Origin of the sequence: Lacrimispora amygdalina (assembly GCF_003432035.1) — a bacterium.
Lineage (GTDB): Bacteria > Bacillota > Clostridia > Lachnospirales > Lachnospiraceae > Lacrimispora > Lacrimispora amygdalina.
The window spans coordinates 1-57,671 of the sequence record NZ_QOHO01000066.1 but is presented as its reverse complement, the minus strand read 5'-3'; the positions used below and the strand labels follow the sequence as shown (position 1 = coordinate 57,671).

At 43.0% G+C, this 57,671-nt stretch carries 53 protein-coding genes and 1 riboswitch (1 of these 54 running past the window's edge); of the genes, 45 read left to right on the top strand and 8 right to left on the bottom strand.

Annotated features, from left to right (window positions below):
• The 3 genes from DS742_RS19845 to DS742_RS19835 form a co-directional block, all read left to right on the top strand.
• Positions 1–188, top strand: partial view of a family 43 glycosylhydrolase gene (locus tag DS742_RS19845; protein WP_117418705.1) — the 3' end only. Its footprint begins 1,198 nt before the window's first position; 188 of the gene's 1,386 nt are visible here — the last part of the coding sequence; the start codon falls outside the window, past its left edge; its stop codon occupies positions 186–188.
• A 166-nt stretch (positions 189–354) separates the two neighbouring features.
• Positions 355–1,035 (top strand): hypothetical protein, encoded by a 681-nt coding sequence (locus tag DS742_RS19840; protein WP_117418704.1) that lies wholly within the window; start codon positions 355–357, stop codon positions 1,033–1,035.
• 34 nt (positions 1,036–1,069) lie between these two features.
• Positions 1,070–1,561 (top strand): DUF4367 domain-containing protein, encoded by a 492-nt coding sequence (locus tag DS742_RS19835; protein WP_117418703.1) that lies wholly within the window; start codon positions 1,070–1,072, stop codon positions 1,559–1,561.
• Between the two features lie 51 nt (positions 1,562–1,612).
• Here the strand turns inward: DS742_RS19835 and DS742_RS19830 are convergent, their stop codons facing one another.
• From DS742_RS19830 to DS742_RS19820, 3 genes are read right to left on the bottom strand one after another with little or no spacing between them, the layout of a single operon-like run.
• Positions 1,613–2,437, bottom strand: a complete 825-nt coding sequence (locus tag DS742_RS19830) for a phosphatidylserine decarboxylase (protein ID WP_117418702.1) — start codon at positions 2,435–2,437, stop codon at positions 1,613–1,615.
• A complete protein-coding gene (locus DS742_RS19825; RefSeq protein WP_117418701.1) occupies positions 2,434–3,063 on the bottom strand; it encodes a CDP-alcohol phosphatidyltransferase family protein in 630 nt (209 codons plus the stop codon). The genes DS742_RS19830 and DS742_RS19825 overlap by 4 nt, the downstream gene beginning before the upstream one ends.
• A gap of 21 nt (positions 3,064–3,084) precedes the next feature.
• Positions 3,085–3,678 (bottom strand): TVP38/TMEM64 family protein, encoded by a 594-nt coding sequence (locus DS742_RS19820; protein WP_117418700.1) that lies wholly within the window; start codon positions 3,676–3,678, stop codon positions 3,085–3,087.
• 190 nt (positions 3,679–3,868) lie between these two features.
• Between DS742_RS19820 and DS742_RS19815 the strand changes: the two genes are divergently transcribed.
• From DS742_RS19815 to DS742_RS19800, 4 genes are all read left to right on the top strand, one after another.
• The gene (locus DS742_RS19815) at positions 3,869–4,570 is read left to right on the top strand and encodes a response regulator transcription factor (RefSeq protein ID WP_117418699.1); all 702 of its coding nucleotides are present in this window, start codon (positions 3,869–3,871) and stop codon (positions 4,568–4,570) included.
• Positions 4,563–5,900, top strand: coding sequence for a sensor histidine kinase (locus DS742_RS19810; RefSeq protein ID WP_117418698.1), 1,338 nt, complete (start codon positions 4,563–4,565; stop codon positions 5,898–5,900). Before DS742_RS19815 ends, DS742_RS19810 begins: the two co-directional genes overlap by 8 nt.
• A 167-nt stretch (positions 5,901–6,067) precedes the next feature.
• Entirely contained in the window at positions 6,068–6,457 is a 390-nt protein-coding gene (locus DS742_RS19805) for a hypothetical protein (protein WP_117418697.1), read from the top strand.
• An 83-nt stretch (positions 6,458–6,540) separates the two neighbouring features.
• Entirely contained in the window at positions 6,541–7,515 is a 975-nt protein-coding gene (locus DS742_RS19800; RefSeq protein ID WP_117418696.1) for a hypothetical protein, read from the top strand.
• On the opposite strand, the gene DS742_RS19795 is transcribed toward DS742_RS19800, so the two are convergent.
• From DS742_RS19795 to DS742_RS19785, 3 genes are read right to left on the bottom strand one after another with little or no spacing between them, the layout of a single operon-like run.
• The gene (locus DS742_RS19795; RefSeq protein WP_242996642.1) at positions 7,512–8,183 is read right to left on the bottom strand and encodes a chloramphenicol acetyltransferase; all 672 of its coding nucleotides are present in this window, start codon (positions 8,181–8,183) and stop codon (positions 7,512–7,514) included. The two genes, DS742_RS19800 and DS742_RS19795, sit on opposite strands and share 4 nt — an antisense overlap.
• 16 nt (positions 8,184–8,199) lie before the next feature.
• Entirely contained in the window at positions 8,200–8,304 is a 105-nt protein-coding gene (locus tag DS742_RS30055; RefSeq protein WP_117418695.1) for a DUF2087 domain-containing protein, read from the bottom strand.
• A complete protein-coding gene (locus DS742_RS19785) occupies positions 8,265–8,657 on the bottom strand; it encodes a GIY-YIG nuclease family protein (protein ID WP_242996641.1) in 393 nt (130 codons plus the stop codon). Before DS742_RS19785 ends, DS742_RS30055 begins: the two co-directional genes overlap by 40 nt.
• A 162-nt stretch (positions 8,658–8,819) precedes the next feature.
• Between DS742_RS19785 and DS742_RS19780 the strand changes: the two genes are divergently transcribed.
• The 7 genes from DS742_RS19780 (at position 8,820) to DS742_RS19750 (ending at position 18,575) form a co-directional block, all read left to right on the top strand.
• Complete coding sequence (locus DS742_RS19780; protein WP_117418694.1) at positions 8,820–9,914, top strand: DUF2974 domain-containing protein; 1,095 nt, start codon at positions 8,820–8,822, stop codon at positions 9,912–9,914.
• 82 nt (positions 9,915–9,996) lie between these two features.
• Positions 9,997–11,520 carry a response regulator transcription factor gene (locus DS742_RS19775; RefSeq protein ID WP_170313529.1) on the top strand — a complete coding sequence of 508 codons (1,524 nt, stop codon included), beginning with the start codon at positions 9,997–9,999 and terminating at the stop codon, positions 11,518–11,520.
• Positions 11,521–11,630: 110 nt separating this feature from the next.
• Complete coding sequence (locus DS742_RS19770) at positions 11,631–12,530, top strand: carbohydrate ABC transporter permease (protein WP_242996639.1); 900 nt, start codon at positions 11,631–11,633, stop codon at positions 12,528–12,530.
• Positions 12,530–13,375, top strand: a complete 846-nt coding sequence (locus tag DS742_RS19765) for a carbohydrate ABC transporter permease (RefSeq protein ID WP_117418692.1) — start codon at positions 12,530–12,532, stop codon at positions 13,373–13,375. Before DS742_RS19770 ends, DS742_RS19765 begins: the two co-directional genes overlap by 1 nt.
• 26 nt (positions 13,376–13,401) lie before the next feature.
• Entirely contained in the window at positions 13,402–15,183 is a 1,782-nt protein-coding gene (locus DS742_RS19760) for a cache domain-containing sensor histidine kinase (protein ID WP_117418691.1), read from the top strand.
• A 96-nt stretch (positions 15,184–15,279) separates the two neighbouring features.
• On the top strand, positions 15,280–16,578 hold the full coding sequence (locus DS742_RS19755; protein ID WP_117418690.1) for a sugar ABC transporter substrate-binding protein: 1,299 nt from the start codon (positions 15,280–15,282) through the stop codon (positions 16,576–16,578).
• 77 nt (positions 16,579–16,655) lie between these two features.
• Complete coding sequence (locus DS742_RS19750) at positions 16,656–18,575, top strand: glycoside hydrolase family 127 protein (RefSeq protein ID WP_117418689.1); 1,920 nt, start codon at positions 16,656–16,658, stop codon at positions 18,573–18,575.
• 74 nt (positions 18,576–18,649) lie between these two features.
• Here DS742_RS19750 and DS742_RS19745 read toward each other — a convergent pair whose 3' ends face one another.
• Positions 18,650–19,096, bottom strand: coding sequence for a hypothetical protein (locus tag DS742_RS19745; RefSeq protein WP_117418688.1), 447 nt, complete (start codon positions 19,094–19,096; stop codon positions 18,650–18,652).
• A 176-nt stretch (positions 19,097–19,272) separates the two neighbouring features.
• Here DS742_RS19745 and DS742_RS19740 point away from each other — a divergent pair, with 176 nt between their 5' ends.
• The 4 genes from DS742_RS19740 (at position 19,273) to DS742_RS19725 (ending at position 23,750) form a co-directional block, all read left to right on the top strand.
• Positions 19,273–19,959: a response regulator transcription factor gene (locus DS742_RS19740; RefSeq protein WP_117418687.1), complete on the top strand. Its 687-nt coding sequence runs from the start codon at positions 19,273–19,275 to the stop codon at positions 19,957–19,959.
• A complete protein-coding gene (locus DS742_RS19735; protein ID WP_117418686.1) occupies positions 19,956–21,419 on the top strand; it encodes a sensor histidine kinase in 1,464 nt (487 codons plus the stop codon). The genes DS742_RS19740 and DS742_RS19735 overlap by 4 nt, the downstream gene beginning before the upstream one ends.
• A 91-nt stretch (positions 21,420–21,510) precedes the next feature.
• Positions 21,511–22,338: an alpha/beta hydrolase gene (locus DS742_RS19730; protein ID WP_117418685.1), complete on the top strand. Its 828-nt coding sequence runs from the start codon at positions 21,511–21,513 to the stop codon at positions 22,336–22,338.
• 752 nt (positions 22,339–23,090) lie between these two features.
• Positions 23,091–23,750 (top strand): SGNH/GDSL hydrolase family protein, encoded by a 660-nt coding sequence (locus DS742_RS19725; protein WP_117418684.1) that lies wholly within the window; start codon positions 23,091–23,093, stop codon positions 23,748–23,750.
• Between the two features lie 127 nt (positions 23,751–23,877).
• Here DS742_RS19725 and DS742_RS19720 read toward each other — a convergent pair whose 3' ends face one another.
• Positions 23,878–24,753 carry an AraC family transcriptional regulator gene (locus tag DS742_RS19720; RefSeq protein WP_117418683.1) on the bottom strand — a complete coding sequence of 292 codons (876 nt, stop codon included), beginning with the start codon at positions 24,751–24,753 and terminating at the stop codon, positions 23,878–23,880.
• Between the two features lie 191 nt (positions 24,754–24,944).
• Between DS742_RS19720 and DS742_RS19715 the strand changes: the two genes are divergently transcribed.
• The 27 genes from DS742_RS19715 (at position 24,945) to DS742_RS19585 (ending at position 57,600) form a co-directional block, all read left to right on the top strand.
• The gene (locus DS742_RS19715; RefSeq protein ID WP_117418682.1) at positions 24,945–25,796 is read left to right on the top strand and encodes a class II fructose-bisphosphate aldolase; all 852 of its coding nucleotides are present in this window, start codon (positions 24,945–24,947) and stop codon (positions 25,794–25,796) included.
• Between the two features lie 19 nt (positions 25,797–25,815).
• Positions 25,816–27,342, top strand: coding sequence for a xylulokinase (locus tag DS742_RS19710; protein ID WP_117418681.1), 1,527 nt, complete (start codon positions 25,816–25,818; stop codon positions 27,340–27,342).
• Positions 27,339–28,385 carry a galactitol-1-phosphate 5-dehydrogenase gene (locus tag DS742_RS19705; protein WP_117418680.1) on the top strand — a complete coding sequence of 349 codons (1,047 nt, stop codon included), beginning with the start codon at positions 27,339–27,341 and terminating at the stop codon, positions 28,383–28,385. Before DS742_RS19710 ends, DS742_RS19705 begins: the two co-directional genes overlap by 4 nt.
• 9 nt (positions 28,386–28,394) lie before the next feature.
• Positions 28,395–29,330, top strand: a complete 936-nt coding sequence (locus DS742_RS19700) for a 1-phosphofructokinase family hexose kinase (protein WP_117418679.1) — start codon at positions 28,395–28,397, stop codon at positions 29,328–29,330.
• A gap of 2 nt (positions 29,331–29,332) precedes the next feature.
• Positions 29,333–30,214, top strand: a complete 882-nt coding sequence (locus DS742_RS19695; RefSeq protein ID WP_117418678.1) for an aldose 1-epimerase family protein — start codon at positions 29,333–29,335, stop codon at positions 30,212–30,214.
• A 21-nt stretch (positions 30,215–30,235) separates the two neighbouring features.
• Positions 30,236–31,243: an aldo/keto reductase gene (locus DS742_RS19690; RefSeq protein WP_117418677.1), complete on the top strand. Its 1,008-nt coding sequence runs from the start codon at positions 30,236–30,238 to the stop codon at positions 31,241–31,243.
• 138 nt (positions 31,244–31,381) lie between these two features.
• A complete protein-coding gene (locus DS742_RS19685; protein ID WP_117418676.1) occupies positions 31,382–32,986 on the top strand; it encodes a response regulator transcription factor in 1,605 nt (534 codons plus the stop codon).
• Positions 32,964–34,730, top strand: coding sequence for a sensor histidine kinase (locus DS742_RS19680; RefSeq protein WP_117418675.1), 1,767 nt, complete (start codon positions 32,964–32,966; stop codon positions 34,728–34,730). The genes DS742_RS19685 and DS742_RS19680 overlap by 23 nt, the downstream gene beginning before the upstream one ends.
• On the top strand, positions 34,717–35,691 hold the full coding sequence (locus DS742_RS19675; RefSeq protein WP_117418674.1) for a substrate-binding domain-containing protein: 975 nt from the start codon (positions 34,717–34,719) through the stop codon (positions 35,689–35,691). Before DS742_RS19680 ends, DS742_RS19675 begins: the two co-directional genes overlap by 14 nt.
• 124 nt (positions 35,692–35,815) lie before the next feature.
• On the top strand, positions 35,816–37,339 hold the full coding sequence (locus tag DS742_RS19670; RefSeq protein WP_117418673.1) for a sugar ABC transporter ATP-binding protein: 1,524 nt from the start codon (positions 35,816–35,818) through the stop codon (positions 37,337–37,339).
• Complete coding sequence (locus tag DS742_RS19665; protein WP_117418672.1) at positions 37,320–38,306, top strand: ABC transporter permease; 987 nt, start codon at positions 37,320–37,322, stop codon at positions 38,304–38,306. Before DS742_RS19670 ends, DS742_RS19665 begins: the two co-directional genes overlap by 20 nt.
• Before the next feature lie 54 nt (positions 38,307–38,360).
• The gene (locus DS742_RS19660; protein WP_117418671.1) at positions 38,361–39,497 is read left to right on the top strand and encodes a substrate-binding domain-containing protein; all 1,137 of its coding nucleotides are present in this window, start codon (positions 38,361–38,363) and stop codon (positions 39,495–39,497) included.
• 57 nt (positions 39,498–39,554) lie between these two features.
• Positions 39,555–39,989, top strand: coding sequence for an RbsD/FucU family protein (locus DS742_RS19655; protein ID WP_117418670.1), 435 nt, complete (start codon positions 39,555–39,557; stop codon positions 39,987–39,989).
• A gap of 73 nt (positions 39,990–40,062) precedes the next feature.
• A complete protein-coding gene (locus tag DS742_RS19650) occupies positions 40,063–41,232 on the top strand; it encodes an aldo/keto reductase (protein ID WP_117418669.1) in 1,170 nt (389 codons plus the stop codon).
• Positions 41,233–41,432: 200 nt separating this feature from the next.
• Positions 41,433–44,072: an HD domain-containing phosphohydrolase gene (locus DS742_RS19645; RefSeq protein WP_117418668.1), complete on the top strand. Its 2,640-nt coding sequence runs from the start codon at positions 41,433–41,435 to the stop codon at positions 44,070–44,072.
• A gap of 36 nt (positions 44,073–44,108) precedes the next feature.
• Positions 44,109–44,216, top strand: a riboswitch (TPP riboswitch).
• A gap of 68 nt (positions 44,217–44,284) precedes the next feature.
• Positions 44,285–45,109 carry a hydroxyethylthiazole kinase gene (thiM, locus tag DS742_RS19640; protein WP_117418667.1) on the top strand — a complete coding sequence of 275 codons (825 nt, stop codon included), beginning with the start codon at positions 44,285–44,287 and terminating at the stop codon, positions 45,107–45,109.
• Positions 45,096–45,734, top strand: coding sequence for a thiamine phosphate synthase (thiE, locus tag DS742_RS19635; RefSeq protein ID WP_117418666.1), 639 nt, complete (start codon positions 45,096–45,098; stop codon positions 45,732–45,734). The genes thiM and thiE overlap by 14 nt, the downstream gene beginning before the upstream one ends.
• The gene (thiD, locus tag DS742_RS19630; RefSeq protein ID WP_117418665.1) at positions 45,731–46,513 is read left to right on the top strand and encodes a bifunctional hydroxymethylpyrimidine kinase/phosphomethylpyrimidine kinase; all 783 of its coding nucleotides are present in this window, start codon (positions 45,731–45,733) and stop codon (positions 46,511–46,513) included. Before thiE ends, thiD begins: the two co-directional genes overlap by 4 nt.
• Positions 46,514–46,588: 75 nt before the next feature.
• Positions 46,589–47,251, top strand: coding sequence for a TetR/AcrR family transcriptional regulator (locus DS742_RS19625; RefSeq protein ID WP_117418664.1), 663 nt, complete (start codon positions 46,589–46,591; stop codon positions 47,249–47,251).
• Complete coding sequence (locus tag DS742_RS19620; protein ID WP_117418663.1) at positions 47,248–48,444, top strand: hypothetical protein; 1,197 nt, start codon at positions 47,248–47,250, stop codon at positions 48,442–48,444. The genes DS742_RS19625 and DS742_RS19620 overlap by 4 nt, the downstream gene beginning before the upstream one ends.
• Before the next feature lie 104 nt (positions 48,445–48,548).
• A complete protein-coding gene (locus DS742_RS19615; RefSeq protein ID WP_117418662.1) occupies positions 48,549–50,510 on the top strand; it encodes a methyl-accepting chemotaxis protein in 1,962 nt (653 codons plus the stop codon).
• A gap of 157 nt (positions 50,511–50,667) precedes the next feature.
• Positions 50,668–51,501, top strand: a complete 834-nt coding sequence (locus DS742_RS19610) for an undecaprenyl-diphosphate phosphatase (RefSeq protein ID WP_117418661.1) — start codon at positions 50,668–50,670, stop codon at positions 51,499–51,501.
• Between the two features lie 134 nt (positions 51,502–51,635).
• Positions 51,636–53,444 (top strand): thiamine pyrophosphate-dependent enzyme, encoded by a 1,809-nt coding sequence (locus DS742_RS19605; RefSeq protein WP_117418660.1) that lies wholly within the window; start codon positions 51,636–51,638, stop codon positions 53,442–53,444.
• Positions 53,437–54,000, top strand: a complete 564-nt coding sequence (locus tag DS742_RS19600) for a 2-oxoacid:acceptor oxidoreductase family protein (RefSeq protein ID WP_117418659.1) — start codon at positions 53,437–53,439, stop codon at positions 53,998–54,000. Before DS742_RS19605 ends, DS742_RS19600 begins: the two co-directional genes overlap by 8 nt.
• Complete coding sequence (locus DS742_RS19595) at positions 53,997–54,470, top strand: GNAT family N-acetyltransferase (RefSeq protein ID WP_117418658.1); 474 nt, start codon at positions 53,997–53,999, stop codon at positions 54,468–54,470. Before DS742_RS19600 ends, DS742_RS19595 begins: the two co-directional genes overlap by 4 nt.
• Before the next feature lie 22 nt (positions 54,471–54,492).
• Positions 54,493–55,779 carry a S16 family serine protease gene (locus DS742_RS19590; protein ID WP_117418657.1) on the top strand — a complete coding sequence of 429 codons (1,287 nt, stop codon included), beginning with the start codon at positions 54,493–54,495 and terminating at the stop codon, positions 55,777–55,779.
• A 387-nt stretch (positions 55,780–56,166) separates the two neighbouring features.
• Positions 56,167–57,600, top strand: coding sequence for a radical SAM/SPASM domain-containing protein (locus tag DS742_RS19585; RefSeq protein ID WP_117418656.1), 1,434 nt, complete (start codon positions 56,167–56,169; stop codon positions 57,598–57,600).
• Positions 57,601–57,671 lie beyond the last annotated feature (71 nt).

The window sequence follows — 57,671 nt, the reverse complement described above, 5'->3', positions numbered from 1 at the left end:
ATGCAGCCGGGTATTTTGAAGTGAAACATGCATGGGACGGGGAAGTACTTGCTAAAATCCAGATACAGTATACCAATGTATGGGAGAGCTGCTCCGCTGATTTGGAGATGGAAAATGGGAAGCAGGCCATCTATCTGACTTACCGGGGTAATGGGGATGCAAGTTTATTATCCTTCTCGCTGGAGTAAATGAGTTTCATAAGTTAAATGATTAAAAACTGCTGCAGGCGGGGATTACTCAACTGCAGCAGTTTTTTCTGCTGAAAAGCCGTTTATACAAAACATTTGCTAATAAACAGAAATATCGGGTACAATAAGAGGAATAAAGAGACTTAACTGATTGAAAGGAGTAGCGATGAAAGCATTTAAAAAAATTTCAATTGTAACCGGTTTTTTGGTATTCTGTGTGGGTGCATCCGCTGGCTGTGGGAAAAACAGGATAAAATCACCGGATCAGACAACTGCTCCGACGAATGTGTCAGCTAGTACCGAAGCAGTGACAACAGCAGCTTCCTCTGCAGCAGCAGAGACCACCGCTATGAGCGATTCACAAAATACAACAGAGGAAGCTTTAAAGGAACTGGGATTCATTTACAAGGAAAATACAATTACCCTTTTAGACATAACAGATGACCAAAAGATTGAAGGCATGCTTGGAAAAGCAGAAAATATTAAAACTCACACATATTCTTCTTCTGATGGATTAAACATGGACCAGCTGACAGGAAAGACAGAAAAGCAGTACCTTTATCCCGGACTTGTTATTAAAACAATTGATGCAGCGGAAGATAACAAGTTCTATATTTATCAGATTGAAATAACCAGCCCCCAATATATGACTGTGAAAAACGTTAAGGTGGGAGACAGCTTTGAAACGTTGAAAGAAACTTATCCGGAAGGCAATTTACTGGGCGGAGAAATAAGTAACGGTGAAGACGATTTCCGCATTGAGGAAAAAGATTATACAAATGTAATGAACTTTCACATAAAGAATAAGAAAGTGGCAAGTATCCAGATCTATTCTCTCATAGATTAATTAAAAGTCCCGGAAAAGAAAGGTAGAATTTATTATGAAGAAATTAGTTGCTATTATGTTAAGTGCAGTTTTGGCTTTATCATTTACCGCGTGCTCAAAACAATCAGCAAAAGCCCAGATGCCCAACCCCTTTGCAGATTGCAAAACAATAGAAGATGCAGAAAAAATCGCAGGTTTTCATGTTACAGCCCCGGATAAAATCCCGGAAGGCTATACTCAGAGCATCATACAGGCAATTAAGGACGATCTTGTACAGATTATTTATAAAGATGGTGAGAATGAAATTACATTCCGTCAGGGGAAAGACAGTGAAGGAAACGGTGACATCAGCGGTGATTATAACCAATACAAAGAAAAGAATACAATAATGACCGGAGACTTGAAAGTTTTGATCAGGGGAAATGACGGTAAAGTGAGCAATGCTGTCTGGACCAATGGGGAACATGCATTTTCAATCACGGCAAACCCGGGGGAAACCGGTCTTGATAAAAATGTTATCCTCAGTATGATCGATAGCATCAGGTAATTAAATGCATTATTGTTATGTTATGGCTGATATGAGAACTAAGTAATAGATTCACTGTTGCTTCAATGCGATACACTCACCGTATTTTACAGTTGTTTCTATTCCTTTTTTCATATTTTCAATGATACGTTCATCCATTTGAATGATTCCCCTTTTAAGAAGAATAATAATTGTTGATCCTCCAAATTCAAAATATCCTTTTTCAGCACCGCGTTCTGTATAGATATGGTTATTGTAATTGTGAATTTTTCCGACAATAAGCGCTCCGATTTCCATTTGTATAACAGTATCAAAGTTCTTTGTATTAATAATTGTATACTCCCTGGAATTTTGAATGTATACAGGGTAAGTATTTAAAGCTGTGGGCCGCACGCAGTGAAGAATACCGGGTATGGATACCTGTTTCACTGCCAGACCATGATCTATATAGCAGTATCTATGATAATTTTGAGGAGCCAGACGAAAAATCAGACAGGTGCCATTCTGATATTCATCGGCCAGTTTCTGATTTTGAAGTAATTGTTCGATGGAATAGCATATATTCTTAATCCGGAATGTTATATCTGTTTGGATGGGATAAACGCTTAGGAAGCCGTCACAGGGGCTTACAAACCGGAAGGCCGCCTGTTCAATATCCTGTGGCAGAATGTTTCTCTTTCTGGTAAAAAAACTATTAAAGCTGGAATAATTCTGACATTCACAGTCTTCTGCCGGTATATGATGTTTTCTGATATATAGTGGAACCAGCCATCCGGATGCCGGTGAATTTAAATATCTGGCTGCCAGTCTGGAAAAACCAGGCTGCGTCAGCCATTTGAGAAAACAGCGTCCCAATGCTGTTTCATAAAGAAATCGTATGTAGAGCGATTCTTTCATCCTGGTACCTCCAGCAGCATTTTTAAAATAATTATTCCAGCAGCCATTAATCCAATTTTCCCCTTCATTTCCGGCTTTTTTATTTTAACAGGGGATATAAATAATACAGCCATAATAAACAACAGAGCTGTAAAGATACCGGGTGCCAGCCCGGGCCATATTTTTTGAAGTATGTACACTACCGGAAGAATCAGAGCGACGCTTGTGACAGGAAGTCCATCATATTCACTTCGTATTTCTGTACTGGAGTTCTGGCGCTTTTCTTCCACGACGTTAAAATATGCAAGACGAATCAAAGCACACAATGTATAAGTACAGGAGGCGAGCATGTTTAAAAAGCTTCCGGGAAGAATGAAATATACAAACAATGCCGGAAGGATTCCAAAGGCGATGAGATCACTCAGGGAATCTATCTGAATGCCGAATTGCTTTTCCATGTGGTTCCGCTGTTTTGTTGCGGCGATGCTGCCGTCAAACATATCACAAAGGCCGGAAATCATGAGGCATAGGATTGCCGGCTTTTGGATACTGTTTATTAAAAAAATTATGCCAAGGAATGAAATCAGCATTCCTGAATACGTCAATATAACAGTATAGTTATAAAATCCTAACAGATGTTTGTTCATAAGATCCCTTCTCCATTTCATTTATAAGATTTCTGCAAAAATCAGGCTATAGGCCAGAATACACCAGGGTTTGGCTAAAATAATAATCCATATAAACTTTTTTGAACTTATACTGGTCAGTCCGGAAAAATAGCAGAGAAAATCATCTGGGAACAGCGGAAGGAGGATTGAGGCAAATAATAGAATGGAAAAACGCTTGCTGTCACCAAGCCTGGCTGACCAGATTTCATATTGTTTATTTGTAAATAAGGCTTTGATCAGACCGATGCCGAATTGCCGTGCCAGAAAAAAAGCAATAATAGAACCAATGCTGATTCCAATGTAGTTATACCAAAAACCGCCGAAGGAGCCAAAGAGGATTGCGCCGACTGCACAACCGAAAAAACCTGGAAGAACAGGAAGCACTACCTGAGCTGCCTGTAATAAGATAAGTACTGCAGGAGCCATTATTCCAAATCCTTTTATATAATTCCTGAGAGAATCAAGGGTATGAAATTGTCCCTGTGCATATGCATTTATAAAGAAAAGTAAAACAACGGTCAGTAACAGTAGAAATCCCGCAGTTACTACCTTTTTTCTTTTTATTGTAAAGTCGTATTTAAAGTTATTTACCATGTTTGAAGTTGTTTCCTCCTTTCCTGTGCAACTATTGTTGCATGGAAATATTAATCCATCCTGAAATAATTCTTAACAATTCTGAAGCATATCAAAATGGCGGAAAGTAAAATTAGATCTTCAGAAAATTTAAGAATTATTTAGCAGATTTTTATGATAAAAAAAGTATAATGAAAATGGTGGTGAAAATATGAATAGTGGAAATATTTTAATGGTGGAAGATGACTCAGATATCAGGGAAGGCGTAAGAGTATTACTGGGCAGTGAAGGCTATACGGTTATGGAGGCGGAATCGGGAAACAGAGCGTTGGATATGCTCACCGAAGAGTACGACCTGATTATTCTGGATATTATGATGCCGGGGATATCCGGAATCCGGACATGCGAGGAAATACGTAAAATTTCCAATGTTCCTATCCTTTTTTTAACAGCAAAAGCCAGAGAGTCGGATAAATTGTTGGGATTAATGGCAGGTGGAGACGATTATCTGCCCAAACCATTTTCTTATGCAGAACTTTTGGGAAGAGTTAAGGCATTGCTGCGCAGGTATCACGTATATCAGGGGAAAAATTATGAAAAAACAGAAGAAGCAGCTTTTGTGGAATGGAAAGGAATACGAGTTTCCATTGCTTATAATGAAGTATTAATTGAAGGGCAGAATGTGGAACTGTCAGAGATTGAATATCAGATTTTAAAACTGCTGGTGCAGTATCCCAACAAAATATTTTCAGCCGAGAATATATATGAAAGCGTGTGGAAGGAACCGTATTTTTATGGTTCCAACAATACCATTATGGTGCATATACGAAAGCTGAGACTGAAAATCGAGAAAAATCCTCAGGAACCGAAACGGATTTGTACTGTATGGGGAAAGGGGTATCGGATTGGGTAAAATTTGGATATCAGCAAAAGAAAAAATGGGTTGTTTTGTAAAAAGCCTTGTTGGAGAACTGATTCTTCTGCTTTTTGCAAGCGCGGCTGTTGCATGCCTCCTTTTTTTTATACTGAATATAGTTGTGGGAGCAGGTATTAATTATTTTTTTACTACCACATCTTATCTGGAAAAAGTAGAAGTAAAAACAGTTCAGAACTTGCAGGATTATGTGATAAAAAATAATCTTAGTCCTTCTGACAGCCGTAAATTGTCGGAATGGGTAAAAAATCAATCGGTGATATATCTGGAAATATATCGGAATGATACTTTGTTATATGTATCAGATCTGTTGGGCGACGAGGATGATTATAATGAAATGGAAGTTCCCTACTACAGAGATAGTTATTATCAGCTCATCTTTGCGGATGGAAAAGCAGAGGTGTTTCTGCAGGGCGCTTTTGCTTATCGGTACCATATGTATGCACTTGTCGCGGAACTTTTAATCAGTTTTCTTGTATTTATGATATTATTTATTTGGGGAGTCAGAAAGCGGATACATTATATCCAAAGCCTTCAGAATGAGGTTGGTATTATGCAGGGCGGTTGTCTGGAACATCCGGTTACTGTAATAGGAGAAGATGAATTAGCAGGACTTGCAAATGATTTAAATCAGCTTCGTCGTTCACTTATGTATAATTTTGAGAGAGAGAATGAGCTTCGGCAGGCGAATCAGAATCTGATTATAGGTATTGCCCATGATTTGAGAACTCCGCTTACTGCGTTGACCATGTATGTGCAGATTCTTATGTCTGAGGTCTGTAAGGATAAAAATATGAATCAGTATTATCTGGATAAAGTTATGCTGAAAGCAGTGCAGATGAAGGAGTTATCAGACCGCCTGTTTGAATACTGTCAGGTCATGGATAAAAGCAAAGAAGAAAATCTGGAAGAAACAAGGACATTTCAAAGTGTATTCAGTGATTATTTATCTGAGATGGTATTATTTCTGGAAAGCCAGGGATTACATACAGTGACTGAGTTGGATTGGAAGAAAGCTGCGGTTGCGGTCAGAATGGATTATATAGCACGGATTATAGATAATTTAAGCATGAATCTTGTACGATATGCCAGTCGTGAAGAGATGATCAGGATCCGCACTGTTTATGAGGATAATGCAGCTGGAATAGAAATTTGTAACATGATACGGCATCAGGATCCGCCTATGGAAACTTCGAAAATCGGCATGGAAAATGTACGTTATATGATGGAAGCAATGAATGGAGAATGCCTGGAAGAAATAGATGAAGAAATATACAGGCTTCGGCTTCTGTTTCCAAACCAGGAATAGGAGAGTTAAAAAGACCAGTCTATCTGTTTAAAAACATGCACATTTTTGTTCCGGAGATAAGTTCAGAATTGTTAAGATATGAATCACAAATAATTAAGGAAAGACTGTTAAAATGTGAACTATCAAAGCAATAGAACTTTGAAAAAGCATAAAGCAGGAGGATAACAATGAAACAATTATTAACGAAGATGGCAGTTTTTATGATGGCAGCTGCGATGTCAGTATCGGTAGCAGCATGTGGTAATCAGGATAAGAAAGCGGATGGAAAACAACAGCCAGAGACAACTCTTTCTTCAAAGGTCACAAAAGAAAAGAAAAAGGCTCCGGAACAGAAGAAAGAAACAAGTGCCGCTGTAAAGAATGCAGAGAAGGAAACAACACAGGCTGCAAAAAAAGCAGACGAGCAAAAAACAACACAGGCTGCAAAAAAAGCAGATGAGCAAAAAACAACAAAGGCTGCTAAAACAACAGAGCCGGCAAAAAGCACAGATAATAAAAAGACAGATAATAAAATAACAAAAAGTAAAAGCCAGGAGAGCACAACTAAAAAGAATTAAAATATAATTAAAAAATTTTAAGCAGGCAGAATTCTGATAGAGGAAGCTGCCTGTTTAAGGCGTTAAAAAGAAGTGGAGTCAGAATGAGAAAATTTGGAAAAATAATCGGATTTTGGGGAATTTTTCTCCTGTTGTTAATTCAGAGTTCTTATTTGTTTATGCCTAAAAAGAATACGGTGGAAGACGGAATGGCGGACAGAGATATACATGCAAATGGAGTGCTGGCAGAACCTTCCAATACTCTGGATGTGATTGTTGTGGGCGACAGTGAGGGATATTCAGCAATTTCTCCCATGGTGATGTGGAAAGATCATGGTATAACATCCTTTGTCTGCAGCCAGTCGGGACAGCGCTCCGTGGAAGCATATTATATGCTTAAAAATGCATTAAAACACCAAAATCCCAAGCTGGTAATTCTGGAGACAGATTTATTCTATCACCACCGGGATGTACAGACAGAATTAAATCATGCGCTGGAAAAGATGTCACAGTACTATTTCCCAGTCTTTAGATATCATGACAGGTGGAAAAAGCTCACTGCCCGTGATTGGAAACAGGAGTGGGATTTTAGCCAGCGGGATTGTATGAAAGGGTTTCTTCATAGTAAAAAGGTAGCAGCTTATAAGGGCGGTGAATATATGAATCAATCTGATGGAAGAGAGCCGCTTGACCAGACAGTGACCTTCTGGACAGATAAGATCGTGAAACTGTGCCGGGAAAAACAGATCAGCCTGCTGTTAGTAGGAGTCACTGCACCAAAAAACTGGGATTACAGCCGACATAATACAGTGAATGATTATGCTTTGAAAAATAAAGTTCCCTATCTGGATTTAAACCTTTTCACTAAGGAATTAAAGATGGACTGGAGCAGGGACAGCAGAGACGGAGGAGACCACTTGAATACCAGCGGAGCCGATAAGGTAAGCCGCTATTTAGGCAGTTATCTGGCTGCACATTATGGATTGACGGATCATAGGAGTGATTTAAAGTACATTGAGTGGAACAAAGAGCTGGATCAATACCTGATCAATATATCAGATAAGGGAGCATCCAGCTAATAAATCCACTTTTCAGGGGCAGCCATACCTGATTGAAACTTCTCAAGAAATAAACCTGCATGATATCCGTCTGCTACGGCATGATGAACGGTAATAGAAAGCGGCATCCATTTTCTGCCGTCTCTGTCATAAAATTTCCCGGCTTCTATAACCGGAAAATAATAGGAGCTGATACTGGTATAAGGGACCGGTGTATAGCTGGAAAATTTGATCCATGGCAGCATTCCTATCATAAAATTATTCCTGGGTGGCATATCCGGCTTAGCTAATATACCGTGGTTATCTGCATACTTATTTTGGTCACTCATGTAATTGTCATAAAAGGTATAAAAATCGGAGTCATATTCCGTCCACATGCTGGATATGGTTTTATCGTCCTGATGGAAACATGCATAAGCAGGATGTAAAACCTCATAATAACCCAGCTTTCCATCTAAATCGGCAATTCGAAACTCATTTTGTTCTGCTATGAGTTTTGATACCAGGTATAAAAAAGCGGGAAAAAACTTTCTGTTCTGCTTTTTTATCATATCGAAGGTATTTGTTATATCTGATTCAATACTGATTGAATAACCGGTAGGCATCATTTTGGTAAAATAATGAAAATATTGCTTTCTGTTCCAATTATCGAAATCAATTGGATGAAAGGCAGTGTTTATGTCTGACATTTGCGTTCTCCTTTTTTTATTCAGACTCAGGCTTCCAGTACCGCGAGCCATCCGGTTCCCGGCGCAGAAGCCCTTTATCAATCAGTTCTCTTCTGAGCAGAAAGTCAATTTTTCTTTCCACAGTTCCAGGAGTGTGTTTACATCATCTGAAAACTGACGATCTGTCTGAGTGTCCTTTTTTTCTATTTCCTCCACTAGTTCAAAGGAAAAGGCGGATGCCCCATATTGTTTCCAGGCTTTTAGCATACATATTTCAGGACAGGAATCCGTTGTTTTCGAAAAAGTAAACCGGTTCTTAGATCCCTGCATATCGAAACTGGCACGTAACCAGTATGAATCATCTCCGCTGCATTGAATGCGGTATATTCCCCCGGTAAGAACTCTGTTTTTGTATTGCTCTTTTAATGCTTTTCTGTTTGAGTTTTCCATTTTGTCATAACCTTTCTGAAAAAGTCTGTCTGCGGTCCTTTCCACATCATTTTAGCTCCCTGTTATGGTCTTTTCAATAAACGCTTCGTAGAGTTTCCTGTATGCCTGTATTTTTATTTCCATTTGTTTTGATTATTAGGATAGAATAAGAATAAAACCGGATACTAAATAAATAACTGTCTATGAAAGAACGAGGAGTTTTGTAAAATGGCAAATATAATTAACTATGCAGAAAATGAATTATCGGATTTTAGCAGAAAACCGTTTCATTCTGTTGACAGCCTGATACTATCCGGATTTTCATACATTGGTCTTGCTTCTTTTGTGCCTGGATTTCAGTCCGGTGGGACATTTCCAACCATTGGAAGCCTTTTGAAAGCAGAGCATTTTAAAGAGATGTTTCGTGATGTCCGGGCTGAAGAAAACAGTTTAAGGCTTTTGTTTGCCATGGCTGCAAGTCCGCGTTATCGTGATTTAACACTGGGATTTTACCGGGAAAAACAGGACTGCATTCTGGATAAACAGTTTTGTGCCTTGACCGTCTTTCTGGATGAAAATACGGCTTATATTGCATTCCGCGGAACGGATACTACTTTAGCAGGATGGAAGGAAGATTTTAACATGGCGTTTCAATGCCCGTTGCCCTCACAGGAAGAGGCGGTCCGTTATGTAACAGAGGTTGCCTTACATTTTAACGGAAAGCTTATATTAGGCGGACATTCCAAAGGAGGCAATCTGGCTGTATATGTCTATGCAAAGTTAAACCGGCAGTTAAAAGACCGGATTGTGAAGGTTTATTCTCACGACGGACCTGGATTTAAGGAAAATACCTTAGACCTTCCTGAACTGGAGAACAGTCACAGGATTGTGGAAAAGACAGTGCCTCAGTCATCGGTGATTGGCATGCTGCTGGAGAACCAGGAGTGCTTTTCCATCGTAAAGAGCAGCAGGACCGGTCTTTTGCAGCACGATCCTTTTTCATGGATCATAGAAGGGGATCATTTTGTAATTGTTGAACGGTTAACGAAAAGTGCCAAATACATGGATAAATCACTGCATAACTGGCTGCGAGCAGTTTCTGATGAAGAACGGGAGCGTTTTGTCAATGCGCTGTATTCCGTTCTGGATACTGAAGATACACAAAACATCAGACAGATCGGATCTGAGTGGCACAAAAACCTTCCCCTGATGATGGGGCGGATGAGAAATCTTGATGAATACTCCAGATTTTTAATCCATAAAATGCTGAAAACCATGGCTGCATCTGCTCTTAAAAGCATCACGGAAAAGGGGGAGGATTGACAGCTGATTTAGATTAAAGTAATATGAAAACAGCAGTTAAATGGGGAAGAACGGCGGCAGTTTCAAAAAAGGGGTAAGAAGCATGAGGTTACTGATTGTAGAGGATGAAATTCGGATCAGAGAAGGAATTCAAAAGCTTTTAGGCAAGATGAGGCAGGATTACGATATTGTGGGCGAAGCGGAAAACGGGGAAGACGGGCTTCGGATGTTAAAAGAGCTGAAGCCGGATATTGTGATAACAGATATCAGAATGCCAAAGATGGATGGCCTGGAGATGATGAGCTATGCGGTGAAAGCTGGAATTACTGCGAAAGCTATCGTATTAAGTGCCTATTCGGAATTTGAATATGCCCGTCAGGCGATGAAGCTTGGAGTGACAGAATATTTGCTGAAACCCATCTCGCTCAATGATTTTTCACAGGCACTGGAACATGTTGAGCTGCAGGTGGAAAAGGACAGGCAGGAGAAGCCTGAAAAGATCGGAACGCTGGAGCAGATACTCTATGATTTCATAAACGGGCGAATGAAGATGGAAGAGGATATAAGTGCTTATTTAAAGCACAGTTATCAGATGGAAGAAGCTGAGAGACTGGTATTGATCTATGTATATCTGGGAAACCGTTATGAAGAAGAAAAAGATGGAGCCATGAAACAGTTACGTCATGTTTTTTCCGTGTATCCGGATCTGTCTTTCTGCATTCTGGATCTTATATACAGAAAATCAATGGTTGTAGTTCTTTACCATTACAAGGATGCCCATGATCTGGAGCGGTGGCTGCAGCAGCAGATTCTAAAGCAGAGACCCCGGAGGATGACCTTTGGATGGACAGAGGTTACGGGAGCGGCTGCATTGAAGAGCGGGCTTGACAGTCTCAGCCCTTATATGGACTGGAATATATCCTTTGATGAGGAAATTCTCATTTCCTATCCCAAGATTACGCATGTTCAGACGGTGCCCTGCATCTATCCCATTGAGCTGGAGACAAGGATAAAAGTGGCAATCTGTTCAGACAACTGGGATAAGGCAAAAGCGCTTATGAGAGAATTTCATGACAGTTTTCATGACGGTAAGATCTATGCCCCCAGGGAAATCAAGGAATGTTATGTGCGCTTTTTGTGGGCCGTAATGGGAATTGCCAAGGAACTGGGGTGTATCAACTTTGAGTCTTTAAAGCAGCAGAAGCTTTTAGAGATGATTATGGAGGCAAAGCGGAGAGAGGAACTGGCACACGGGGCAGATTTCCTGTTTGACTGTATAAAACCCCGGGAGGAAGAAAAAGAGATCACACATCTGACGGTAAGGCGGGTCAGAAGCATGATACAGGAATTTTATCAAAGCGGTATTACACTGGATGAAATTGCCTCAAAGCTGAATGTCACTCCTGAATATCTGGGAACACAATTTCATAAGGAAATGGGGCTGACCTTCAGTACATACATGAAAAATTTCAGGATCGGCAAGGCAAAGGAACTGCTGTGCGGGACGCATTTAAAACTGTATGAAATAGCAGCTAAGGTAGGTTATTCTGATCCGAAATACTTCAGCAAGGTGTTTAAGGAGATGACAGGCCAGCTTCCGGCAGATTACAGAAAGACTTTAAAATAGGCAAAGCGTTTAGGTTTTTCCTCCTTTTCAAGGTTTCCCGTATTTTGGGAAACAGTCATACAGTGTAAGATGATTTCAGTGGAAATAAATGAAAAGGAGGACTATTTTCAGTGAAACAAATCAAAAGCTTTTTCCGGTATGAGAATATCGGGCTGCTGTATGCGCTTCCGGCGTTTCTTTATATGCTGTTTTTTGTGGGATATCCCATTGTCAGCAATCTTATCTTAAGTCTTCAGAATGTTACGGTCAGGAATCTGGTCCGTGGATCGAGGGACTTTATTGGTTTTGATAATTACATAAAACTGATGCAGGATACTGTTTTTTTAAGGGCGATGTTTAATACCCTGCTGTTTACGGTCAGCTGTCTGATTGTCCAGTTTGTCATCGGCTTTGCGCTGGCACTGCTGTTTCAAAAAGATTTTTCCTTTGCCAGGCCGGTCAGAGGGCTTCTTATGATACCCTGGATGATTCCCATGACCGTGACTGCTTTGATTTTTAAGTTTATGTTTTCCACCGATGTGGGGATTATCAATTATTTCTTAAAAAGTGCAGGTCTGATCTCAGAAAATATTCAGTGGCTAACAAGCCCGGCTACTGCGATGACTGCAGTTATTATAGCAAATATCTGGATTGGAATTCCCTTTAATACAATTCTGATTTCAACAGGACTCACCACAATCCCCCTGGAACTGTACGAGAGCGCAGCTATAGATGGAGCAAATGGAAGACAGAAATTCTTTAAAATCACACTTCCCCTGATGAGAACCACAATCGAATCCCTTCTGGTTCTGGGTTTTATTTACACCTTCAAGGTTTATGATATGGTCTATGTAATGACTGGGGGCGGTCCGGTAAATTCCACCCATTTGCTGTCCACTTATTCCTATAAATTGTCCTTTGAGATGTTCCAGTACAGCCTTGGCTCTTCCGCTGCCAATGTACTGCTGGTAATTTTGCTGCTAGTGGGCGTTGTGTATTTAAAAATCACGATGAAAGGGGAGAAGGAGTGATGGAGAAGGAAAGAAAAAAGGGGAAAAAGGAATTTCTGTTATGCTTTATTTCGGTGGTTATCCTGTGTGTGCTGCTGTTTCCGCTGTTCTGGATTTTTATCACCTCACTGAAAACGGAAAAGGAAATCTTTCAGATTCCGCCCACGTTTTACCCCCATGTTTTAAATACAAAGTCTTATGCTGCCCAGGTTGGCAACGGAGATTTTAATATGTTCCGGTCCTTTGCAAACAGCCTTATAATATCTTCCGGAGCCATGGCAATTGCAGTTATTCTGGCTGTTCCGGCTTCCTATGCCGTGGCAAGATATCATTTCAAAGGGAGGAACGGTATGCTTTTGTGTTTTCTGGTAACCCAGATGCTTCCGGTTTCCGTCCTTTTGACACCTATGTTTATTATGTTTAAGGGAATGCATATATACAATACCTGGCTGTCGGCCATTTTATCCGATGCAACTCTTGGCATCCCATTTTCAGTGCTTATTTTAAAGAATTATTTTGCTTCTGTTCCAAGAGATCTTGAGGAAGCTGCCTATATTGACGGATGCACCCGGTTCCTGGCATTTATCAGGATTCTGCTTCCGGTAGCAAAGCCCGGAGTGGTTGTTTGCGCGATCTTTTCCTTCCTGTATGGCTGGGGAGATTTAGCCTATGGCATGACATTTATTCTGGACCAGAAGAAACGGCCGATTACAGCGGGAATCTTTAATTTCATGGGACAGTACGGCACAAAGTGGAGTTATTTAACTGCCTTTGCCATCGTGACGATTATACCGGTTGCGCTGATCTTTTTATTTATGCAGAAGTATATCATATCGGGAATGACAAGCGGGGCAGTTAAGGGATAGAAGTTTTGGAATTGAGAGGGAGCCATATGAAAAAAGTGAGTCTGAAGAAAAAATTAATCCGCCTTTTCTGGGCGACTTCTACCATTCCAATTCTGGTATTAAGCTTTTATTATTTCTATAACATTTCGGTTACATTAAAAAAGAACACCCAGGAGCTGACCAGTGTAAGCTTAATGCAGATGGATAATAATTTAATCATCCGGCTGAAAGCATATGAGGATCTTTTGTTCCAGATTTATACCAATGACGATGTGGTGGCCTGGGTGGACCGGCTGGATCAGAAGCAGAATGCATCGGTTGCAAAAAACCAGCTTCGCAGGTATTTAAGAGGGCTCCTTAATACAAAAGAGTACATAAAATCCATTACAGTCATTACGCCTGAGGGGCTGAGCATTACTTACAACCAGCTGTCTGCATCCACCTATGAAAATTCATGGATGAACAGCTTCAGCCTTTCCCAGGAGGAATTGTATGGGGAAGTATCCTCGGATAATCAGACCCATATTTTCCCCACCGAATACGGGACAAGATTTGCAAATGAAGATTATTATCTGCTTCATCTGGCTCACCGGATTATAGACTATAAAAATTTAAACAAAGAAAACGGCATTGTGATAGTCAGCCTGGATAAAGAATTTCTTCAGAGTGTGTGCAAGGTTCAGGGGCAGGACCGGGACAAAAGTTTTAACTTCATCATTGATGAGGCGGGGCGTATCATTGCTTACCGGGAACCGGAAAAGATAGGAAAGGTTCTCTTCGGGAAGGGGGCGCCTTTAGAAGCCAGGGTGGAAGCATGCAAAAAGTTTATAAGGGAAGAAGACTTATACGAGGAACGTTATACCTCTGTCTGGCTTTACCACGACGATACACTGGGCTGGGATCTGGTGAATGTAATGGATCAGGGAAGTTTAATGAAGAACTTAAACAGTCAGATTTATCTGATTGTAGCCTTAAGCCTCATTCTTCTTATGGTCACTGTGTTACTGACATTTGGGGTGCTGGACCGCCTGGTTGACTCAGTGAAAATGGTGGTGGCATCCATGCAGAAAGCAAGAGAGGGGGATTTAAAAGTCCGTGTAGAGACTGACAGGAAAATGCCCGTGGAAATTGAAACCATAGCAGTCCAGTTTAATGACATGCTGGAGAAGCTGGAGACTGCACTTAAAAAAGAAAAGGTGGCCGGCCAGATGCAGCGCCAGGCAGAGCTAAAGGCAATGGAAGCGCAGATTAATCCTCATTTTCTCTATAATACACTGGATACCATTAACTGGATGGCAATTGATAAAGATGAATTTGATATCAGCAATGCCATTAACTCCCTGGCCACCATACTCCGGTATGCCATTGCGGACAGCAGCGGGGAGGTTTTTGTGCGGGATGAGATCGACTGGCTGAAAAAGTACATTTATTTACAGCAGTTCAGGCTGAAAAATAATTTCACCTGCAGCATCAATGTGGATCCTGATGTGATGGACCGGCGGATCCACAAACTTTTGCTGCAGCCATTTGTTGAAAACTCCATCCTTCATGGCTTTGAGGGAACAAAGACCAATCACGTTCTGGAAGTGAGTATGTGCAGGGAAGGGGAAGAATTACGGATTCTCATCCGCGACAATGGAAAAGGGATGGAGCGTCATAAACTGGAATTAATCAGAAGGGGTATTTTTGGAGAATCGGATGCAGCGTCTCACATTGGTATGGAGAACGCCATTACCAGACTTCGGATGTACTACGGAGACGATGTGAAAATTGAGATTAACAGCACGCAGGGTATGGGAACAGAAGTTGTTTTACGAATTCCTACCTAAGAAAATTTACCCTTTCTAAGATTTGTTGAGTTTTTTTGGGGGTCTGTATCCGTTATAATGAAGTCGTTGAAACAAGAAAAATAAAGGAGGAAAAACATGAAAAAGTTAATGACAGCCTTACTTTTTGCAGCGTTGCTTGGGGGAGCGGTGACTGGCTGCAGCTCCGGAAGCGGAGCGGTATCAGCGACGGAAAGTGGGACAGAGGCTGCTAAAAGCAGTGAAAAAGCGGCGGCAGCCGGAAGTGAAAAAGCTTCGGAGACAGAAAAAAGCAAGACCGCTGGTGATGTGACAATCTGGTACTACTGGGAGACAGAAGGACATCAGAAAGCACTGAATCATATCATCGAAGAATTTAACGGATCACAAAGTGAGGTTAAAGTTCAGGCAAAGTACGTTCCCTTTGCCGATTTTAAAAAGCAGCTTTCCATCGGCGCATCTGCAGATGAGCTTCCGGATCTGGTAATTCTTGATAATCCGGATCATGCTTCTTATGCAGCTATGGGAATCTTTGCAGATTTAACCGGACGGTTTGACGTAAGCACCTATTATCCAGGCCCTGTAAATTCCTGTACATTAGACGGCAAATTATACGGGGTTCCCTTTGGAAGCAACTGTCTGCTCCTTTTCTATAATGAGGATATGTTAAAGGCAGCCGGATGCAAGGTTCCCACCACATGGGATGAGCTGCTTACGACTGCAAAAGCCTGTACAACCGGCCAGGTTTCGGGATTTGCACACTGCAGTCTGCAAAACGAGGAGGGTACCTTTAACTTCCTGCCATGGGTATGGTCGGCAGGTGCCACGGCCTATGAACTGAATTCAGAAGGCGGAATCAAAGCATTGACCATGGTGAAAAAGCTGGTTGATTCCGGCGCCATGACAAAGGAAGCAATTAACTGGACACAGGGAGACACCATGAACCAGTTCATTTCTGGAAACTTGGCCATGATGATTAACGGAACCTGGCAGGTTCCCACCATGCGCCAGGAAGCTCCTGATTTAAAATGGAACGTTGCCCCGATTCCCATGGATAAAAAACAGGCCTCCGGTTTGGGCGGAGAAAACTATGCAGTAATTGCAGGAGGCAATGAGGAAGGGGCCGTTCAATTCCTCAAATATGCCACAAGCGAGGAAACCTGCCTCTATATGATGAATGCAATGGGGTATATCTCTTCTGATTCTGTCATTGCAAAGAAGCAGTTTAAGGGGGACCCGGTATATGATGCATTTGTTGAGGAAATGCAGTATGCAAATGCAAGAGGACCGTTGCCGGAATGGCCTGACATCTCTGATGCCATATCATTGGCATTTAATGAGGTGATGACAGATTCAGGCACACCGGAGGAAGCTGCAGCGAAGGCTCAGGCAGTCATTGATGGTATTATTAAGAAATAGAGATACATACAATAAAAAAGAGTGGCGCCGGCTGTCATTGTCGACGTCACTTTGCAGAGTAAATCAGGAGGTGCAGTATGAATAAAGTAGAACTACGCGACAGATTTTTTAACAGGTACAAAGGTTTAATCAGAACGGAGATGATTCCGTATCAGTGGAAGGTTTTGAATGATGAAATTGATATAACCATTGAACGGGAACGCAACGATGATTCCATCCCCAATGAGAAAAGCCATGTTATTGAAAATTTCAGGATTGCGGCCGGAAGGAAAAAAGGAAATCATTATGGCTGGGTGTTTCAGGACAGCGATCTTTATAAATGGCTGGAGGCGGCAGCTTACACCTTGCGGGAGAAAATGGATGAGGAATTAAAGTGTCTGGCTGATGATGTTGTGGATTTAATCAGTGAGGCCCAGGAAGAAAACGGATATCTGGATACATACTTCACCATTGAAGAGCCTGATCAGAAATACAAACGCCTGTGGGAGAGCCATGAGCTATATTGTGCGGGGCATTTCATAGAGGCAGCAGTGGCTTATTATGAAGCTGTGGGAAATCAGAAGGTTCTTAAAACTGCATGTAAGCTGGCTGACCACATTGATTCTGTGTTTGGTGATGAGGACGGAAAGATTCATGGTTATGACGGTCATGAAGAGGTTGAAATCGGCCTTATGCGGTTATACCGGCTGACACAAAATGAGAGATATCTAAAACTCGCCCGGTACTTTTTATTTGTACGGGGGACAGACTGCGATGCCATGAATTCCAAACATCTTCCACTGGCCTATTATCAGGCTCACCTTCCTGTGCTGGAGCAGGATACTGCTGAGGGACACGCAGTAAGACTTGTTTATCTTTGCACTGCAATGGCTGATGCAGCGTGTGAGACAGGGGATGAGAAGCTTCTTTCGGCGTGCAGGCGGTTATGGAAAAGTATTGTAAACCGGCGTATGTATATTACCGGGGGAATCGGTTCTACCGTTTCCGGAGAAGCATTTACTCTGGATTACGATTTACCCAATGATACCATGTACTGTGAAACCTGTGCATCTGTAGGCCTGGTGTTTTTTGCATACCGGATGCTTATGACAGAGGAGAAGGGGGAATACGGGGATGTGATGGAACGCGTACTTTATAATACGGTACTGGGGGGTGTGGCTCTTGACGGAAAACATTTCTTTTACGTGAATCCTCTGGAGGTGGTCGCGGGTAAATCATCAAAGGATCCTTTAAAGAGCCATGTAAAATGCGTTCGTCCCCAGTGGCTTGGCTGTGCGTGCTGCCCTCCCAATCTCGCAAGGCTTTTAGCCTCTGTGGAGCAGTATGTTTTTGTCCAGAAGAAAAATAAGCTTTTCGTGAATCTCTTTGTGGAATGCAAGGGAAGCTTTGAAATCGAGGATGGCATTCTGGAAATAGAACTAAAGACCGGATATCCATGGGATGGCTGTGTAGAAATAAAGTTAAATTACAGCGGAACCGCCAGTGTCTGTCTGGGAATCCGGGTGCCGTCATGGTCCGATACCTTTGATGCGGAGATAAATCATGAAAGCACAGCTTTTGAGACGAAAGACGGATTTATCTATATAAATCAGGTCTTCAAAGAGGATACCATACACCTGAAACTGGATATGGGAGCGAAGCGCTGGTATGCCCACCCGATGGTAGAAAACGATCTTGGAAAATTTGCGGTTACCAGAGGTCCCTTTGTTTATTGCCTGGAAGAAGCGGATAACGGAAAGAACCTGCACCTTTTGTCTGTGGAAAAACAGGAACCGTTTGAGTATGAATTTGAGGAAACACTTCTGGGAGGAGTGGGAATTATCACTGCTTCCGGCTGGAAGGCAGAAGCGGATCAGGAAGAGGAAGGACTTTACAGAAAAAGTGATTCTGCAGTAAAGAAAGTGAAGACGAAAATCAAATGGATTCCTTATTACAGCTGGGCCAACAGAGGAGAAAACGAAATGCGTGTATGGGTCAGAGAAGATAATCTGTGTTAGAAGGAAAGCACAACCGCCCCTTGCCGAATTAAGAACGGCACAGGGCGGTTGTTTCAATATCTTAAATGATTCTGTTAGTTGTTCCGGTATCCTGATCCGTTACCGCTGCCTCTGCGTTGATAACCCATTCCGTTGCCGCTGCAGCGGCCTGCGCCGCAGCCTGCACCTGCGCCTGTACCGTTTCCGTCACAGGCCGCCTGTCTCTCACGGATTGCGGCAAGTTGTGCGTCTGCCTGCTCCCGGGTCAGTGTTCCGTCAGCTACTTTCTCATTGAGCCTGTCTTCGTGAATATCCGCTACTGCCTGCTGGAATTCGCTTAATTTTCCTGCTTCGTCAGCCATTGATCCGTAGCTTTTTCCTGATTTGCGTTCTGCTGTTACTTCATCCATTGTTTTTCCTGTAATACCTGATACTGCTTCAGCCGGTGTCTTGTAAGCGGCAGCTGCAAATGAGGTCATGGTTGCAGCGGAAAGTGCAAGTGCAAGGGCACATCCTGTAATTACTTTTTTCTTGTTTTTCATAGTTTGTAAACTCCTTTCGGTTTGTGTTAGTTTCCTTTCGGTAAGTTCATAATAACGTTTGTATATGGCATGAATGTGTCAGTAAAGGTCTTTTTGCTTGTCATTATTTTTTTTATGCCACCAAGTTGCCTTATTGCGCTGTTATAATTATAATAAAATTACAGGAGGTATTTCTTATGTCTATGATGCTGATTGCGGACGACAGTCCTCAGTTATTAAATATTTTAAGCAGCGCTGCCCGGAAGGAAGGCTTCGAAACGGTACTTGCACAGGATGGACAGCAGGCGTTAGAGGAGTTTTATGCTAAGAAGCCCCAGGTCGTGCTGCTGGATGTGATGATGCCAAAACTGGACGGTTTCCAGGTATGCCGGGAAATCCGCAGGCAGTCCGATGTTCCGGTCATAATGGTAACTGCAAGAGGGGAAGATTTTGAGAAGATCATGGGTCTGGATATTGGAGCTGATGATTACATTGTTAAACCGTTCTCACCAGGAGAGGTTATGGCACGGGTGAGAGCCGTGTTACGCCGTATTGAAAAAGGAGCAGGGGAACCAGGGAAGATACTTTCTGTTGAGAATCTGATCATAAATCTGGAAAATTACAGCGTCATGGTTGGTGACAAGCCCATACTTTTAACAAAGCGGGAGACTGACATGCTCTGGACGCTTGCAGGCGGAAGGAACCGGGCCTATACCCGTGAGATGCTTCTGGATCTGCTGTGGGGATATGATTATTACGGTGATCCCCGCACGGTTGATTCCCATATGAAACGGCTGAGAGCCAAGCTGGAAGAAATTCCTCACCCCACCTGGGAGATCCGCACGATCCGGAATGTCGGCTATAAATTTGAGGTGCTCCCATGAATAAGAAAATAGTCTGGAAAATGGTTGCCTCTTTTGCAGCAGTGCTCCTTTTGTTTACTGCCATATTAGGTACTGTATTTGTATCCATGTTCCGGCAGCATACCATTGCGATCAACCGTTCATCCATGGAAAAACGGGCGGTTTCCATCGCAGAAACGCTGGCACTCTATGAAAACGGAGAAGGGGTAGCCCCGCAGTTTAGAATGGGAATGGGAATGGGAATGGGAAATCACGCGATGGCAGGGTATGGGGCATATCTTCGATTCCTGGATCAGGTGGCCATGGCAACGGTGTGGATTATAGATGATGACCGGAATCTTATATCTGCCAGTCATTACGGGGTTACTTCCAAAGAGGAACTGCCTGTGAATGCGGAGAAAATCATCAGCAGGGTATTAGAAGGTGAAATTACCTACGGAGAGGAATTTTCCGGGTTATTAAATGCACCGACTCTGACCGTTGGTGTACCCATCCGTACAGCAGACGGGATTTCCGGCGCAGTTCTTCTTCACTCCCCGGTCAGCGGAGTAAATGAAGCTGTACTTCAGGGATTGTCCGCTCTGGGAGCAGGAGCTGTGATAGCTCTGGTTCTTGCAGGTATGGCGGCAGTGTGGCTGTCTTACCGCTTTACCAATCCCCTGCGCCGCATGAATGATGCGGCACGCTGTCTTGCCGATGGTGATTATACGGCTAAAACCGGTGTTTCCCAGTCCGACGAGATCGGTCAGCTGGCCCAGACCATTGATTTGCTTTCAAAACGGCTGACTGAGGCCAGAAAGCAGCAGGCGGCCCTGGATAAGATGAAACAGGATTTTGTGGCAAATGTCTCTCACGAGCTTCGTACACCGGTGGCGGTTTTGCGGGGGTCCCTTGAGGTGCTTTGGGATGGGACCATCAATACTCCGGAAGAAATAAAGGAATACTATGATCAGATGTTAGGAGAAAGCAGACATTTAGAGCGGCTGGTAAATGATCTGCTGGATTTGTCCCGCCTTCAGGATGACCAGTTTTCCCTTGACATGGGAGAGGTGAATCTCTGCGACATAATCCGGGATACACAAAGAGCAATCCGCCGTTCTGTAAAGGAGAAAGAACTTCAGTTTCTGGTAAATTGTCCGGGAGAGGAGTGCGTTGTGAATGGAGATTATGGGCGGCTCCGCCAGCTTGTTTTAATACTTCTGGATAATGCTGTTAAGTTTACAACACAACAGGGAACTGTAGAACTCTCACTTATAAAGCAGGGAGAAGGCTGCCAGATCACTGTTAATAATAGTGGCGAGGAGATACCGGCTGAAACAATACCATTTCTGTTTGACCGGTTTTATAAAACAAACAGCCCTAAAAACCGTTCCGGCACCGGGCTGGGGCTTGCCATTGCAAAGCAGATTGCTGACAGGCATAATGCTCATATCAGTGTGGAAAGCAGTAAGGGAAAAACCAGTTTCTTTGTTAGATTTTAAACATTCTTGCCACAAAACAGCCCTTGTAGTATGATGAATTTACAGGAGTACAAGTATTAAAATTCATGTGAATTTGAAAGGAGAAGGAACTATGAATGGGGAAAGCAGAAGGCAGGAGGAAACAATGATTTCTTCCTTCGATGGAACAAAACTGAGATTAAAAAAAGATACAGTGGAGAATCCTAAAGCACTGATCGTCATTGCCCATGGCTTGTGTGAACATTTAAACCGGTATGATTACTTTACGGAAAAGCTTAACGAGAGCGGTTACAGCGTTTACCGGTATGACCAGAGGGGGCATGGGAAATCAGAGGGGAAAAGGGTTTATTTTGAAGATTTTAATGAGATGCCTGACGATCTGGGGCAGATCCTTTATCTTGCCAGAGAGGAGAGCGAGGGGAAAAAAGTTTTTCTCTTCGGACACAGCATGGGCGGGGAGACCGTAACCCTGTTTGGTGCAAAGAATCCGGGAATGGCAGATGGTATTATTACCTCTGGTGCGCTGACTCATTACAACCATCCGGTTATGGGAGATCAGTTCCCCATTGAGGCACCGGATGATACCTATCTGCCTAATGCGCTTGGAGACGGAGTGTGCAGCGATAAAAAGGTGATTGAAGAATATGTTTCGGATCCGCTTGTGGAAAAGCAGATCAGCACTGGGCTGATTAACCAGATATATGCTGGCATCCAGTGGCTGAAGGCCAATATAAAAAGCTTCTCTGATCCGGTACTGATTCTTCATGGAGCTGATGACGGCCTGGTTTCTGCAAAAGATTCCCTGGATCTCTTTGAAGAAATAAGCTCTAAGGATAAGAGCCTGCATATCTATGCAAACCTGTTTCATGAGATCTTAAATGAGCCGTGTAGAGATGAGATTATCGGGGATATCTTACTGTGGCTTGGCAAACATATTTGATGGATTTGAATATACATTAATAGGAAAAGGCATCCTGCGTTTTATATTGGCAGGATGCCTTATAGTTTACAACGGTTAATAATTGGGCTTTAAAAAGTATATGTTACTATAATATTATTGAACAATCGTGTCCCAGGGTGCTCTGACTCCATTCTCTATTAGTACCGGTCCTTGTTCAACATAACAACCCTTAAAAGGATCCTGCGCTCGTCCCATGTACGAACGGAAGGGTGTCCACTTTATCATCCCTGATTCAACACTAATTTCGTTATCTATTGGAGAAGTGGCAACGAGCCACCAAGCCCAATGTGGATTGGTCGTAGAGAGAAAAATATTGTTTGACTTGGGAATGTATGGTAATATGTTTTCAGGAGTAACCGAATACAGGGTGGAACCTTCCAGCTTTTATGTCTTTATGTCATAACCAGATGGGAGGTGGTGTCAGATATGTTTTCATTTGCAGACGTGCTTTTATTTGCAACTTTTATCTTGGCATTGCTGACTTACATAGATAAGTTAAAAAAATAGCCTACCCTGCAGCGAACAGGATAGGCGGTGTCCGTTAGGACATTTTGCTTTGTCTGGGAGCTTCCACCTTGTGTGGCGGTTACTCTTTGTAATTTCAATATAACATATCTTATGATTTTTTTCAAGATTAATATAACTGTATGTTAGTTCCATGTACTATTTAATAGATCTGTATGTCATATAAGCCTATTTCGATGCTGAGATTTGAGTAAAAGGAATTAGTAATGATGTATATTCTAACTGCTGGTGCTGGTAGTTCTATGAGTTATAAGACTAAAGACCTTATATTTGAAGGGGATGGTACAAAATTCTTTAGAAGGGTAGCACCAAACAGTTGGTGGGGATTGTTGGAACAATACCTGCGAGATAATTATATTAACTGCAGCGTTGAGAACAAAGGATGTGGAGGAGCATTTTCATATCAGATAAATAAGTATCTTGATGCACTTATATCTATTGATGATAATTTAGTGTTTGTTTTAATGGGATTAAATGACCGTAAACGGATAAATGGTATGAAAGAATTAAAGAGTAATTGTGAGCATGTTGTTGATGAACTGATTAATAATGGTAAAATGGTGTGTTTGTTAACCCCTACTCCATCGGTTCACAGTAATGAGTATTATACCAATAGGATTTATCATACCGATGAAGTCGTTGGAATTTTACGTTGCATTGCAGATAGCAGAAAAATATTATTAATAGATAATTACAAATATATTATGGAATATCTAGCAAAAGAAAAATTAATAATTGATGACATTATTTATGGTGAGGATTGTACAAATGATGGTCTGCACCCAGCAGATTTCCGTTCTACGATTTCAGTGCAGGTTACATATCGAATATTCCGGGTCCAACTCCAATTAACCCCATGGCAATAATTGCAATTAAACATAGAAAAAAATTGCGAAAAAGATCCCGCTTGAAAAAAATAATTAAATAAGATATATAGTGTATTCGGTCTGACTCAATACAAAATTCCTCCTATCATTATATGTTAAAATAAGGTTAACTGTTATCCGGTATCATATTCTTTTTCCTGTAATTGCTTGGAGAGATCCCGTAATACTGCTTAAATGCATAGGAAAAGTGCTGAATGGAAGAATAGTTCAGCCGGTCGGAAATTTCCGATATAGTAATGGCAGCGTCATTTAAATAGATCTTTGCCATAGACATCTTAGCCTCTGTTTTTTTCTGCTGAAATGTTTTCCCATAATAATCCTTCAAAAACCGCTCGGTCTGGCGTACGCTTAAGCCAAGCCGTTCTGCCAGATGCTCCATAGTAATGGTCTCATATTCATAAAGAAAGCTCTCTTCCACAATGATGTATTTGCTGTCCACCAGATTGGAGGGAGAAAAATGAACCTTCGACTGTGCTTTATATTCATAGTTTCGTACAATTTTAACAACGCATTGCTGGAGAAGGGCCTCCACTAATATCATATATCCCGTATACCGGTGTTCCAGTTCAAAAAAGATCTGCTGCATCAGCGGATACAGCTCCTGGGTATCCTGTCCGAACCAGAAATGGGTTTTCTCGAATTTAAAAGCCACCGTATCCGCCTCAGGCTGGGTGTGGGTATTATTTTTTTGAAGTTTGAAATAAATACAGTATTCTGCCATAGGATCATTCTGTAAAGGAATCTGTTCATGCTCCACATGCGGGCCTGTCATATACAGGGTATTGGGAGTAATATTATATATCTGGTCATCAATATTTACTTTGCCATGACCGTAGGGAATATAGTGGATCTCATAACTGTTATTTCCATGGCTGTGTCTTGGCATGGAACGAAGAAACCGCTCAAATACAATGTTTAAGATCAGAAATGTGGTATCGTCGATTGCTATTTTTATATTTAAATCTTTAAATCCCTTCCTCATGATCTTCCCCCTCTGATTTCCTTACCTTATCTTACTTTATCAGCATAATTTATTCAAGTCAAGGTTTGTTCGATAACGCGACATACAGACGCTTCTTCTGTCTGGTTCCCCTCTAATTTTCTCCGGCAGAACCGGTATAATGGTAAGTGTAAAGAACCTAATGACCGAAAAAATGTAAGGAGGAAAATAATATGTCACTGGTTACATCGGAACAAATGCTTTTGGATGCTCAAAAAGGCGGGTACGCCGTAGGAGCTTTTAATGTTGAAAATATGGAAATGCTGAAGGCTGTGGTGGCTGCAGCCGAAGAACTTCGTGCTCCGGTTATGCTTCAGACCACACCATCAACGGTTAAATACGGAACACTGGAAACATATTACGCCATGGCAGCAGCAGAAGCCGAAAAAGCAACCGTACCGGTATGTCTTCACTTAGATCATGGCAGCAGCTATGAACTGGTTCTCCAGGCAATCCGCGCTGGATATACGTCAGTCATGATTGATGGCTCCCACGAAGACTTTGAGAGTAACATCGCATTAACCAAACGGGCTGCAGATGCGGCAAGAGCCTGCAATATCACAGTAGAAGGCGAGCTTGGTAAGGTTGGCGGCAAAGAGGATGATCTGGAAGCAGAAGCGGACAACAACACCGATCCCATGCAGGCGAAGGAATTCGTGGAGCGGACAGGAGTTCATTCCCTTGCAATTGGAATCGGAACTGCCCACGGATTTTATGCAACCACCCCGGTTTTAGACAAAGAGCGGATCAGTGAAGTGAAAAAGCTTGTGTCTGTGCCGCTGGTTCTTCATGGCGCATCCGGTTTAAGCGACGAAGATGTGAGAGAATGTGTGAGCAGAGGGATGTGTAAGGTAAATTTCGCAACAGAGTTAAGAGTGGCCTATACCGATGCAGGAAAGAAGCTTTTAAAAGAGCATCCGGACACTTTTGATCCCAAGAAATTAGGCACTGTCGGAATGGAAGCGGTAAAGCAGTTCGTTAAGAACCGCATTCTGGTCTGCGGCTGTGACCATAAAGCGGACTGATTATTTCATGGAGGAAAAAATGAAACCTTATTTATTGGGGATAGACGTAGGCACCAGCGCCTGTAAGATCGCCGTTTTCGATAGAATTGGAACCGTTTTAGAGGCTGCAACCGGGGAGTATGAGGTTTATTATCCCCAGACAGGCTGGGCAGAGCAGGATCCGGATGAATGGTGGCGGGTTATCTGCAGCACGATGAAATACATATTTTCCAAATCCCGGATAAAGCCGGAGGAGATCGCAGGAATTGGAATCGACGGGCAGAGCTGGTCCGCCATAGCGGTAGACAAAGAAGGCAGTGTCTTAACCAATACGCCGATCTGGATGGATACCAGGGCCGATGACATTTGCAGGGAACTGAGCGGGAAGATAGGAGAACAGCGGATATTTGAAGTCGCCGGAAATTCCCTGCAGCCTTCCTACAGCACCGCGAAAATCATCTGGTACCAGAGAAATATGCCAGAGGTATATGAAAATATATACAAGGTACTGCAGTCTAACAGCTACATTGCCTATAAACTCACCGGTCAGATGACGCAGGATCTTTCCCAGGGTTATGGTTTTCACTGCTTTGACATGCATACCGGCACCTGGGATCAGGCGATGTGCGAAGCTCTTGGCATTCCGGCGAAGATTCTTCCGGATATCCACCCCTGCCATGAGGTGATTGGCACAGTGACGAAAGCAGCTGCATCCCAGTCCGGACTGTCAGAGGGAACACCTGTTGTAGCCGGCGGTCTGGATGCAGCCTGCGGTACGCTTGGAGCCGGAGTGATCCATGCAGGGGAAACCCAGGAGCAGGGAGGTCAGGCTGGTGGAATGAGTATCTGCATCGACAGCTACAAGGCCGATCCAAGGTTGATTTTAAGCTGTCATGTTGTACCTGGAAAATGGCTTTTACAGGGCGGCACAACCGGAGGCGGAGGAGCCATGCGGTGGCTGGAGAAGGAATTTGGCGCATTTGAAAGAGAAGAAGGCAGAAGAACCGGGAAAAGCTCCCTGGATCTGTTCAATGAAGCAGCCGGAAGCGTCGCCCCGGGCAGTGACGGGCTGATCTTCCTTCCCTATATGGCCGGGGAGCGCTCCCCATTATGGAATCCCTATGCAAAAGGCGTTTATTACGGAATGGATTTTGGAAAGACCAAAGGCCATTTCATACGCGCGGTCATGGAGGGAGTTGCCATGTCATTAAGGCATAATCTGGAAGTGGCGGCAGAAGCAGGCGCAGCAGTTGATGTATTAAGGGCCATGGGAGGATCTGCAAATTCTCTTTTGTGGACCCAGATTAAATCCGATGTAACCGGCAAGCCAGTGATCGTTCCTTCTTCCGATACAGCCACAACGTTAGGCGCGGCAATTCTGGCCGGAGTCGGAGTCGGCATTTATGAAGATTTTGAAGAGGCAGTAAAGCTGACTGTGGAAAATAAGCGGTATCATGTTCCCAATCAGGCAGACCGTAACATCTATGACCGGAATTACCGGAAATATTTAAGCTTATATGAACATTTAAAAGATATGATGGTTCAGGAAGGAGAAAATGAGTCATGAAAGCAGCAGTTGTTTGTGCAAATGAGGACGTAAGGTATATGGACTATGAGGAGCCGCAGGCAGGTCCCGGACTGGTAAAGATCAGAGTAAGGGCTTCCGGTATATGCGGATCTGATATTCCGAGAGTGCTGCATAACGGAGTGCATTTTTATCCCATTGTACTGGGACATGAATTTTCCGGAGATGTGGTGGAAGTCGGAGAAGGAGTTACATCAGTAAAGCCTGGAGACCGGGTTTCCGGAGCACCTTTAATTCCCTGTATGAAATGCGATGACTGCCAGAATGGAAACTTCTCCCTCTGCAGACACTATAGTTTTATCGGTTCCAGGCAGCAGGGAAGCAATGCAGATTATGTGGTGATTCCTGAGCAGAATGCGGTTGTATTTGATAAAAGCATTTCCTATGAGCAGGGCGCGATGTTCGAACCTTCTACCGTTGCCCTTCACGGTCTGCTCCAGAATGACTACCGGGGCGGTGAGTATACTGCAGTTTTAGGAGGCGGAACCATCGGTATGTTCACCATGCAGTGGGCAAAGATCTTCGGAGCCAAAAAAGTGGTTGTATTTGATATCAGTGAAGAACGTCTGGAACTGGCAAAACGCCTGGGCGCAGATGAAGCGATTAATACCACCGAGGAAGGCTTTAAGGAAAAAGCAATGGCTCTGACAGAAGGAAAAGGCTTTTCCTATGTATTTGAGACAGCGGGACAGGTGCCGACCATGCAGATGGCATTTGAACTGGCAGCCAATAAAGCCAGTGTCTGTTTCATCGGAACTCCCCATGTTGATTTATCCTTTACTCCTTCCATGTGGGAAAATATGAACCGGAAAGAATTTAAGTTAACCGGATCCTGGATGTCTTACAGTTCCCCATTCCCGGGTAAAGAGTGGAAACTGACCGCCCATTACTTTGCAACAGGACAGCTGAAATTTGATCCCGGATTCGTCTATAAAAAAATACCCATGAGCCAGGCTCAGGAGGCGTTCCAGCTGTTTAAGACACCGGGTCTGGTAAAAGGAAAAATCCTTTTGGTAAACGAATAGGAGGTACCTATGATACTGACCGTAACATTAAATGCTGCCATTGACAAACGGTATGTAGTTGATGGGTTTTCACAGGGAGAAGTAAACCGTGTGAAATCATGTTCCTATACGCCGGGTGGTAAAGGCTTAAATGTCTCAAAGCCGGCAGTCATTGCAGGAGGCAGCGTTGTGGCAACCGGTTTCGTGGGAGGCCACGCAGGTAATTACATTGAAGAAGCCTTAAGCACCTTTGGGATCACCAGCGCATTTTACCATTTAAAAGGAGAGAGCCGTTCCTGTATTAATATCTGGGATGAAAAAAACAAGATCCAGACAGAATTTCTGGAACCTGGCTTTGAAGTAGGAGAAGAAGACTTTCTTCCGTTCCTGGAACATTATAAAAAGCTTGCAAGTGAGGCAGAGGTCATTGCCATATCAGGAAGCGTGCCAAGGGGACTTGACGGAACTGCTTACCAGAGAATGGTGAAGATCGGAAAGGAAGCAGGGAAAAAGGTGATTTTAGACACCAGCGGTAATCTGCTTAAGATGGGCATCGAAGCCATACCTTCCATGATCAAACCAAACCTGGATGAGATACGTATGCTGACAGGAAAAAGCTGCGACAGCCTGGAAGAGATGATCGAAGCTGCAAAGGACATTCATAATCGTGGCGTGGAGATTGTAGCAGTTTCTCTTGGTTCAGAAGGCTCCTTCGTGGTATGCAGCTCCGGTATTTATAGAGCCAGAGTACCCAAAATAGATGCAGTGAACACAGTGGGATGCGGCGACTCCATGATAGCTGGTTTTGCTCTTGGTCTTTCCAGACAGCTTCCCATGGAAGAGATATTAAGAAATGCAAGTGCTGTCTCGGCAGCTTCCGCATTAAGAGAGGAAACAGGCTTTTTCCTGATGGGAGACATGCAAAGACTGCAGCCGCAGATAGAAATCACAAGAATCGGGGGTTGAACATGAAATATTTATTAAAGAATGACCGGCTGGAAGTGGGTTTCACCTCTCTTGGAGGCGCTCTCACATCCATAAAAAATGAAGCCGGTACGGAATATCTATGGCAGGGAGATCCTGAGTACTGGAGCGGGCAGGCACCTGTTCTGTTCCCCATCTGCGGAAGTTTAAGGGACAACAAGGCGGTCACAAAAGATGGAAAGCAGATCCAGATGCCAAGGCATGGGATTGTCCGAAAGGAAGAATTTAAGCTGGAGTCAGAAAAAGAGGACAGCATCTGTTTTTCCATTTCAGAAAATGAAGAGATGATGGATAAATATCCTTATCCATTTACCCTCACCATGGAATACAGTCTGAAAGAGAACCGCATTCTTGTAACCTATGGAGTTAAAAATACAGGCACAGAGGATATGCCTTTCTTCATAGGAGGCCATCCGGCGTTCCGGTGTCCTCTTTTACCAGCAGAGAACTTTGAGGATTATCAGGTTGTCTTTGATGCAGAAGAAGAAAAAACTGCGCCCACACCGGATTTGAAAACAGGACTGGTGGATATGGGACATCGGAAAGAAAATTCACTGGCAGGTACTGTTTTACCCCTTGCCCACTCTCTGTTCTACCAGGACGGCATTATATTCGACCGGCTGAAATCAAAAAAAGTAACACTTTGCCATAAAGAAACCGGACATGGAGTGGAACTGGAGATGGGATCATTTCCCTATCTGGTCATCTGGTCGGCAGCCAATGACGGACCATTTCTAGCTTTGGAGCCCTGGACAGGGCTGTCCACCTGCAGCGATGAGAACGATATATTTGAAGAGAAACGAAATGCAGCAATTGTAAAGCCAGGGGAAGAAAAACGGCTGAGCTATCAAATCACAATCCTATAAAAAGAGAAGGAGAATATGACAATGAAAGAATTTGTAAATCCGGCATTGGTGCCAAAAGTGAAATTATACACAGGAGAGGAGATTCCCTGTGTAGGCATGGGAACCTTTGGTTCCGACCGCTTTACTCCTGATGAAGTATCGGCTGCAGTAGGAGGTGCAATCCGCTGTGGATACCGTATGTTCGACTGTGCGGCCTGCTATGGAAATGAGGATCAGATCGGAGAAGTATTCCATCAGGCATTTGAAGAGGGAGTCGTGGAGAGAAAAGACCTTTTCATCATGACAAAGGTATGGAATGACATGCATGACAGAGTAGAGGAATCATGCAGAAAGAGCATTGCTGACTTACAGTGTGAATATATGGATATGTTCTTCATTCACTGGCCATTTCCAAATTACCACGCACCTCACTGCGATGTAGATTCCCGCAATCCGGATTCCAGACCATTTTCTCCGGAAGAATTTTTAAAAACCTACCGTCAGTGTGAGGAACTGGTGGAAAAAGGACTGATCCGCAACATCGGCATTTCCAACATGACCATTCCGAAACTGGAGGCAGTTCTGCCTCATATGAACATAATGCCGGCTGCCTGCGAGATGGAGCTTCACCCATGTTTCCAGCAGCAGAAATTGTTTGATTATCTGGTTGCCCACAATATTCAGCCCATCGGTTTCATGCCATTAGGCTCTCCCCAGAGACCGGAAAGAGATATGTGTCCGGAGGATGTGGCAGATTTACAGACACCGGAAATGAAGGAGATTGCAGCGGCTCACGGCGTTCACCCTGCAGTTATCGCTCTTAAATGGGCCCGTCAGAGAGGACAGATCCCCATTCCTTTCTCCATTCATGAAATGGAATACGTAAGCAATTTAAAGGCGATGACAGAAGATCCGCTTACAGAAGAGGAAATGAGCCGGATCGCAACCCTGGAAAGGAATAACCGTCTGGTGAAAGGGCAGGTATTTCTTTGGGAGGGTGCGAATGACTGGCATGATCTCTGGGATGAGGATGGGTTTATTGTAAAATAACCGGGTACTTAAGAAACAGCCGGAATTTTTGAAGCACAGGAAAACAACTTCAGAAATTCCGGCCTTATTGCTATTTTCTTTTCTGGAAACTGTGCATACTGACTGTAGTGCTTATTGGAGATATGAGGGGATAGTTATATGTATAAGGTATTGTTGGTTGATGATGAAATTTTGATAAGAGAACGGATTTCACAGAGAATACCATGGGGATCATTGGGGTTTGAACTGGCAGGAACCTGCGAAAACGGAAAAGAGGCCATCAGCTTTATGGAGAAAGAGCCGGTGGATCTTGTACTCACGGATATCTGCATGCCTTATGTAGATGGTCTTGAACTGGCGAAGTATTTATATGAAAGCAGGAAATGTACAAAAGCGGTAATTATAACCGGCTACGACGAATTCGAATATGCCAAAAGAGCGGTGGAATACCATGTACTTTCCTATGTGCTAAAGCCGGTTACTGCAGGGGAACTGATTGAAAAGCTGAAGGAAGCAAAAAAGATCCTGGATGGAGAAGCGGAGAATCTCCAGGTCAGAACCTATTATGAAGGGAGTTATCCCCTTTTAAAAAACCAGTTTCTGCTTCAGCTTGGGCAGGGACGGATTCATGAGGATCAGATCGGGGAAAAACTGAAAGAATTTCACATTGATTTTACCGGTGAATGTTACTGCGCAGCGCTCCTTTGTCCCAGGAATCAGGCAGAAAAAAAGGAAATTTCCCAGATGGCGGACTTAGTCCGGGAAAAATGGAATGAAGATGTGCTTGTGACCGAAGATGATGACGGTCAGCTTCTTTTTTATGTGAAGAAGAAAAACAGCTCCCAGATGAAAAAGGAGATTGCAGTAATCTGCAATGAATCTGCAGACCTCATTCTTAAGAAAATGGGAAAAACGGTTTACTGCCTGGTGGGAACCTGTGTATTTAATTTAAGCGGACTCAGCTTTTCTTATGAAAAGGCTATGGAGATGAAGGAGTATCTTTATCTGGAGCGGGAGCCGGGAATCTATGAATGGGACAGGTTTCAAAAGTACAGGCTCAGCGCACAGGGGTTACTGAGTGAAGGAGAACGGGAAAAACGGATTGTACTTGCAGTCAGAAGCAATCTGGAAGAAGAGATTAAAATGGAGATTGCACAGATCCGAACGGAATGCCAGGTCAACTGGGTTACCAGAAATAAAGTTGTGGTGATCTACCAGAGTCTGATTCTTGCAGTCATGAATTTTCTGGAGCGGCTCAATCTTGTGGAAGACCAGTTCTTCTTAAAAGAACAGGAGATTATATCCGGACTGTTTGGCTGCACTTATATTTCCCAGATGGAAGAAAAAGTGCTGGACTTTTTTCATACGGCACTGAAGATTGTAAACAGCAACCGGGGCAACTACGGGGATCATCAGGCGATAGCAGCACTGGAATACATCAACAGCCATTATTCGGACTGCAGTCTGTCCCTCCAGGAGATATGTGAAAAACTGGCCATCAGCGTCAGCTATTTCAGCTCAGCCTTTAAAAACTATACCGGCATGACTTTTGTGGAAGCGTTGACAAAAAAGCGGATGGAAAAAGCCATGGAGCTTTTGGAAAATACATCCTTAAAGACTTATGAAGTTGCAGAAAAATGCGGATACAACGATGCCAATTATTTCAGCGCCATTTTTAAAAAAGCAACGGAAAAGACACCGAAAGAATATGCGGGATTGAGGAAAAACCGGAAAGGCAGCTATGAGAATCGAAGTCAGGTTTAAAAGTATACGGACGAATATGATCATTTATTTTTCCCTTCTGGTTCTGTTAACCGTAACGGTGTTCCTGTTCTTTTCCATACGGTTTACCAAAAGCAATCTTATGGATAATTCGGAAAAAAACAGCCGTCAGCTGATTGAGCAGGTCAATTTCAATATCGAAAACTACATTGACTACATGGAAAATATCTCCCAGGTAATTATGAACAACCGGGATATAACCGGGTATCTTTTTGATGATAAAAAAGACAGCGGAGAGGATTTAAAGGAGGCGTTTCAGACTATCCTCCATGCAAGGACCGATATCTATAACATTGCTGTTCTTGGAAATAATGGGAGATATTTTATCAATAGTGGAAATGACAGCCTGAACATACGGGCCCGGCTTAAGGACAAGGAATGGTATCAGGATGCGAAAATGGCAGAAAGCAAAATCCTCATTTCCTCCTCACACGTACAGAATCTGGTGAAAAATGATTATAAATGGGTGGTAACTTTAAGCAGGGGAATCCCCAATCCGGCTACCGGCCGTGTGGAGGGGCTTTTGGTCATTGATTTAAATTATGACGTGATCAATGACTTATGTGAATCCATCAGCCTGGGAAATAAGGGGTATGTCTATATCCTTGACGGTAAGGGAGAAATCGTCTATCACCCCCAGCAGCAACTGATTTTAAGCGGGGTAAAGAAGGAACTTCTAAAAGAAGTGTCAGCCAGCAAAACCAGTCTTACCCATACCGATGAAAATGGAGAGAATAAGATCTATACGCCTTTTCACTCAAAAAAAACCGGCTGGACGATTGTCGGTGTGAATTATACCTCTGAGCTTGCAGGCAACGAATTTACTATGAAAACAATGTATACTGGAGCCGCATTTATACTGATTCTGCTGGCCAGCCTGTTTGCAGTCTTACTGTCAGCAAAAATCACCAGGCCCATCAAGCAGCTGCAGGCAGCCATGAAGCAGGTACAGGTGGGAAAATTCCAGCCGGTCAGTATTGAAACAGCAGGGGACGATGAGATCTCCAGTCTAACCCGTTCCTTTAACAGCATGACAGAACGGATTGATGAGCTGATGAAGAAAAACAGCAAGGAGCAGGCGGAAAAAAGAAAGAGCGAATTAAAGGCGCTGCAGTCGCAGATTAATCCTCATTTTCTCTATAATACACTGGATTCCATCATCTGGCTGATCGAAACCGAAGATTCAGAACAGGCCATAAAGATGACCTCTGTTCTGGCCAGATTTTTCCGCCAGGCAATCGGCAATTCCAACATCTATGTGACGGTCTGGCAGGAGCTTGAATATACCAGAAATTATCTGCTGATCCAGCAGATGAGGTATAAGGATAAAGTGGCTTTTGATATCAGGGTTGATAAAGAAGTCATGGAGTGCGCGATTGTCAAACTGGTTTTACAGCCACTGGTGGAAAATGCCCTGTATCATGGGCTGAAGTATAAAACAGAGCAGGGAAATATTCTCATCTGCGGGCACAGGCAGGGAGAAACCGTTGTATTAAAGGTTATGGATGATGGTGCCGGAATGACGAAGGAAGCTCTTAATACTATTTTTCAGAAGAAGACAGATCAGAAGCATAACGGAGTGGGAATGAAGAATATTCAGGACCGGCTTAACATGTATTACGGACCTGGATACGGCTTAAGCGTGGACAGTAAGGAAGGGGAGGGAACCACAGTGACCATCACCATTCCTTACCGGCTGATGGAGGATCTGAATGAGGAAACATAAAAATGCATTTTTAATGGTTCTGTTCATTGCATTGTTTTTCCTGTTCCTGTCCGGTGTTTTTTTACTGGATGAGTTCGGGGAGAAGAAAACAGTTAAAATCGTCTTTATACCCAAGGTTCAGGACAAGACAAACGACTTCTGGATGTCCATGATATCCGGAGCAAAAAGCGCAGGCAAGGAATATCAGGCCAATCTGGTTATACTGGCACCGGAAGAGGAAAATGATTATGAAACCCAGAAAAAATATATTGAAGAAGCAGTAAAGATGAAACCTGACGCCATCGCACTTGCTCCCATTCGTTATTCCGAAATGACGGACTGTGTAAAGCAGGTGACAGATGCCGGAATTAAACTTATCCTGATTGATTCCAAGCTTGATAAAGACCTGGAAGAAAGCTACATCGGCACGGATAACCGAAATGCAGGCCTGCAGATGGGGAAAAAGATGCGGGATTTTGTGAAACCGGACACGAAGATCGCCGTGATTTCCCATGTAAAAGGTTCTTCCACTGCCATAGAACGGGAGGAAGGCCTCAGAGAGGGGCTTGGGGAGGATGAAAGCAGGATTAAAATGGTCCTGTACAGCAATTCCGACTATAACCAGGCATATGAAAAAACCAGAGAGCTGATGAGGACAGATCCGGACATCACGCTGATTGCAGGGCTGAATCTGTATTCCACAGTCGGAGTGGCAAGAGCCATAAAGGAGATGAATTTAAGCCATAAGGTGCATGTTGTAGGTTTCGATAACGACATGGAAGGAATTCAGTATCTGGAAGAAGGGATCATTGACACCCTGATTGTCCAAAAGCCTTTTAATATGGGGTATATCGGAATCCAGACGGCGGTGGAAGCAGTGCGGGGAAAGAAGCCGGAAAAAAACATTTACTGTGAAACGGAGGTGATTACTGCAGACAACATCTATACCGATGAGAATCAGAAGCTGCTCTTCCCATTTTAAGAAAGTAAAATCTTCTTCTTTTTTTGTAAGATCCTCTATATTAGAAATTTTCAATTCCGATATAATGGAATCATGAGAACGAAGCACATGGTTCAAAACAAAAAAAGAAGCGGAGAGTGAGAATGTGGGCAGAGTTATGCTGAGAATGAAGGGAATTGACAAGTCCTTTCCTGGTGTACATGCTTTGGATCACGTGGATCTGGAGGTAGAGGCAGGAGAGGTCCATGCGCTGATGGGAGAAAACGGAGCAGGAAAATCCACTCTGATGAAAATTCTTACAGGCATCTATTCTAAGGATTCCGGTACCATTGAATTCGAGGGCCAGGAAGTGAATTTTACCACTCCGGGCAAGGCACAGGAAGCCGGAATTGCCATTGTCCATCAGGAACTGAATATGATGAATCACTTAACAGTGGCCCAGAATCTGTTTATCGGCCGGGAAATGATGAAGGGAGGATTCATCAGCGACTCCATGATGAATAAAGAAGCGCAAAAGCTGTTTCAGAGGCTGAATATTGAGATCAATCCTTCGGAGGTCATGGGGAATTTAACCGTAGGGCGGCAGCAGATGTGTGAGATAGCGAAAGCGATTTCCAGGGAAGCCAGGCTGATCGTATTTGATGAGCCGTCTGCAGCCCTTACGGAGACAGAGATTGAAGAGCTGTTTAAAATTATCCGGGATCTGCGTTCCAAAGGGATGGGGATCATCTACATATCCCACCGGATGGATGAAATTAAAGTGATTACAGACAGGGTGACTGTCATGCGTGACGGGACTTATGTGGGTACATTGACAACCAAAGACTGTACAAAGGATGACATCATCAATATGATGGTAGGCCGGGTGATTTACGAAGAGCCCAAGCAGGCTGGCAGTGTTAAAGAGGATGCTCCCGTAGTATTAAAGGTGGAACATCTAAGCGCCGGGAAAATGGTAAAGGATGTCAGCTTTGAACTGAAAAAGGGTGAAATTCTGGGCTTTTCCGGATTAATGGGAGCAGGCAGAACAGAAACGGCCAGAGCTATTTTCGGAGCGGATAAAAAAGACGGCGGAGAGATCTTCATCAATGGACGGAGAGCTGACATAAAGACGACGGAAGATGCAGTCAGTCAGGGAATCGGATATTTATCAGAGGACCGGAAGCGCTTTGGACTTGTGGTTTATAAATCCGTTGCGGAAAACTCTACCATGGCTTCCCTCTCGTCATTTATGAAAGGCTTCTTTATCGATAAGAAGAAGGAGCATCAGCAGGCAGAGCATTATGTTCATCTGTTAAATACCAGGACTCCGGGCGTAGACCAGCTGGTGGTGAATTTATCAGGAGGAAATCAGCAGAAGGTGGTTATTGCCAAATGGCTGATCAGAAACTGCGATATTCTGATTTTTGATGAACCCACAAGAGGAATAGACGTCGGAGCCAAAAGCGAGATCTATCACCTGATGAATGAGCTGGCAAAACAGGGGAAATCCATCATTATGATCTCGTCGGAGATGACTGAAATTTTGCGGATGAGTGACAGGGTCATGGTAATGTGTGAAGGACGCATCACCGATGAAATCCCAATAGAAGAGGTGTCGCAGGAGAGGATCATGGCTGCGGCTACCATGAGAAATCAGGAGGTCAGCAATGGAAAAACTGAAAAATAACCCGCTTGTTAAGGCAATAGGAACCCAGAGACTGGTGGCACTGCTGGCTCTTATCGTAATCTACGTGGCATTCGGAATCATGAATCCCAGATTTGCAACTTATAACACTATGGTAAATATATTTGATGCCTCTTATTATATAGGCTTCATGGCAATCGGTATCTGCTTTGTCATTGCAACCGGCGGGATTGATTTGTCTATCGGCACAGTGCTTACCATGTCCGGTCTGGTAGCGGGATACTTAAGCGTAAACATGGGATTTCCCATATGGCTTGTGATCATTATCTGTATTCTGATCGGAACTGCCTTCGGCGTTGCAAACGGCCTTCTGGTCGCAAAACTTGGGCTTCCGCCCTTTATCGCAACACTTGGAACCATGATGCTTTCTAAAGGAATCGGCTCCATCATCACAGGAGCCCAGTCAGTTACCTGGAAATCAGGTTCCGATCCGGAAGGGTGGTACCGCGCCATATTTAAAATTAAAACAGAGAGCGGAATCCTGATTCCAACCGGTTTTCTGTTCCTGATTGCGGCCGCAGTTATTATGGCAGTGGTAATGAACAAAACCAAAGCAGGCCGCTATATCTTATCTCTTGGAAGCAACAAAGAAGCAACCAGATTATCCGGCGTAAATGTGGATAAATATTTAATCATTGCCTATATCATCAGCGGCACCTTTGCAGGAATTGCAGGTCTAGCCTATTCTACTATTTATTCCACGCTGCTGCCGGGAGGCGGAGCCGGATTTGAGATGGATGCCATAGCAGGCGTTGTAATCGGCGGAACCTCCATGTCAGGCGGTATCGGAACCATAGCAGGAACCATGATCGGTGTATTTATTATTTCCGTATTAAAGACAGGGCTCCCATTTGTGGGACTTCAGACCCACTACCAGCAGGTAGCCACCGGTCTGGTTATCATCGTTGCTGTATTTGCAGATGTGTACCGCAACAGGAGAAAGAATTGAGCGCAGTGTAATTCGTAAGAAATTACATAAATAAAATCAGGAGGAAGCAATTAAATGAAAAAAAATGTATGGGGCGTTTTACTCACAGCAGCTATGGTGGCATCACTGACTGCCGGCTGCGCAGGCAAAGCATCAACCAATGATGCGGGAAGTACGAAAGCAGCAGAAAGCAAGAGTGAACAGGCAGGAACAGAGGCAGCTGCAAAAGGCAAGGAAGACATGACGGTTTACATGGTAGCAAAGGGCTTTCAGTCCCAGTACTGGCAGGCAGTATATAAGGGAGCACAGAAGGCGGCAGGAGAACTGGGAGTTCATCTGGAATTTCAGGGACCGGATTCAGAATCAGATATCGCCCAGCAGGTTCAGATGATGAACAATGCGGTTCAGATGAAGCCGGCAGCCATTGGACTGGCAGCGCTTGATGTTTCAGCTCTTAACGACAGCATTAAATCTTCCCAGGATGCAAAAATTCCGATTGTCGGATTTGACTCCGGTGTTCCGGATGCACCAAAGGGAGCTGTTGTTGCCAATGCAGCTACAGATAATTACAAGGCAGGAGAAGTTGCAGCTGAGAATACCTATCCCCTTATTAAAGACTTAATTGCAAAGTCATCGGCAAGTGTCCGCATCGGCGTGCTCAACCAGGATGCAACCTCTGAGTCCATTATCAGCCGTGGTCTTGGCTTTATTGACAAAATAACAGAGTTGATAAAAGCAGACGGAAAAACCGTATGCATCACCGGCAATGATAAGTTTGTAACGGACTCCAAGACAGACAAAGGCAGTACAGCAGATGTAATACTTGATGTTGCGGTTCCTGCAAAGGTAGAAGCTTCCCTGATGACTACCGATGCCCAGACTATTTTAAACAAACAGGATACCATTTGTATTTTCGCTTCCAACCAGAAGACCGGTGAAGGACTGATTACTGGTGACGAGAATTTAGGAAGATTAGGAAAAGATGTGATTGGAGTTGCATTTGACTCCGGAACCATGATTAAAGATGCAATCAAATCCGGAAAACTGGCAGGCGCTGTTACCCAGGCCCCGGTTGAAATCGGTTATCAGACCGTAAAACTGGCGGTTGCAGCTGCAAAAGGAGAATCCGTTGCAGATGCTGACACAGGAAGCCAGTGGTACAACAAAGACAATATGGACAGCAGTGAGATTTCACAGAACTTATACGATTAATTATGCAGCGCTCTCCTTTGAAAGGAGAGCGCTCTTTGAGAAAAGGAGAAAAATATTATGTTAAAAGGAATACCTTCCATTATCAGTCCCGAGTTATTAAAGATTTTATGTGAAATGGGCCATACCGATGAGCTTACCATCGGAGACGGGAATTTTCCGGGCCATACTTACGGCAAAAAAGTGATCCGTATGGATGGACACGGAGTGCCGGAAATACTGGATGCGATCTTACAGCTGTTTCCCCTTGATACCTATGTGGAACACCCGGTCACCTTGATGGGAGTGGTTCCGGGAGATGACGTAAAGACTCCGATCTGGGACAAATATAAGGAAATTGTAGCAAAGCATGATGAGAGGGGAGCTGCCTGTTTTGAAGAAATCGATAAGTGGGATTTCTACGACCGGACAAAAAATCACTCCTCTGTTGTCATTATGACAGGCGAAAGTGAACTATACGCCAATATTATCCTGAAAAAGGGAGTGGTAAAATAAAAGATTCTTCCATTGCCATGTCCTGAAAAACGAGTATAATGGGGATAGAACCCGAGAAAAGGAGGATAAATAAATGAAGTATCGGATTAATCCCAAAAATCAGGACGAACTTTCGGCACTGGGCTTTGGCTGCATGAGATTCAGCCGGGATGAAAAGGAGGTGGAGAAGCAGATCATTTATGCAATCGAGCATGGAGTCAATTATTTTGACACCGCTTATATTTATCCCAACAGCGAAGCTGTCTTAGGAAGAGTACTTTCAAACGGATACCGGGAACGTGTGAAAATTGCCTCCAAAATGCCTCCCCACACCATTAAAAAATACGAAGATTTTGACAAGGTTTTTCTAACCCAGTTAGAGAGGCTTAAAACGGATTACATTGATTATTATTTAATCCATATGCTGCCGGATACCAAAGTATGGGACCGGTTAATAAAGCTGGGTGTAAATGAATGGATCGGGGAAAAGAAAAAAAAGGGACAGATACTTAATATCGGCTTTTCCTATCACGGCGGCAGGGATGAATTTATCCGGCTGGTGGACATCTACCCATGGGAATTCTGTCTGCTTCAGTATAATTATTTAGATGAGCACAGACAGGCCGGCATAGAAGGAATCCGATATGCTTCCGGCAAGGGGCTCCCGGTAATGGTTATGGAACCTTTAAGAGGCGGAAAGCTGGTGACGAATCTGCCAAAAGAGGTGGAGTCTGTCTGGAACAACGCTCCTGTGAAGCGGTCACCGGCAGAGTGGGCATTTAAATGGCTGTGGAACCAGCCGGAAGTTACGGTTGTGCTGTCGGGAATGAATTCCATGGAGATGTTAAAGGAAAACATCCGGGTAGCATCAGAAACTGAGGTAAACGCCTTTACAGATGCTGATTTTAACCTGTTTAAACAGGTTAAGGATATTCTTGATCAGACAATTAAAGTCCCCTGCACCGGCTGCAATTACTGTATGCCATGTCCTATGGGAGTGGACATCCCAACCTGCTTTTCCTGTTATAATGACATGGAGATAGAGGGGAAATTAGCTTCCAGAGGCAAATATATCATGCAGACCAGCATTAAGAAGGAACCACGCAATGCATCTCTTTGTGTAAAATGCAGGAAGTGTGAATCCCATTGCCCCCAGCATATTAAGATCAGCGAGGAAATGACGCAGGTAGCAAAATCCATGGAAGGGATTACCTATAAACCCTTGCGGTTCCTGATTAAAAAAGTGATGAGACTTGATAAATGACCAAAAATACCGGATGCAGCATTTGCATTCGGTATTTTTGGTTACTCTATATTATAGTCTGAGCAGCCGGCGGTAATCCCGTTCTGTTTCAATGAATCATAAATTTTTATGACAGGCAACTTTAATTCAGCTTGACAACCTGACGATAATATAATTAAAATATTTGAAAGAATACTGGAATGGTTTGACAGATAAATGGTATGAATCAGAATACATATGATAGAGGTGATGGTATGCTTAGCCATATACGAATGAAGATGCTTCTGATGGTTATTCCGGTATTATGTGCGGTCATCATGCTGAGTTATAGTGCAAGTGTACGAACAGCAAAGAGGATCATTGATCATGAAACCAGTGACAGAATCTCTGCAGAAAAGGAAATACAGAAAAATATTATAGAAAAAAATATGAACGATGCTGCTGAAATATCACGGGTACTGGCAGTGTTTGCGGAGCATGGGTACAAAGATCATCCCCCTGATTATTACATTCATATTTTAGAACCGGTTGTCAGAAACAATCCGTTTATTTTGGGAGCCGGATTCTGGTTTGAGCCTTATGTGTATAACCAGTCCCAAAAATATATGGGCCCTTATGTGTACAGGGACGGTGACCGGATTATACCTACTTTCGATTACAGCAGCTCTGATTACGATTATTTTTCCCAGGATTACTACACTCTTGCAAAAAAGACGGATAAGACTGTCTGGACCGATATGTACTATGACCAGACCAGCAATTTGTATATGATTACCTGTTCCCAACCTGTTACAGACGAAAACGGAACATATATCGGCTGCGTAACTGTGGATGTAGGTCTGTCCTCCATGCAGAAATTTGTTTCTGATTACATTGCCAGTTTTGGCGGTACGACCTATATTATTAACAGGGAAGGAACCTATCTTGCTGCGGAGAACGAAGCCGTGGTAAAGGCAAAAGGCAGCGTATACGATTCAGAAAATCAGTCCTTTCTTGCAGCTGTTACTGAAATCATTTCCAATGAGAATGGAAGTACTTCCTATTATCATAATAAACAAAAGATCAGCCTGTATTATAAAAATCTCAATGATCTGGGCTGGAAAATTGTCTTTGAGATTCCGGAGAACTCCATTAACCGGCCTTTACGTCAGCTGTCAGACACATTCATATGGATATTCGGACTTTCACTGCTGTTTATGTCACTCACAGTTTTTATTCTCACGGACAGAATTATTGACCGTCCGGTAAGCGCTATTTTAAGTGAAATAAAAAGCATTGGAGAACGCCGTTTCGACCAGGAAGTAAGCAGTGAACTGGTAACAAGATCAGATGAATTCGGATTAATAGGAAAGTCTCTTGAAGAAATGAAGCAGCAGATAAAACAGAACAGTGAAAAGCTGGAGCAGTCCCTGAGTGAAAATGTAGATTCCCAGAAACAGCTGATCCGGCAGAATCAGGTCTTAACCGAGCGGGAGACCCAGATGTATCACAGTCTGAAATATGCGAATTCCCTTATGGAAGCCATTCCGGACACGGTATTCGTCATTTCCAAAGAAGGGGTATTTCTTGACTGCATCGGGGATACGGATCATTTGTTTTTTAAAAAGGATGAGTTTATCGGTAAAAATATAAAAGATGTGATGCCCCGCCGTATCGCGGCAAAGGGGAGGGAACTGATCAGCCAGGTTTTTCTCACTGGAGAGAACCAGAAGATTGAATATGAATGGAAAAGCGGCAAGGCCACGGAATATCATGAACTCAGGATTGTAAAATGGTTTGATGACAAAGTCATAGCAATTGCCAGAAATATAACGGAAACTCATAACTATATCAGGGAAATTGAAGAAATCAGTTATCATGATCAGGTGACCGGACTGCATAACAGAAGGTATTTTGACAAAAAGGCGAAAGAACTGAACCAGGAAGGGAATTATCCGATGAGCGTTATTTTTTCCGATCTCAACGGATTAAAGATGGTGAATGACTCCTTTGGCCACGAATACGGAGATTTTATGCTGAAACGGTTTGCTGAAATACTGGCGGATTCGGAAAAGGAAGGGGAATTGATCAGCCGTGTAGGCGGAGATGAGTTTGCTATTATTTTAAAAAAGACTGAGAAAGCGGAGACAGAACAGTACATTCGGGAATTAAAAGAAAAATGTGCGGGCGAGACCATCAATGGAATCGAGCTGTCAGTTTCATTCGGCTATTGCATTATAACGGATTCCGGTTTATCCGTTCAGAATGCTGTAAAGCTGGCAGAAGATGAGATGTATCAGAACAAATTATATGAGGCTTACAGCAGAAGAAGCAAAACCCTGGAGATTATATTAAACACCCTTCATGAAAAGAATCCAAGAGAGGAACAGCATTCCCAGAGGGTAGCAGATCTTTGCGAAACAATGGCAAGACAGATGGGGATGTCTGACAGTGATATTAAGAAGATTAAGGCAGCCGGGCTGCTTCACGACATCGGAAAAATCGGAATTCAGGAAGCGCTGCTGAATAAACCTGGTATTTTAACAGAGGATGAATATCAGGAGATCCGCAAGCATTCAGAAATCGGATACCGCATATTAAACACCTCCCCCAATATGTCGGAGATCGCAGAGATCGTTTTATGCCACCATGAGCGGTGGGATGGGAAGGGGTATCCAAAGGGAAGAAGCAAAACAGATATACCTCTGTTTGCAAGAATCATATCCATTGCCGATGCCTACGATGCCATGACAAGTGACAGAAGCTACCGGAGAGCAATGCCGGTATCTTATGCAAGAAATGAACTGATCCGGGGGGCAGGAAAGCAGTTTGATCCGGAGCTGGTTGATTTTTTTGTCAATCATGTAATCAGATTGAATTGACTTCGGATGTCTGCTGTGTTAAAATCGAGAAAAATCAATATAGTTTTGGGGAGCTGGTGACCCGGCTGAGAGGAAGTTAAGAACTTCGACCCGTTTAACCTGATTTGGGTAATGCCAACGTAGGGACAGCCACTCTTACTGAATATCATGAGATATGTCTTTCTTGGCATATCTCATTTTTTTCCCTCAAAACCAGGAAAAGGAGTAAGAAAATGTTTGAACAAATCATTACAAATGTAAGAAACAATGTGCCACTGGTTCATGCAATCACAAACTATGTGACTGTAAATGACTGCGCCAACATCATACTGGCTAGCGGAGGATCGCCGATTATGGCGGATGACATCAATGAGGTCCGTGACATCACTGCTATTTCCTCCGCTCTGGTGCTCAATATGGGAACTCTTAATGAGAGGACGGCTGCGTCCATGACTGCAGCAGGAAAAACAGCAAATAAATGCGGCCTGCCTGTTGTTTTGGATCCTGTGGGAGCCGGGGCATCAGCATATCGGAATAAAACAGCATTTCAGCTTTTGGAAGAGATAACGTTTTCCGTGATTAAAGGTAATATATCTGAAATTAAATTTCTGGCTGCAGGAGAAGGGAGAACCTCGGGAGTAGATGCCTGTGAAGCGGATAAAGTGACAGAGGACAATTTAAAAAGCGTGGCAGACTTTGCAAAAGCGTTTTCAAAAAAAACCGGTTCCGTCATTGTGATTACCGGTGCCATTGATCTGGTGGCGGATAAGGACCATGTGTTTGCAATCAGAAACGGCCATTCCATGATGAGTAAAATCACTGGGACGGGCTGTATGCTTTCTGCTGTTGCCGGAAGCTTTGTTGGTGCCAATCCCGGTGATATATTTCACGCATCTGCAGCAGCCGTATGCGGGATGGGAGTATGCGGGGAACTGGCATATAAAAGACTGTGTGAACTTCATGGAGGCACCGGTACATACCGTATGCTTTTGATTGATGAAATGAGCAGACTGGATGAAAAAATGCTGGAAGAAGGTGCAAAGTATGAATGTATCTAAAGAAAACATGCTTTTGTATGTGGTCACTGACCGGACGTGGCTTGGCAGCGGCAGGCTTCATGAGCAGGTGGAGGAAATCCTGGAATCAGGAGCAACCTTTATCCAGCTGAGGGAAAAAAATCTTGATTTTGACAGCTTTGTAGCCGAAGGCAAGGAGATTAGAAGAATTACATCAAAGTATAAAATCCCCTTTGTGATCAATGACAATATAAAAGTTGCCCTGGCTGTGGGAGCAGACGGGGTTCATGTAGGACAGAAGGACTTAGAGGCAAAAAAATGCAGGGAACTGATCGGAGAGGACAAGATACTTGGAGTATCCGCCCAGACAAAAGAACAGGCACTTCTGGCTGAAAAAAACGGTGCAGATTATATCGGGGTTGGAGCAGTCTTTGAAACTTCTACGAAAACCGATGCCAGACCTGTTTCCTTTGAGACTCTGAAAGAAATCTGCAGCTCTGTATCCATTCCGGTAATTGCCATAGGAGGAATTAATGAGGATAATATCGTAAAGCTGAAAGGGAGTAATATTGACGGAGTAGCCGTGATTTCCGCAGTATTTGCCGCCCGGGATAAGAAAAGGGCAGTGAAGTCCCTTTTATCGCTGGCAAAGGAGGTGGTTTTATGAAAAAGGTTTTGACAATTGCGGGCTCCGACTGCAGCGGCGGCGCCGGTATTCAGGCAGATTTAAAGACAATGACTGCCCACAAGGTATATGGAATGAGTGTAATAACGGCGCTGACCGCCCAGAATACCACAGGTGTTACATCAATTATGGATGTGACACCTGAATTTGCAGGACAGCAGATGGATTGTATTTTTACAGATATTATTCCGGATGCGGTGAAAATCGGAATGGTTTCAAACAGCGGGATTATAGAGACGATTGTGGGAAAGTTAACAGAATACAACGTGAAAAATCTGGTAGTTGATCCTGTTATGGTATCAACCAGCGGCTCGAAACTGCTTTCTGAAAAGGCAATGGATGTGCTTGTTACGAAACTGCTGCCTATGGCCCTTCTTGTCACACCGAATATTCCGGAAGCGGAGGCACTTTGGAATATGAAAATCGGCAGCAAACGCGACATGGAAAAAGCTGCGGAGGCAATTTTTCAAAAGCTGAACTGTGCAGTCCTGATAAAAGGCGGCCATTTAACAGAGAGTTCCGATGATCTTTTGTATACAGAAGAAAAAATGATATGGATAACAGGCAGACGTATTGACAATCCCAATACGCATGGGACCGGATGCACCCTGTCTTCTGCCATTGCCTGCAGCCTTGCAAATGGCTGTTCCCTGGAACAGAGCGTAAAGAATGCCAAAGCGTATATTACAGGAGCTTTAAATGACCAGTTAAATATCGGTAAGGGCAGCGGCCCGTTAAATCATATGTGGGGATTGACATAATCTGTAAACTGTTATAGTATTAAGTAAACTGCAAGTTTACTTTTGCAAATAACGGAATTACAGGAGGAACAGCAATTGGGAGCAGAAGAACGAAAGCGACTGGAGAAAGAAATTAAGAGAAAGGATATCATTGATGCAGCTGAGAAAGTTTTCTTTGCAAACGGTTATGAGAATTCCTCCATGGATGCCGTTGCAAAGAAAGCGGAATTCAGCAAACGAACTGTTTATGTGTATTTTAACAGCAAAGAACAGATCTATTTTGAAATTATGATCAGAGGTTACAGAAAGCTTCTCAAGATGCTGGAAGAAGGGTTTGAAAAAGAAAAACCAGCAAGTGCACTGGAAGAGCTTCGCTGTATTTTTTACACCTTATTTTCCTTCCGTGAAAAATATGAAGACTACTTTAAGGCAATTATGGAGTATGAGACAAAGGATGAAGGCAATCAGGAGGGAGTCAGCGGGGATTCCAGAGAAGAGTGTTACCGTCTGGGTGAAGAAGTTCTTTTTTATCTTACTGAAGCGTTAAGAAAAGGAAAGAATGACGGAAGCCTTAAAAGTGATATGGACTGTGAGAAAACCGCATTGATTTTATGGTCATTTACCATAGGAGCCTTTCATGCAGGCCGCAGGAAAAAGGATTATCTGGAGAATTATCACCATATTACCGTGGAGGAATTCTTAGAAGAGTGCTTTAAGCTTTTACTCCGGCTTGTTACCGGAAAGGAGCGTGGGGTATGAAAACCAGGACAGGCAGGAAAAATCTTTTTAAGATCTTTAAAAGCGCTGCCGGTTTGATCTTATTGATTATGTTTGGATTATTCATTCTTGGCGGAGGATTTATGAAGCAGTCTTATTTAGAACCATGGGATAAAAATTATGCAGCAAAGTATACAGATCCACGAATTCGGCTGGCAGCCGCCGGACTCCTTGCTGCAAACAACCATAATATGCAGCCGTGGAAAGTGAAGCTGGATAAAGCTGATCCCATGGTATTTTACTTATATGCAGACAGCTTAAGGACCACAAAAGAGGTGGATCCCCTTTACCGGCAGATGATGATCACTCAGGGAACGTTTTTAGAATATGTCAGAGTTGCAGGAGAAAAAGAAGGATTTCATGCGGATATCGCGGTTTTTCCAGAGGGTGAGTATGAGGAAGGAGATCTTTTAAGCAGCATGGATAAAAAACCGGTTGCAAAGATCACACTTTCACCCGCTAAGCCGGAAGAAAGTCCTTTTTATAACGGGATGTTTCTGGCAGATACAAACCGGGGAAATTATAAGAAGAAAGCCCCTGATTCTTTACAGATTTCAAAGCTTACCAAACTGCCGGATGAGAACGGGCTGTCTATAAAATTCTATACAGGAAAAGCTGATCTGTATAAAATTGGGAACTATGTCATGGAAAGCGCAAAGACCGAGGCCGGAGTAACCAGGGTTATGGACGAATCCAATGGAATATTCCGTGCAAATGAAAGAGAGAAGAACAAATACCGTTGGGGGTATTCCGTTGAAGGACAGGGAGCTTCCGGTATCAGACGGTATCTGCTGCAGGGATTAATCACCTTGTTTCCTTCAATAAATGAAGGAAAGGGTGCATCCCAAAACTTTATTCATTATACCAAAACAGCCGTTGACCATACACCCGCCTATGCTGTCATAACCACAAGCGGTAACAGCCGGACAGACCAGGTGCTAAGCGGTATGCTTTACAGCAGGATGATTCTTACCGGACATACCCTTGGTCTTGCCATGCAGCCGTTGAGTCAGGTGCTGGAAGAATATCCGGAGATGAAACAGCCATATGATGATTTCAGATACGATTACGCAGGCCAGGGCCAGACCATACAGATGCTGCTGCGAATAGGAGAACCGGAGACATCAGCCCCAAATTCCATGAGGCGGGACGTGCTCAGTCTGATCGTGGAATAATTTGTAAAATTTAGTCGAATTTTGAAATAAATATTTGTAAAATTACTGATTCCAATGTATAATATTTATTATATTCAAAGATTACGACAAGGGGATATCTGCATATGAAGACGATTAAAGGTAAACTGTTTTTTGTTATTTTTCTTTTGTTATTTGTAACCTCAGCCGTCAATGTAATTACAGGAATCAGTGCCAGTTATTACAGCATAACGGAAAATACGAAAAGTGACATGAATGCAATGGGAGAAATTGCAGATACTGCATTGGCGGCAGAGATCAGCCTGTTAAAAGAACAGGCACAAAGTCTTGCCAGTCAGCTGGGTGAAGTGAAGTCGGGTGATTTGAATAAAAAGCTTAATTCCATGGATTCAGCGTTAAAAAATACAAAGTTTAAAACGTTTGCGGTTGCCGGTCCGGATGGGAAGTTATCCAGTACGGATAAAACTCTGGATGGACAGGATTTTTCAGCAAAACGTTTTTTCACAGACAGTTTAAATGGGAAAACCACTATTTCCTCTACGGAAGCGTTGGACAATCAGATGGTATTTTACGTATGTTCCCCCTTGCCCTCTGGTTCCGGTGTGGTAATCGGTGTTTTAGACAGTCTTTATTTCAGCAGGATTATTGAAAATATTGTAATTGGAAAGACGGGCAACGTATTTATGCTGGACAGCACAGGTACCTTCGTTGCCAATAAACGTCCAAATCTGGTTGAGGAAAGACAAAATTTTATAGAAAAGGCAAAAACAGATCCTTCCCTGGTAAATGCATCAAAAGTCTATAATAAAATGATAAAAGGGGAAAAGGGAGTAGACCGGTATGAATATGAGACAGGAGCCAGAATCTGTGCATATGGTCCGGTGAGCAATTCCGACGGCTGGTCCTATGGAGTGGTAGCACCTGTTAAGGAAATGACCGCTTCTATCATTTATACCATTATCCTGCTGCTGGTTTCATCCGGCATTTTAATTATAATCGGCATAATCGCAAGCGTTACCCTGGCCAACAGTTTGTCAAACCCCATAAAGAAAATAACCGGACGGATGGAACTTCTGGCAAACGGAGATCTGGAAAGTGAAGTTCATATACATAACAGTAAGGATGAAATCGGCATTTTAACAAGAAGTATTGCTGATATGATAAGTTCCCTTAAATCCTATATTAAGGAAATAGCCTATATTTTACAGCAGGTTTCTGCCGGCAACCTAAACGTGCAGTCTGATGTGGAATACAAAGGTGAATTTATTGAAATACAGACATCGTTAAACCAGATCACGGATCAGTTAAATAGGGCATTCAGAGAAATCATAGTTTCCGCCAGAGAAGTAAACAGCAGTTCAGAGCAGGTGGCGGAATCATCCCAGCAGTTATCGCAGGGAGCCACAAGGCAGGCCAGTTCTGTTGAAGAAATAGCGGCTACCATCTCTGATATCTCCCATCACATCAGTTCCAATGCCGCAAATGCTGAAAAAGCCGGAGCAATGTCCCTGCAGGCAGTGAATCAGGTGAGCAGCGGGCAGCAGGAGATGGAAAAACTGGTGAAGGCAATGAATGAGATCAGTGAAACTTCAACCGAAATCGGAAAAATCATTAAAGTTGTGGAAGATATTGCTTTTCAGACCAATATTCTTGCTCTGAATGCAGCTGTGGAGGCTGCCAGAGTGGGCGAGGCCGGAAAAGGATTTGCAGTAGTGGCAGATGAAGTGCGGAATCTGGCAGGAAAAAGTGCAGATGCAGCCAGGGATACGGCGGCTCTGATTGAAAAATCCATTGAGGCCGTGAAAAATGGAAATGATATTGCCTTAGAAACTTCACATTCCCTGGAACAGATTGTAAAGAGTACACAGGAGGTTTCCGTATTAATAAATGAGATATCAGGCAGTTCCTCAGAACAGTCCGATGCAGTTTCCCAATTAAAGATCGGCATAGAGCAGGTTTCCGGAGTGGTACAGTCCAATGCTGCCACTGCAGAGGAAAGTGCCGCGTATGCCCAGGAGTTGTCCGGACAGTCCTTAATTATGACAAATCTGGTTTCCAAATTTGAGTTGGCAAAGGAGAACAAATAAAAAGATCAAAAAAGCCGTTAAAGTGTGGTTTTAAGCCCATGACACCATTCGTGTCACGGGCTTTTTTTCTTTGTTACGGCAGGTGTCTTGCATATTTGTGCATAATAGAGGATTATAAGAAAGAAATAAAAAATATAAAAGCAGGAGGAATTATTAGATGGCTTCAATTTTAGCAGAATTTTTAAAGGTTGTTTTTTTAGGAATTGTGGAAGGAATTACGGAATGGCTGCCGATCAGCAGTACCGGCCATATGCTCCTTGTGGATCAGTTTTTACAGATCAATGCCAGTGAGAGCTTCAAGGAAATGTTTTTTGTTATAATTCAGCTGGGAGCAATTTTCGCTGTAGTGATTTTGTTTTGGAATAAGATGTTTCCTTTCCAGTGGAGTGATAAAAACAGGCCTTTTCTTATAAAAGAAACGTTTCTTATCTGGATAAAAGTAGTGATTGCATGTGTGCCGGGAGCAATTGTAACAATCCTTTTCGATGATTATATCGATGCCCGGTTTCAGACTCCCGGTGTTATCGCAGCAGCCCTGATTTTTTATGGAGCGGCCTTTATACTGATTGAAAACTGGAATAAAAAACGCATACCTGCCGTAACAAAAATAGCAGATATTAATTACAGGACCGCATTTATCATTGGGTTATTTCAGGTGCTTTCCATTATTCCCGGCACTTCACGTTCCGGTGCAACCATAATCGGTGCGCTGCTCGTTGGAATTTCCCGCACAACTGCGGCTGAATTTACATTTTTCATGGCAGTACCTGTAATGTTTGGTTTAAGTGCCATAAAAATATTGAAATTTGGCCTGTCATTTACAGGGGAGGAACTCTTTATTCTGGTGTCCGGCATGGCGGTCGCGTTTGCCGTTTCATTACTGGTTATAAAATTACTGATGAGTTATATAAAGAAACACGATTTTAAAGTATTTGGCTGGTACCGCATAATCCTTGGTATTCTGGTTTTTCTTTATTTTTCAGTAAGATAAGACTTTGTAACAGAATGACAAATAAACGGTTTGAACACCTAGTTATTCACTAAAAGTGGTAAAGGATAATGGGGTGTTGTATTTTAGAATATATCGGTCTGGGAAGTCAATAAAAATGGAGGAAAGGTACAGGCATGCAAAAGGAACTTATGATGGGAAACCACGCAATCGCTTTGGCAGCAATTGATGCCGGAGTTACATTTGTCAGCGGATATCCCGGGACTCCGGCAACTGAAGTGGTTGAAACTGTTTTTAAAAATAAAACGGATGATATTTATGTTGAATGGTCAGTGAATGAAAAGGTGGCTCTGGAAGCAGCAGCAGGGGCGGCATATTCCGGCTGCCGGTGTATTGTTGCCATGAAGCAGGTAGGTCTGAATGCCTGTTCCGATCCTGCTATGAATTTGTCTTACATAGGTGTCAGGGGGGCGCTGGTGATCGTAGTTGCAGATGATCCTGGTCCTGTTTCTTCCCAAACAGAGCAGGATACAAGAAACTTTGCCCTTTATTCAAAGCTTCCGCTATTTGATCCATCTTCGCCGGAAGAAGCATATACGATGACACAAATGGCTATTGAAATCTCAGAAAAATACAGTACACCGGTCATTTTACGGCCCACCACCAGGGTATGCCATAGTTATGCCGGAGTAAGCAGAAATAAAATTCCCCTGGTACCAGTGAAAAAAGGTTTTGAAAAAGATAATAAATGGGTATGCTTTCCTGCTCTGTCCTATTTGAATCACCTGAAAGTGGAAAAAAGATTTGCTGATCTGATGAAAGAATTTGAATCTCTTCCGTACAGCAGGCAGTATGGGACGGGGAGCACCCTTATTCTTGCTTCCGGTGTCAACTGTGCTTATGTAAAAGAGGCAGTCCAATTTCTGAATTTGCAGGAAGACCAATATATTTTCCTGCAGGCAGCAACCATTCCCCTGCCGGAATCCGGAATTATTTCTCTGTTGGACAAAATAGACAGAATCGTTGTGATTGAAGAACTGGATGCAGTGATAGAACGTCAGATATACTATTTGTATGGAAAAACAGGATTAACGGCTCCCGTAATCTATGGAAAAATGTCCGGAGATATTAAGACAGCAGGAGAAAATACGGTTGATGAGATCATTCTTCTTTTACAGAGAGTATTTGAAATTCCAAAACTTGTTGAAAACCACCCTGATGCCCGGGAACCTGCTGCAGGAAAGAAGGCAGTTTTGTGTGCAGGCTGTCCTCACAGAGCGGCCTTTTATACAGTCAAGCAGGCAATGAAAGACCAGAGGGCAGTATTCTGCGGTGATATTGGATGTTACACACTGGGGAAATCAGAGCCGCTTAACATGGTGGATACCTGTTTATGCATGGGGGCAGGGATTACAATTGGTCTCGGAATACAAAAAGCCAATCCAGACGATACGGTTTTTTCATTTATTGGTGATTCCACATTTTTTCATTCAGGATTACAGGGGGTTTTAAATGGAATTTATAACAATGGGAAATTGACCATAATTATCCTGGATAATCGTTCTACTGCCATGACCGGCGGACAACCCACGCCGGAAACAGGCTCGGTTTCCTGCCAGTCTCCCCAGGTTGTAAAAATAGAACAGGTTCTGGCTGGACTCGGCGTCTCTGAAATTTCCATAATATCTCCTTATGCTCTGAATGAAGGTATAGAAATTGTAAGAAAAACGGCGGTCTTAGACGGAATTAAGGCAATTATATTCCGGGCGCCCTGTAAAAAGAAGGAGACTGTAAAAAAACAGGTAAAGATAGAAGAATCCATTTGCAATGGATGCGGAATTTGTATTAAGGAAATAGGCTGTCCGGCAATGACCTTAAACAATGGGCTTATACAAATTGATGAAACGGACTGTAATGGCTGCGGCCTGTGCACCATGGTGTGTAAACGGCAGGCTATCCTGCAGATAGGAGGAAGATATGAATGAATTTATCATAGCAGGCACCGGTGGGCAGGGAGTCATCACATGTTCAAGGCTGATTCTGGAAACAGCTATGGAAAAAGGGCTGGAAGTGCGGAGTGCGGAAACCATAGGGATGGCACAAAGAGGCGGGAGCGTAATGAGCCACGTGCGGATTGGAGAACAAATCCACAGTCCGTTTATTCCTGTTGGGAAGGCAGACGAAGTAATCTCCATGGATCTGGCCGAAGCTGTGCGTAATCAGAGATATTTAAAGGGTTCAGGGATAGCACAGGCGCCAGATGATTCTGAAAGAGCGGCTCTTCTGTCTGAGAACAGGATCAGATCTGATATTAGTCTTAATTGTTATGATCTGGAAAACCAGTGGAAGAAAAACGGGATTAAGAGGAATACCAATATTATTATGCTGGGGATTGTTTTTTCCGGCGGCAGACATCTTATTTCTGAGAAAGATATAGAGAAAATACTGATAAAGCGGTACTCCGGCGAGATCCGGAAAAAAATGCTGGAAGCTCTGGCGCTTGGGGCAGAGCTTTCCAGGAAAGGAAAGAGAATAACATGATGGATGTTCTATTTAGAAAAGCAGAAATGTCAGATATTAAACAGCTTGTTTCCATGCGTATTGCTTATTTAATTGAGGATTTAGGAGAAGAAGCAGTGTATCAGGCCCGTAATTTAGAACAGGAGCTGACGGCTTTTTTCCATACCCACCTAAATGAAGATATGGATGCTTTTGTAGCAGAGTACAACGGAGAAATCATATCAACCAGCTTTACGGCTTATTATTTCCGCCTTCCCCACCCCGATTTTTTAAAAGGGACTGCGGGAGTTCCCATTAACGGGTATACAAAGCCTGAATTTCGGAAAATGGGGCTGGCAGGCTCTCTGTTAAAAATGTCTGCAGAATACGCAAAGAAGAAGGGGATCGAACTGCTCAATATGGAAGTGACAAAAAAAGGTCTTCCGGTAAGTAAAGAAATCGGATTCCGAGAGATAAATTATACACCGGTTCAGATGATATTAAAGGAATAATGCTTATGGAGTGGATTAAATTATGATACGGGAAGACAACATGGCAGGTATGAGCTGGGGGGAAGGGATTTTTGAGTATTTAAAATTGTGTCATGCATTAGGGGCTGAAAGAGGAGAAAATTATTTTTTGGGTATGAACGGTCCGGCAGGAATCGGAAAAAAGGAATTACTGAGGCGTATTTGTATTGATTTAGACCGGGAATTTATAGGGGTAGATTATTCAGATTTTATTGAAAATCATGCATTTCATGATATGTGCAGGGATAAAAGCCTTGTATTATTTTATATAGGCAATACACCTCTTAACAATGGCAGTTATCAAAATGAAGTGGAAAAATTTATAGAAATAATTAACTCCATGAAAAATACAGCCAATGTTATTTTTGTATTTTCATCGACGGCAATTCTTGGAACCAATACAGCGATGAGTGCCTGTTTCCGTGTGTTTTTGTATGGCTCTTTATCTGTGTCAGAAAAGCTTTCCTATGCAAGAACACTCATTGAACAATACCAGAAAAAGTGGAGTTTAGAGAATGTTTATCTGCCGGATCATTCGGTAGAAATTCTCATCAAGCATTATACAAAAGAAGCCGGGATAAATTATCTATCCGTGCTGATCAGAAATTTATATGAAACCATCCATTATGAGGGCGGTAATGACAGGGAAAAAGAAATAACAATTACAAATAAGATGATTTTCCGCATGATCGGAAGCGGCTGCTATGTATTTGATGAGCAGATCAGAAAAAAATCTCTTCAGGGAATTGGCATTGCATGGACGAGATGGGGAGGAACTCTCCTGCCAATCGAAATGGCGGTCATAAAGGGAGAAGGCAATATTCGATTTTCCGGCAATATTGGAAATCTCATGAAAGAATCCGTTCAGGTGGTATTTACATATTTAAAGGCAAATTTTAGAAACTGGAAAATACCTCCCGGTTTTTTTATGAAACATGATTTTTACATCAATATTTATGAACAGGAATTATATAAGGACGGTGCATCGGCCGGTCTGGCTTTTTTGGTAAAAGTTATCTGCGTCATTAGAAACATAAGGTTTCTGCAGCCAATTGCATTTTCAGGAGAAATTTCTTTAGAAGGCAGGGTGCTGCGGGTAGGCGGGTTAAAAGAAAAACTGTGCGCTGTTCAGGAACACGAGATTCAAAAAGTTGTTTTGCCTAAGCAGGCCTGGCCGGAATACCAATTGCTTCCTGAAGATTTAAGAAACTGGCTATCGGTAGACTTTATTGACGATGTCAAAGAGCTTGAGGGAATCATTCTGCATGAAATGGACCGGTCATCTAAATAAACGTTGTGGATACCGAGATATCCGCATTGTGTTGAATTAAGACGGGTATTTGATATCATATTATCAACAATTAAGTAACAAGTCAGGTGCTTAATTGTAAAAATAAAATGACTCATTGAAAAGCAAAAAAAAATTATCATTCCCATGGCAGAAATGGGTATTTCTGCTGAAGGGTTCCAGTCAGGAGGTGAGAGCAATGACAAAAGTAAACACAGAGGAATATAAGAACATAGATCCTAACGTTAATAGCGGTTGTGATTCAGGTGCTGTTGCATGTATTTAATTGACTCAGGTTCCTACATAGATATGCATGCTTGACAATGGTCATTTTAGTGGCGGCGGAGCGGCTAATCAGCCGTTCTGCCTGTAAAAAGGCAGGAGGGAAATATGGGAGATACTTTAACGGCAGTAAAAAAAGATAAGTTTTTTATTGATACCTATCATTTTTCACATAATGGCATGAATATTCTGTTGGATGTGAATAACTCCAATTTTTATTCAGTAGAAAAGATATACTGTGATGTTGCGGATTACCTTGGTAATTCCAAAACGACTGCAGACGAAATTCTGGAAAAATATGAGGCTGCAGAAGTTCAAAAGGTACTGGAAGATTTTGAATCCTTTGGTTTCCTCTGTGATGAGGAGCCGGATTACGAAAAAATAGAAATCGAACGGGACAAGGAAGTCATTAATCTGGTCATGAATGTTTCTCACAACTGCAATTTAAGATGTAAGTATTGTTTTGCAGCAACCGGCAGTTATAATGGCGAACGTGATCTTATGAGCAGGGAGATGGCTGACAAAACCCTGGACTGGTTTTTAAATCAGGCCAAACAGTCAAAAGTACTTAATTTAAACTTATTTGGCGGAGAACCGTTAACCAATATTCCGCTTGTCAAGTATATTGTTAACCGGTGCCAGGATCTTGAAAAAGAATATGACAAAAAGATATTTATCACAATCAGTACCAATGGAACAATTCTAAATGAGGAACTGGTGCAGCTGATCAAGGATCATGACATCGGACTGCAGATCAGCATCGACGGGGATAAAGAGATTCACGATGCGAACCGGCCTGCAGCCAATGGGAAAAGTTCCTATGACATGCTGGCGGAGAATGTGGAAATTCTTTTAAAAGAAGTGGATCCGGCCGGGCTGATTCCAAGGGCGACAGTCGCCAAGGGCGTTACGGATGTACCGAGAATTGTGAATCATATGCTTGATGACATGCATTTTAAATGTGTGGCCCTCACTCCGGCACTGGGTTCCTATGAGGAAACATCATACAGACAGGAAGATTTAGATGATTATTTTAAAAGATATGACGAATTGGCGGAAACCTTCCTGGAAAAGCTCAGAAGTGGTGAAGAGTACAATATTTACCCGTTTGTTTCAGAAGTAGATGCAGTAAGCAAAGGAATCAGAAGAGTTTACGGCTGCGGTTCCGGCCTGGGTTTTGCCAGCGTGGATATTAAAGGAAATATTTATCCCTGCATGCGCTTTATTGGAAATAATGATTATATCATTGGTCATGTAGAAGATGGATTTAATGAGAAGCGGCAGATGTTCTTTGACAGAACTGTATACAACCGTACAGAATGTAAGAATTGCTGGGCAAAGCACTTATGCGGAGGAGCATGTGTGGCTGTTCAGGTAGAATGCGGAGAACCTCTTGAATCCTATAATCCCCTGGTCTGCCAGGTGGCAAAACGTATGGCTGAACTGGCCATGTATGCCAGCTCGGTTATTGCAAAAGAGAATCTGAATTTTGATATGCGTAAATTAACGGTTAATGATTTCATTCGCAGAAGATTCAGCTAAAAATAGAATGAGTATTTTCGTATGTACCGGCAGCATTACGAAAATACTCATTTTTTGTATCTCGGTACAAT

What these genes read in the sequence shown, in the direction of transcription:
- DS742_RS19645 (WP_117418668.1), top strand. Translation starts at nt 41,433, where the DNA reads ATGAATCAGAATACATATGATAGAGGTGATGGTATGCTTAGCCATATA.
- DS742_RS19750 (WP_117418689.1), top strand. Translation starts at nt 16,656, where the DNA reads ATGAATAAAGTAGAACTACGCGACAGATTTTTTAACAGGTACAAAGGT.
- DS742_RS19725 (WP_117418684.1), top strand. Translation starts at nt 23,091, where the DNA reads ATGATGTATATTCTAACTGCTGGTGCTGGTAGTTCTATGAGTTATAAG.
- thiD (WP_117418665.1), top strand. Translation starts at nt 45,731, where the DNA reads ATGAAAAAGGTTTTGACAATTGCGGGCTCCGACTGCAGCGGCGGCGCC.
- DS742_RS19690 (WP_117418677.1), top strand. Translation starts at nt 30,236, where the DNA reads ATGAAAGAATTTGTAAATCCGGCATTGGTGCCAAAAGTGAAATTATAC.
- DS742_RS19800 (WP_117418696.1), top strand. Translation starts at nt 6,541, where the DNA reads ATGAGAAAATTTGGAAAAATAATCGGATTTTGGGGAATTTTTCTCCTG.
- DS742_RS19825 (WP_117418701.1), bottom strand. Translation starts at nt 3,063, where the DNA reads ATGAACAAACATCTGTTAGGATTTTATAACTATACTGTTATATTGACG.
- DS742_RS19620 (WP_117418663.1), top strand. Translation starts at nt 47,248, where the DNA reads ATGAAAACCAGGACAGGCAGGAAAAATCTTTTTAAGATCTTTAAAAGC.
- DS742_RS19675 (WP_117418674.1), top strand. Translation starts at nt 34,717, where the DNA reads ATGAGGAAACATAAAAATGCATTTTTAATGGTTCTGTTCATTGCATTG.
- DS742_RS19735 (WP_117418686.1), top strand. Translation starts at nt 19,956, where the DNA reads ATGAATAAGAAAATAGTCTGGAAAATGGTTGCCTCTTTTGCAGCAGTG.
- DS742_RS19655 (WP_117418670.1), top strand. Translation starts at nt 39,555, where the DNA reads ATGTTAAAAGGAATACCTTCCATTATCAGTCCCGAGTTATTAAAGATT.
- DS742_RS19835 (WP_117418703.1), top strand. Translation starts at nt 1,070, where the DNA reads ATGAAGAAATTAGTTGCTATTATGTTAAGTGCAGTTTTGGCTTTATCA.
- DS742_RS19730 (WP_117418685.1), top strand. Translation starts at nt 21,511, where the DNA reads ATGAATGGGGAAAGCAGAAGGCAGGAGGAAACAATGATTTCTTCCTTC.
- DS742_RS19820 (WP_117418700.1), bottom strand. Translation starts at nt 3,678, where the DNA reads ATGGTAAATAACTTTAAATACGACTTTACAATAAAAAGAAAAAAGGTA.
- DS742_RS19745 (WP_117418688.1), bottom strand. Translation starts at nt 19,096, where the DNA reads ATGAAAAACAAGAAAAAAGTAATTACAGGATGTGCCCTTGCACTTGCA.
- DS742_RS19695 (WP_117418678.1), top strand. Translation starts at nt 29,333, where the DNA reads ATGAAATATTTATTAAAGAATGACCGGCTGGAAGTGGGTTTCACCTCT.
- DS742_RS19840 (WP_117418704.1), top strand. Translation starts at nt 355, where the DNA reads ATGAAAGCATTTAAAAAAATTTCAATTGTAACCGGTTTTTTGGTATTC.
- DS742_RS19830 (WP_117418702.1), bottom strand. Translation starts at nt 2,437, where the DNA reads ATGAAAGAATCGCTCTACATACGATTTCTTTATGAAACAGCATTGGGA.
- DS742_RS19780 (WP_117418694.1), top strand. Translation starts at nt 8,820, where the DNA reads ATGGCAAATATAATTAACTATGCAGAAAATGAATTATCGGATTTTAGC.
- DS742_RS19805 (WP_117418697.1), top strand. Translation starts at nt 6,068, where the DNA reads ATGAAACAATTATTAACGAAGATGGCAGTTTTTATGATGGCAGCTGCG.
- DS742_RS19775 (WP_170313529.1), top strand. Translation starts at nt 9,997, where the DNA reads ATGAGGTTACTGATTGTAGAGGATGAAATTCGGATCAGAGAAGGAATT.
- DS742_RS19740 (WP_117418687.1), top strand. Translation starts at nt 19,273, where the DNA reads ATGTCTATGATGCTGATTGCGGACGACAGTCCTCAGTTATTAAATATT.
- DS742_RS19700 (WP_117418679.1), top strand. Translation starts at nt 28,395, where the DNA reads ATGATACTGACCGTAACATTAAATGCTGCCATTGACAAACGGTATGTA.
- DS742_RS19685 (WP_117418676.1), top strand. Translation starts at nt 31,382, where the DNA reads ATGTATAAGGTATTGTTGGTTGATGATGAAATTTTGATAAGAGAACGG.
- DS742_RS19595 (WP_117418658.1), top strand. Translation starts at nt 53,997, where the DNA reads ATGATGGATGTTCTATTTAGAAAAGCAGAAATGTCAGATATTAAACAG.
- DS742_RS19710 (WP_117418681.1), top strand. Translation starts at nt 25,816, where the DNA reads ATGAAACCTTATTTATTGGGGATAGACGTAGGCACCAGCGCCTGTAAG.
- DS742_RS19755 (WP_117418690.1), top strand. Translation starts at nt 15,280, where the DNA reads ATGAAAAAGTTAATGACAGCCTTACTTTTTGCAGCGTTGCTTGGGGGA.
- DS742_RS19795 (WP_242996642.1), bottom strand. Translation starts at nt 8,183, where the DNA reads ATGTCAGACATAAACACTGCCTTTCATCCAATTGATTTCGATAATTGG.
- DS742_RS19815 (WP_117418699.1), top strand. Translation starts at nt 3,869, where the DNA reads ATGAATAGTGGAAATATTTTAATGGTGGAAGATGACTCAGATATCAGG.
- DS742_RS19615 (WP_117418662.1), top strand. Translation starts at nt 48,549, where the DNA reads ATGAAGACGATTAAAGGTAAACTGTTTTTTGTTATTTTTCTTTTGTTA.
- DS742_RS19760 (WP_117418691.1), top strand. Translation starts at nt 13,402, where the DNA reads ATGAAAAAAGTGAGTCTGAAGAAAAAATTAATCCGCCTTTTCTGGGCG.
- DS742_RS19600 (WP_117418659.1), top strand. Translation starts at nt 53,437, where the DNA reads ATGAATGAATTTATCATAGCAGGCACCGGTGGGCAGGGAGTCATCACA.
- DS742_RS19610 (WP_117418661.1), top strand. Translation starts at nt 50,668, where the DNA reads ATGGCTTCAATTTTAGCAGAATTTTTAAAGGTTGTTTTTTTAGGAATT.
- DS742_RS19680 (WP_117418675.1), top strand. Translation starts at nt 32,964, where the DNA reads ATGAGAATCGAAGTCAGGTTTAAAAGTATACGGACGAATATGATCATT.
- DS742_RS19605 (WP_117418660.1), top strand. Translation starts at nt 51,636, where the DNA reads ATGCAAAAGGAACTTATGATGGGAAACCACGCAATCGCTTTGGCAGCA.
- thiM (WP_117418667.1), top strand. Translation starts at nt 44,285, where the DNA reads ATGTTTGAACAAATCATTACAAATGTAAGAAACAATGTGCCACTGGTT.
- DS742_RS19715 (WP_117418682.1), top strand. Translation starts at nt 24,945, where the DNA reads ATGTCACTGGTTACATCGGAACAAATGCTTTTGGATGCTCAAAAAGGC.
- DS742_RS19720 (WP_117418683.1), bottom strand. Translation starts at nt 24,753, where the DNA reads ATGAGGAAGGGATTTAAAGATTTAAATATAAAAATAGCAATCGACGAT.
- DS742_RS19590 (WP_117418657.1), top strand. Translation starts at nt 54,493, where the DNA reads ATGATACGGGAAGACAACATGGCAGGTATGAGCTGGGGGGAAGGGATT.
- DS742_RS19705 (WP_117418680.1), top strand. Translation starts at nt 27,339, where the DNA reads ATGAAAGCAGCAGTTGTTTGTGCAAATGAGGACGTAAGGTATATGGAC.
- DS742_RS19585 (WP_117418656.1), top strand. Translation starts at nt 56,167, where the DNA reads ATGGGAGATACTTTAACGGCAGTAAAAAAAGATAAGTTTTTTATTGAT.
- thiE (WP_117418666.1), top strand. Translation starts at nt 45,096, where the DNA reads ATGAATGTATCTAAAGAAAACATGCTTTTGTATGTGGTCACTGACCGG.
- DS742_RS19765 (WP_117418692.1), top strand. Translation starts at nt 12,530, where the DNA reads ATGGAGAAGGAAAGAAAAAAGGGGAAAAAGGAATTTCTGTTATGCTTT.
- DS742_RS19660 (WP_117418671.1), top strand. Translation starts at nt 38,361, where the DNA reads ATGAAAAAAAATGTATGGGGCGTTTTACTCACAGCAGCTATGGTGGCA.
- DS742_RS19665 (WP_117418672.1), top strand. Translation starts at nt 37,320, where the DNA reads ATGGAAAAACTGAAAAATAACCCGCTTGTTAAGGCAATAGGAACCCAG.
- DS742_RS19650 (WP_117418669.1), top strand. Translation starts at nt 40,063, where the DNA reads ATGAAGTATCGGATTAATCCCAAAAATCAGGACGAACTTTCGGCACTG.